The sequence below is a fragment of the Micromonospora sp. NPDC047644 genome, from assembly GCF_040704315.1.
GTDB lineage: Bacteria > Actinomycetota > Actinomycetes > Mycobacteriales > Micromonosporaceae > Micromonospora.
In genome coordinates, this window is sequence record NZ_JBEYSY010000013.1 from 1 (window position 1) to 54,770 (window position 54,770).

Here is a 54,770-nt window from a genome sequence, read left to right on the forward strand (position 1 = left end):
CTGTCGACGTACGGTCATCTGATGCCGGACTCGGAGGGGCGCACCCGCCGCGCCGTCGATGACGCGTGGGGTTGGCAGCCCAGCCCGGTTGGCGCTGCTCGGCGCGCCGAAACCGCTGGCCGAGGCCGCGCCGGTTGTCTAGCATCGCGGGCATGACCTGGCGACATTGATCCAGCAGCGTCAACCGATCTCGTGGGCCGCCACGGGCACCGCATGTCCGGTGTCCGTCTCCACTCCCACGGGAAGGCCCCATGACCCTCATCGCCTCGCGCGTGCCCGAGCCGGCGGTCCGTCGACTGACGGCGACCCTCTACGGGTACGCGTTCCTCAGTGACCTGGTCCTGCTCTACCCCCTGTACGTGGTGTTCTTCGCCGACACCGGGCTGTCGGTGGGGCAGATCGCGTCGCTCTTCGTCATCTGGTCCGCCGCCGGAATCCTGTTCGAGGTGCCCTCCGGCGCCTGGGCGGACGTGCTGTCCCGCCGACTGCTGCTGTGCCTCGCCCCGCTCGTGGCCGCCGCCGGTTTCGCGCTCTGGGTGCTGCTGCCGTCGTACCCGGCCTTCGCTGTCGGCTTCCTGCTCTGGGGCGCTGGTGGCGCACTGGTCTCCGGTGCGCTGGAGGCGTTGGTCTGGACCGAGTTGGACCGGCTCGGCGCTGTCGACCGGTACGCCCGGGTGCTCGGGCGGGCGCGGACGGCCGGTGTGCTGGGGGTGGTCGTCTCCGGAGTGCTCGCCGGCCCGGTGCTCGCCGTCGGCGGTTACCCGGTGGTCGGCGCGGCCAGCGTGCTCGCCTGCCTACTCGCCACGATCGTCGCCACCCGCTTCCCGGAACACCGCCGGCCCGCCGCCGTCGGCGTTCCGGTCGCCGAGCCGACGACGGCCACCCGCCCGGTGGGTGCCGCGCCACCCCCGCAGCACGAGTCCACGAGCCCGGACGACGAGGGCGACCTCGGGTGGTGGGACACGCTGCGGACCGGAGTGTCGCAGGTCCGCACCCGTCCGCCGGTACGGTCCGCCGTGCTGTTGGTGGCCGTGGTCGCCGCCGACTGGGGTGCCCTGGACGAGTACACCCCGCTGCTCGCCCTGGACACCGGCGTCGGCCCGCAGGCCGTACCCCTGCTGCTCCTGCTGCTCTGGGCCGCAGTGACAGTCGGCGGGTTGCTCGCCCCGGCGGGGGAGCGGCTGGGCGGCCGAGGGTACGCCGCGCTGTTGGGGCTGGTCGGCGTCGCGCTGGCCGCAGGTGCCATGGTGCGGCACCCGGCGGGGTTCGTGCTGCTCGCGGTGGCCTTCGGCGCCGCTCAGTTGGCCACCGTGCTGGCCGACGCGCGGCTCCAGGCCCGGATCACCGGCAGCAGCCGCGCCACCGTCACCTCCCTGGCCGGGATGGCCACAGATGTGCTGATCATCGTGACGTACGCCGCTTACGGCCTGCTCGCCTCGGCGGCCGGCAATGCGGTGGCGTTCGCGCTGACCGCCGGGGCGTACCTCGTGGTGGCGCTGGTGCTGCTGACCCGCCGCCGGCACCGGTCGACAGTGTCCACCGTCGTGGCCGTGGCTGCGCCGGACTGACCGGGCCCGGCGGCGGCCTCCGCGGGCCGCCGCCGGGCCGCACGGTCAGCCGGCCATGTGCAGGAACGACCACTGGTGGCCGTCGAGGTCCCGGAAGCCACGCATGTACATCGGACCGTTGGCCATCCCCGGCCCGAGCGACTCACCGCCGGCGACGGCCGCCCGGTCGACCAGCTCGTCGACCTGCCCCCGGCTCGCCGCCGACAGCCCGACGATGACCTCCCGGCTGGTCTCCGTGTCCGTCGTCGCGACCCCGGTGTACGCCTCGAAGCCCGAGCGGAGGTGCAGCACCAGCCGGGTGGTGTCGGAGATGGTGAGCACGGTGCTGTCGCCGTCCGGCTCGGCCTGGTCGCTGGTGAAGCCGATCGCCCGGTAGAACTCGGTCGCGGTCGTCAGGTCGCGCACCGGCAGGTTGATGAATGTCATGGTCATCGGTGGTCTCCTCCGTCTCGAGCAACGGGGCGGTGGCGGTCCGGACGCGCACCCGTCAGGGTTGGTCACCGTCAAGGTAGACCCACCGGCCGTCCTCACGGACGAACCGGCTGTGTTCGGTCAACGTGCCGGGCCGGCCACCGTCCCGGTAGTGGGCGTGGAAGGTCACCGTGCCGGCGGTGTCGAGCAGGCCGCCCCGCTCGGTCTGCACGATCTCCAGTCGGGTCCACCGCTGCCCCGGGTCGAGCTCCAGGGAGGCGGGCCGGGTCGAGGAGTGCCAGCTGCGCAGCAGGTAACCCGAGTCTCCGAGGGCGAAGGCGCTGAACCGGGAGCGCATCAACGCCTCGGCCGTCGCCGGGGCGTCGCCGCCGTGCGCCGGCGCGCAGCAGTCCGGGTACGCCCGGCCGGAACCGCACGGGCACACCCGTCCCGTTGTCGCGTTCGCCCGCCGACGTCCTGCACCCTTACCCACGTGGCCATCCTGCCGCACCCGCTCCCGGGCCTGCGTCAGAGCCCTGGCCAACCGCCGTCCGGCTCGACCGACGACTGTTCGCCAGGGCCTAGTCCAGCGGCACCGGCAGCGGCACCGGCCGCTTGGCCACCCGGTCGTCGCCCGACGAGCGGCCCCGCAGGTGCCGGGCCAGCCAGGGCAGCAGGTGCCGGCGGGTCCAGGCCAGCTCGGCGCCGAACACCTCGCCCCGGCGCCGCCGAGGCGCCGGCGGCAACGGCAGCGTCCAGGAGTCGTCGAACCCGGGCAGACCCGCCGTGTACGCCAGTGCGGTGGCGATGCGCTCGTGCCCGGCGCTGTTGGCGTGCAGCCGGTCGTCGCTCCACAGCCGGGGATCGGAGGAGACCGGGTGGGCCCCCAGGTCGAGGAGGGTGGCGCCGGTCCGTGCGGTGGCTGCCCGCAGTGCCTCGTTGAGCGCCAGCATGCGACCACGCAGCGGCCGGGCCAACGGCATCACGGGCGCCGGATCCGGCATCGTGAAGGTCAGCACTGTGGCCCCCTGGTCGACCAGTGCCTGCTGCATCGCCGCGACATCCCCGGCGACCTGGTCCGCGTCGAAGGAGGGGCGCAGCACGTCGTTCATGCCGGCGACCACGGTGGCCAGGTCGGGGGCCAGGTCGAGGGCGGGCTGGAGCTGCTCGGCGCGGATCAGCGCGGTGGTCCGGCCCCGGATGGCCAGGTTCGCGTATTCCAGGCCGCCCTGGGCGCGGGCCACCGCCAGGGCGAACCGGTCGGCCCAGCCCCGGTAGCCGCCGACGCCGTCCGGGTCGTCGAGCCCTTCGGTGGTGCTGTCGCCGATCGCCACGTACCGCTGCCACATCACCCGCGCGAGGTTAGCCCTGGGTCAGCTCGGGCGGACCACCGACCTCACAGCCAGCCGGAGCGGCGGAGCGGGTGGCCTGGCTCAGGCGGTGCGGGTGGCGAAGACGACGACGTTGTCGACGTAGTTGCCGGTCGCCGCGTCGAACCGGCCGCCGCAGGTGATCAGGCGCAGCCCGGCGGCGTCCGCCGGGCCGTAGACCAGGGCGGTGGGGAAGTGCTCCTTCGGGTACGCCCGCACGTCGTCCACCGTGAACGTGGCGACCCGTGCGTCGGCGCGGGTGACCTGCACCTGTTGCCCGGCGCGGAGCCGACCGAGGTCGAAGAAGACCGCCGGGCCGGACGGCGCGTCGACGTGTCCGACCAGGACGGCGTTGCCGGTCTCGCCGGGGGTGACCCCGTGCCGGTACCAGCCGGCGAGGGTGGGTCGGTCCAGCGGCGGCACCTCCAGCACACCGGCGGCGTCGGCGCCGACGGGGACGATGTCGGCGCGTACGTCGATGGCGGGGATCTGGACCCGGACCGGCGCGGCGGGTGGCAGCGGAGCCAGGTCCGGTGCGGGGTTGGTGCGGGTCGGCGCGTCGGCCGACGGTCGTGGTGGCCGTGCCGGGTCGGCGGTGAGGCCGACGGTGATCAGCCCGAGCCCGGTCACGCCGAGCAGGGCCACCACTGCCGGTAGGGTCCGCCGCCACCGCACGTGTGTACCTCCGTACCGGATCGTCGGGGTGCCCGCGCCGGTGTCACCGGCGCGGGCACCCGTCTCAGGGATGGAACGGCCGCCGATCAGGCGACAGTGGACACCGGACGACGCCGGCGGATCAGGATCACCGCGCCGGCGAGGGCGGTGCCGAGCAGCGTGCCGCCGGCGGCGAGAGCGCCGGTGTCACGGTTGTCGCCGCCGGAGCCGGCCGGCGCGCCACCGATCGGGGTGACGGCGAAGGTGGCGGTGCCGGCCGAGCTGCCGTCGCCGCAGGTCGCCGCCACCGTGTACGTGCCCAGGGTGAATCCGGCGGTGAAGAGTTCGGCGCTCAGCCCGCCGCCGGCGGCGGCCGTGGTGGATCGGACGTTCTGGTCGCGGTTGGGGCCGGTGACCCGGAAGAGGGCGTCACCCGACTTCGGGTTGCAGGTCGTCGCGGTGAGCACGACGGTCCCACCGACCGGGGTGGTGGCCGGTGACACCGTGGTGTCGGCCAGTGCGGCGCCTGGCAGCAGGAGCGTGCCGAGGCCCACGCCGAGCGCCGCCGAGCAGAGTGCTGTTGAGACCTTCATACGCGTCTTCCCTCACTTTTCGTCCGCTGACTGCGTGGGACGTCGTTCGGGTGGCCAACTCCGTGACTAGCACCGGTGTGCCCAACACTAGGTGGGTTGGGTCCTCGATCAGGTGAAAATGAGAAATCCTCGTTGCCGTCACGTGTCCACCCGAAGGCGGGGAGAGCTGCCGAAAGGCCCGGACGGCCCGACCGGCACCGGTGCTCCGATCGATGCCATCCGGTCGGGCTGTCGTCGCTGGGCCGATGGCGAGGTATTGCCACAGACGGCGGAAATGCGCCGCCTGGCCGTGCGCCCTCGGGTCAGCCGGCCGGGCTCGGGTCGGGCATCGGCTCGCCGGTCTCCAACAGGGTCTTGAGGCTGGCCAACAGCTCCGGCCAGCCCCCGCTGCCGTCGAGTTGGCCGCTGATCGCCCGGTGCATCTCGCTGTCGGGGGAGAAGTCGTCGTGGATGACGGTCAGCCGGACGGTCGACCCGCTGTGCGGCTCGATCTCGAAGGTCACCTTCGAGCGGCGCTCACCGAGTCGCGCGGCCAGCTCGTCGTCGGACCAGCCGAAGTGCTCGGCGTGCTCGGGTTGGAAGCCGTGCCAGCCGTAGGAGAGGCGACGGTACGGCTCGGCGACGAGCACCCGTTGGCCGAGGTCACGCGGCTCGACGTCCGGTGCGTCCTGCCACAGCACGGGTGACCCGACCTGCCAGTCCGAGACCAGCGCGACTCCACCCCAGTAGCGACGGGTGAACGCCGGTTCGGTGAGCGCGGACCACAGTCGCCGCGCGGTGGTGGTCACATAGGTGGTGTAGACGAAGGTCGGGCTCTCCATGGCTTGTCGCTCCAATGCGGTGGTCAGGTCGGCCAGCGTGGCGGCGCGCTCGCGGTCGTAGCGGCTCAGCCACCGGTCGGCGATGGCGTTGATCGGGGCGGCGTTGAGGTAGTGCAACTTCTCCCGGCCGCGCCGCACGGTCGTGACGAGATCGGCCGCCTCCAGCACCGACAGGTGCTTGCTGACGGCCTGCCGGGAGCCGGCCAGCCCGTCGCACAGCTGCCGCAGGGTCTGGCCGTTGCGCTCGTTGAGCCGGTCCAGCAGTCGACGCCTGCTGGGGTCGGCCAGCGCCCGGAACGCGTCGTCCATCGACCCTCCCCTTGACAGGCAACCACTCGGTTGCCTGTGAAGTTAGGCAACCAACGGGTTGCCTGTCAACCTGGCCGCGGGCGGGCTTCTGCCGGCGGGAAAATCCCCGTGCCGCCCGGGGAGACGCTGGTAGGTTCGCTCGCCGTGACACGGAACGGGGGAGCTGGCCTGGGACCGGTGTTCGCCGTGGCGGGCGGCAACTGCGTGGGCGCGCTGCTGGGTGGGCTGCTGGCCGCCCGATTCGGCATCACCGCGCCGTACTGGGTCGGGTTGGTGGTGGCGATCGGCGTCTCGGCCGCCACCTGGCGGGTCTTCAACCGCGCCGCGGTCGCGCGTGCCTATGCCGACCCGCCCCCGGTCGAGTCGCCCGCGCCGGTGGGCTGAGCACCGGGGCGGCCCGTCGGGTGGTGGCGCGCGTCGGTGTGGCAGCGTGGTGCGGGTGACCGACTCCGCGCCGCTCGACGTCGACCTTGCGCTGCTCGGTGGCGGCGGCGCCGCGTCGTTGCTGCTCGCCGCACTGGACCGCCACGGCGTCCGGGACCTGCGGGTCGCCATCGTCGACCCGGTGCGCCGACGCGGTCAGGACCGCACCTGGGCGTTCTGGGGTCACCCCGACAGCGCCCTGGACCCGCTGCTCAGCGCGAGCTGGTCGCAGGTCGAGGTGGCGACGGCGGCGCGACGCCGCGTCCTGGACCTCACCCCGCTGCGGTACGCCATGCTCCGCTCCGCCCCGGTCTACGACCGGGCTGCCGATGCCGAGCGTCGCCTCGACGCCATCCGGATCGTCGCGCCCGCCGAGACGGTGCGTGACGACGGCGACCGGGTGCTGGTGGGCACCGGCGACGGGCGCTGCGTCCGGGCCGGCTGGGTGCTCGACTCGCGCCCCCGCCCGCCGGCGCGAGCGGGGCGGACCACCTGGTTGCAGCACTTCCGGGGATGGTGGCTGGAGGCTGACCGGCCGGTGTTCGATCCGACCCGTGCGGTGCTGATGGACTTCCGTACCCCGCAGCCGCCCCGGGGCGTCTCCTTCGGGTACGTGCTGCCGGTGAGCGACCGCTACGCCCTGGTCGAGTACACCGAGTTCTCCCCGGACCTGCTCACCGACGCCGGGTACGACGCGGCGCTGGCCGGCTACCGGGATCTGCTCGGACTGGACCCGACCGGGCTGCGGGTGCGCGAGGTGGAGAACGGGGTGATCCCGATGACCGATGCGCCGTTCCCGGCCCGGCCCACCCCCCGCGTGGTCCGGCTCGGCACGGCCGGTGGCGCGACCCGCCCCTCCACCGGCTTCACCTTCTCCGCCATGTACCGCCAGGCCGACCAGGTGGCCCGCGCCCTCGCGGCGGGCCGCGCGCCGGTGCCCGCGCCGGCGTACCCGCGCCGGCACCGCTGGATGGACGCGGTGGCGCTGCGCGCGCTCGACCGGGGCGGGGTGGGCGGTCCTGAGTTCTTCGATCGGCTCTTCGACCGCAACCCGGCCGAGCGGGTGCTGCGCTTCCTCGACGGCGGCACCACCCCGGCCGAGGAGGTCGCGATCATGAATTCGACCCGGCTGTTGCCGATGATCGCCGCGACCGCCGGCGACGCCGCGGAACGCGTCCGCGACCGGCTGCGCCCCACCCGGCCGGCGCCGGCCATCCCACCCGCGGTGGTGGGTTCGACGCCGACGACTCGGCGCGCCGGCCCCCCGAGCGGGGAGGACGACGTCCGCTCCCGGTAGGTTGCCGGGCATGGTGGACGCGGCGGCCGGCAGGGGCGTGCAGATCTGGACCGACGGGGCGTGCAGTGGCAACCCCGGTCCGGGTGGTTGGGGTGCCCTGCTGCGCTACGGCGATCACGAGCGGGAGCTGTGTGGCGGTGAGGCCACGCCCACCACCAACAACCGGATGGAGCTGATGGCGGCCATTCAGGCGTTGGAGAGCCTGAACCGGCCGGTCACCGTGGAGCTGCACACCGACAGCACGTACGTGCGCAACGGCATCACCAGTTGGCTGGCGTCGTGGAAGCGCAACGGTTGGCGGACCGCCGCGAAGCAGCCGGTGAAGAACGCCGACCTGTGGCAGCGGCTGGAGGCGGCCTGCGAACGGCACGAGGTCACCTGGCTGTGGGTCAAGGGGCACAACGGCCACCCGGAGAACGAGCGGGCCGACGGGCTGGCCAACAAGGGTATGACCGGGGCCCGAGGTGCGCTGACCAGCCGCTGATCCCGGGTCAGCGAGTCGCGTCGGGGTGCCCCGGCATGCTGGAACCGCCGCCGCTGCTGCCGGATGAACCACCGGCGACGCCCGAGTTGTCGGGCTCGGTCACGATGTCCGGCCGGGCGTCGGTGTCCGCCGGTGCGGGGACCTCGGTGTCCGCCTCGACCTGCACCAGTGGCACCTGGCCGGCTTCGTCCTCACTGTGCTGCGGGTCGCCCGGCAGCTCACCGTCGCGCTTTCGGTAGCCCACGCCGTGCCCCCCGTCGATGCCGGTTCGCGTCGGCGCTGGCTACCCGGCGTCGTCCCGGCCGAAACCTCGCGCTCAGCCGCGCCGGCTCCTGCCGAACCTCGCGCTCGGCCGCGCCGGCTCCTGCCGAACCTCGCGCTCAGCGACGCCGGCCCCGGCGGGCGGGTGCGGGGGACCGGGCGGGCTGACGGACCGGGGTGAGCGGCAGGGCCGTCCAGTGCGCCGGCCGGGTGAGCGTCGGCGGCAGCCCCGTGTGGGTGTCGCCCCGGGCGGCGTCCAGTTGGGTCTGGTGCAGGAAGAGCGTGCGCCGCAGGTCCGCGCCCCGCAGGTCGGCGCCGCGCAGGTCCGCGCCGGTGATGTCGGCCAGGCTGAGGTCCACTCCGCGCAGGTCGGCGCCGATGAGCAGCGCCCCGCGCAGGTTGGCCCGGCGCAGGTCGACGCGGCGCAGGTCCACCCCGAGCAGGTGCGCGCCCCGCCGGTCGGCGCCGCCGGGGGCGCGGGCCACGTCGCCGGCCCGGGACAGCAGCGGGTTGACCCGCGTCCGGTGGCCGGCGACGTCCACCGCGCGAAGCTGCGCCGGGTCACCCTCGGTCAGCGTCAGCGTCTCGGCGCGGGCGCGTTCCAGTTCGGCGCGCAGGTCGGCCGGCGGGCGTAGCGCCACCGCCTCGGTGAGGTACCAGAGCAGTTCGTGCAGCGGACGCAGCACCGCGAACGCCTCCGCCATCGCCGGCAACGTCTCTGGCGCGTCCCGCCAGTCCCGTCCGGAGAAGGTCACCTGGGCGACCTGCTGCCCGGCGCCGAAGCAGTCGAACACCGTGCAGCCGGGAAAGCCACGCTGCCGCAGCTCGGTGTGGATGCCGCAGCGGTGGTCGGGGCGCAGGTTGGGGCAGGGTGAGCCGGCCGGCTTGTCGATGGCGAAGTCCGCCGACGCGGCGAAGGCGGGCACCACGCAGCACAGCCCGAAGCAGCGTCCGCAGTCAGCGCGCAGCTGCGCCGCCCCGGACGGCGGTGCGGTGCGATGCGACACGCCGACGGTCCTCCTGACGATCAGGGGTGGAACACCATTGTTTCCGGTGCCGAACCCCACGGGTCGGTCGGGGGTCACCGTGCGTGCGTGTCGCCGGCCGTCGCGGGACGGGGCGCCGGGGTACGGGCGTCGCCCGGCGGTGGCACCAACCGGCGGATGTCCCGCTCGCCGTCGTCGTGCCCGTACTTCTGGTCGAAGTGCCGTTTCACGGCGGCGATCGGGGTGCGGTCCCCGTCGGCGGGCTCGGCCAGGGCGAACACGCCGGGTGCCGCCCCAGGCGCTCGGGGCGGCAGCACGGCTCGCACCGTCAGCGGCCCGGTCACTCGGAACCCCCGGCAGTCGACGTAGTGCTGGCCGTCCACCGTCACGAACGGCACGCGTACCTCGACCACGTCCGACTCGTCGTGGCGCAGCGTGACCGTGACCGACCAGTACCGCTCCAGGTCGAGGGTGGCCTGCTCGTGCTCCCACAGCTCCTCGAACCGGGCGTGCACGAACCCGCCCCACGGGCTGTCCATGTCCACCTCGAGCTGCGGCACGTTGAACGACAACTTGCCGATCGGGAAGAACGAGATCAGCGCCCGCCCGTCCCACTGGTAGAGCTGGATCGACGGGGACGCGTCGTAGAGCCGGACCTGAAGGCGGTGGCGTAGCCGCGAGTCGAGCGCGTCGGCGAACGCGGCCAGGTGGCGCAGGTTGGTGCGGATCTGCCGGGGCACGTCCACCCGTTGCCGTTCCAACTCCTCGGAGCGCTGCTGGGCGGCGGTGCAGTCGGGGTCGAGCAGGAGCAACTGCACCTGGGCGCCGTTGGCGAGCGCCGCTCGCACCGCGCTCAGCGTGTCCTCCCGGTGCCGTTGCTCCAGCAGGATCGTCCAGGTGTCGAGGATGCGCACCCGACGCCCGCAGCGGTGCAGCCGGGTCACGAACGCCTGCTGGTCGAAGCTGAGGTGCTCCTGCACCCGCGCCCTGCGGGCCTCCTCGAACAACGGGTCGAAGATGACGTACGAGATGGCCGCGAGGACCACGCTGGCGCCGAGGTTGAGCAGCAGGTCGCTGAGGAAGCCGGTGCTGCGCCAGGCGGCCAGCAGCATGACGACGGCGATCGCGAAGAGTGCCCCACCGACGACGAAGGCGCGTCGTTGCCGCCCGCCCCGACCAGCCCACCCGAGCATTTCGCCGCTCGGCCCCGATCCACCGCTCATAGGGTGACGGTAACGGAGTCGTGCGACAACAGAGGGTGGCGGGATGGACGAGAGTGAACGCGAGCAGGCGCTTCTCACCGTCCTGACCACCGAGCACTACGCGTTGCAGACGTCCCGCGCGGGCACCATCGCCGAGGCCACCGGTCGCGCCACCATCTTCCTGTCCGTCCTGTCGGCGGCGCTGATCGGCCTCGGCTTCGTCGCCAGCAACGACAGGCTGGTCCGGCCGTACCTGGCCGCGGTGCTGCCGACGCTGGTCATCATCGGGGTGCTGACGTTCCTGCGCCTGGTGGAGACCACCGTGGAGAACTCGTTGGACCTGCTGCGGATCCAGCGCATCCGGGCCTACTACCACCATCAGCTCGCGGGCGAGCACGCCTTCTTCGCCGACGCGGTGGGGGCCGACGATGCCATGAGCACGGCCTGGAACCTGGTCGGCACGCGTCCCGGGCGGTGGGAGTTCCTGCTGACCACGGCCGCACTCGTGGGAGCGGTCAACGCCGTGCTGAGCGGGCTCGGCATCGCACTGGTGACGACTACCGTCGGTGCCGGGGGCTACTGGACGGTCCTGGTCGGGGTGCTGGTCGCGGTGGTGGCGTTCGGTGTGCAGTTCGCGTACATCGTCCGGGTGTCGGCCGCACGGATGCGTTGACGGCCGGCCGGTGCCAATCAGCCCGACCTGTCGTACGGTCGGCTGGTGCGGATCACCCGGTTCACCCACTCGTGCGTACGCGTCGAGCACGACGGCGGGGTGCTTGTCGTCGACCCGGGGACGTGGAGTGAGCCGCACGCTCTGGTCGGCGCGGACGCGGTGCTGGTCACCCACGAACACACCGACCACGTGGACGTGGCGCGCCTGGCCCTCCGGGGCGTCCCCGTGTACGCCCCGGAGGGTGCTCAGCTGCCGGATGTCGCGCCGCTACCGGTGACCCGGGTCCGTGCCGGGCAACGCTTCACCGCGGCCGGCATCGAGGTCAGCGCCCACGGTGGCCGGCACGCCGCCATTTACGGGGGTCAGCCGGACTGCCCCAACCTCGGGTACCTGATCGGCGACGGGCTCTACCACCCCGGCGACGCGCTGCACGTGCCGGACGAGCCGGTGCGCACCCTGCTCGTCCCGGCCCAGGGGTCCTGGCTGCGCCTCGACGAGGCGATCCGCTTCGCCGCGGCCGTGGGCGCGGCGGCGGCGTACCCGATCCACGACGCGCAGCTCAACGACCGCGGTCTGGCCAGTGTCGCGGGTTGGTTCGCCGAGACGATCCCCGGCTACCGTCACCTGCTGCCGGGCGACACCGCCTGACCCCGGTCGTCATCCGCCGCCGCGGTGCGGAAACGCGGCGCGGCGGCGGTGAGCACCGCGGCGGCCGTCGGTGCGGACCACACCTCGGTCAGCTCTGTGACGAGGTCGGCGACCAGCCGGGTCACGGCCGGCTCGCCACCCGGGTGCAGCGCCTCGGCGACGATCAGCACCGACGAGGTGCCCGCCCGCACGGCCGACCAGCCGCTCTGCCGGTTCGTCCACCGTCGGGCGTGGGCCCGCCCGGCGGAGTCGACGAAGGTCACCTCGCCCGGCTCGGGATGCTCGGTGTCGCCCGCGAAACTCAGGTACGCCTCGTTCCCGTGCGCCGGCCGGACCACCAGGTCGCCGTCGACCCGTTCCAGGTCGAGCGCCGCGACCGGGATGGCGTACGCGGCCGAGACGGCGTTGCAGAGGTCGACGAGCGGGTGCACCCGGGGCAGTTCGCCGTCGAGGCGCAGCCGACGCAGCAGCGCCTCGGAGGCGCACCGGTACTGGGTGGGCCGCAGCCCCATCGCCGCGTACGCCCGCCGCCACGCCTGGATCTCCGGGAACCCGCTCTCGGCCCCATCGGCCAACCGCCGCCGCGCCTCGGCGAGATGAGTGGCCGCGCGTGCCGTCACGTCGGCGCTGGGGGTGATCCCGGCGACCTGCACCACGCCGGCGACCAGATCGGGGTACGCGTCGCGAAGCCGAGGAGAATGTTCGAACTGCACTGTGCTCCTAACGTTCGGAGAGGGCGAGGGTCACGCCGAGCGCGACGAAGGTGCCGGCGGCGGACCGGCGCAGCCAGTCGGTGACCCGGGGGCGGGTCAGCACCCGGTCGCGTACCCGGGCCGCGAAGACGCCGTAGCCGCTGAACACCACCATGGTGAGCAGCATGAACACCGCGCCGCAGCCGAGCATCGCCCGCGTCGAGCCGGGTGCCGTGGTGTCCACGAACTGCGGCAGGAACGCGACGAAGAACATCGTCGGCTTCGGGTTGAGCAGGTTGACCAGCACCCCGGAGACGATCACCCGGATCGCCGAGCGGGGTGGGGCGTCGGTGGTCACCGCGAAGGCGTCGCGGTCACGCGCCATTGACCAAGCCAGGTAGAGCAGATAGCCGACGCCGAGGTAGCGGACGGTCTCGAACGCCACGGCGCTGGTCTGCATCAGCGCGGCCAGCCCGGTCATCGCGGCCAGCAGATGCGGCAACGTTCCCAGCGTGCAGGCGAACGCGGCCAGCACCCCGGCCCGCGCACCCCGCGACAGGCCGGCGGAGAGCGTGAAGATCACCCCGGTGCCGGGGGTGACCACCACGATCAACGTGGTGATCAGGAACGGGATCGTCACGGTCGTCCTCCGGCGGAGTCGGCAGGTCTGGCTCCTCCCCACTCTGCTGCCACAATGGTCCGATGGGCAGAGCCAAAGCGAGTGCATTCGAGAGGTCCATATCGGCCGGTTCCGACTTCCTGCACCTGACCATCACCGACGCGACGCCGGGCGGGCGCGCCGACTGGCTGACCGACCGGCTGCGGCAGGCCATCGCCGAGGGGCGGGTGCCGATCGGTGACCGACTGCCTCCGACCCGGGTGCTCGCCGCCGACCTCGGTGTCTCCCGGGGCGTGGTCACCGAGGCGTACCAGCGCCTGACCGAGGAGGGGCACATCGCCGGCCGGGGCCGGGCCGGCACGGTCGTCGTCGCCGCGCCGGTCGCGCCCACACCCGCGGCCGCCGCCGCGCCGGCACCGGTCACGACCTTTCCGCCGGCACCGGGCACCGACATCTTCGAGGCGTTACGCGCGGCGCACGCGACCATCGACCTGACGCCCGGCGTACCCGATCTGGCCGCCTTTCCCCGCGCGGACTGGCTGCGTGCCGAACGGAGCGTGCTGCGCCGCCTCGCCGCGGCCGACCTCGGCTACGGAGACCCCTGTGGAACGCCCGTGCTGCGACAGGCCGTCGCCGCCTGGCTGGCCCGCAACCGCGGCATCGGCGTCGACCCCGCCGAGGTGATCATCGTGGCCGGCGTCTCCCAGGCGCTCGGACTGCTCGCCCAGGCACTCCCCACCGCCGGCGTCACCAGGATCGGCGTCGAGGACCCGGGTTCGCTCGGGGTTCGCCAGCACCTGAACAACTGGCGGATGGACACCCCGCCGATCAGCGTCGACGACGCCGGGCTGCGGGTCGACGAGTTGACCGCCAGCGGCGTACCCGCGGTGATGCTCACCCCCGCGCACCAGTTCCCGACCGGCGTGGTGCTCGACGGTGACCGCCGCCGCCACCTCGTCGCCTGGGCGCGGGCCGGCGGAATGATCATCGAGGACGACTACGACGCCGAACACCGCTACGACCGTCCTCCGGTGCCGGCCCTGCGGGGCCTGCTGCCCGAGCAGGTCTGCTACGCCGGCAGCGTGTCCAAACTACTCGCCCCCGCCCTGCGGGTCGGCTGGCTGCTCGTACCGGCGCGGCTGCGCGACGCCGTGGTGGCCGCCAAGCGCAACGCCGACCTCGGCAACGCCGTGCTACCGCAACTGGTGCTGGCCGAGTTGATGACCTCCGGTGCCTTCGAGCGGCACCTGCGGCTGCTGCGCCGGCGACACATCCGCCGGCGGGACGCCATGATCGCCGCGCTGGCCCGCGCGCTGCCGTCGGCGACCGTGCACGGCGCCGCCGCCGGGCTGCACCTGATGATCACGCTGGACGACAGCGTCGTCGACACCGAGCTGGCGGCGGCGACGCTGGCCCGCGGGGTGAAGGTGCAACCGCTGTCCTGGCACTGCCAGCGGCCGTACCGGCCCGGCCTCGTGCTCGGCTACGCGGCCCGTACGCCCACCGAGATCGAGGACGGCGTGGCGGCCGTCGCCGCCGCGCTCGGCTCCGATTAGGGCCATCCCGCGTATCCTTCGCCAGTGGGACTGCGCTTCGAGACGCGCGGGTCCGACTCGCCATGGGTCGACACCGTGTGGACCTGCACGAGCGAGCAGGTCACCGCGATGACGTCCGTGGCGGGGGTGCGCTGGGGCCTGGTGTTCTGGGAGCAGGCTGGCCGGGCGTACGCGAGCATCACCGGTCCCGAGACCCGCACCGGCACGGCGCCGGTGCCGCACGGCGCGACCTTCACCGGCATCGAGTTCGCCGTGGGCACCTCGTTGCGGGCCGTGCCCACGTCGACGCTGGTCGACGGCGGCATCGAGCTCCCCGACACCACGCGCCGGACGTTCCGGCTGGACGGCTCGCGCTGGGAGACGCCCGGCCCCGACGACGCCGAAGCCTTGGTCGACAGCCTCGTCCGGGCCGGGACCGTGGTCCGTGACCCGCTCGTCGCCGAGCTGCTGCGGGGCCACGGTCCGGTCGTCTCGGCGCGTACCGTCGAACGCCGGTTCCGCGCCGCGACCGGGCTGACGCGCGGCGCGGTCCGGCAGATCGAGCGGGCCCGCGCGTCGGCGGAGCTGCTGGCTGGCGGAGACCCGGCCGCCGACGTGGTCGCCAAGCTCGACTACTTCGACGAGCCGCACCTGGCCCGGGCACTGCGCCGCTACCTCGGACGTACCGTTCGGCAGCTACGCGAGGGCACGGGCGGCGCTATCGCCCTCGACCTCGATCAGCGCTTGACGTCGTAGATCACCTTGAGGATCCCGTTCGGGTAGCTCTCCGACTCCCGCAGCGTCAGCATGTGCTTGTCGCGGTCGGCCCGGCCGAACAGGCCCTTGCCGGCACCGAGCAGCACGGGGAAGACGAGCAGGTTGTACCGGTCGATCAGCCCCTCATCGGACAGCCGCCGAGCCAGCTCCGCGCTGCCGTGGATGAAGATCGCTCCGCCCCCGCCCTGCTTGAGCGCGGCGATGTCCCCGGTCGATCGCAGGATCGTGGTCGGCCCCCACCCGTCGACGAGCGCGTCGTCGGACAGCGTGCTCGACACCACGTACTTGGGCAGCTCCTTGTAGTCGGCGTGGTCCTCCGAACCGGGCCAGACCCGCGCGAACGCCTCGTAGCTGCGGCGGCCGAACATCAACGCCGTCGTGTCGGCGAGCTCCTCGCCCTTCAGCGACCAGGCCTCCGGGACGAACTCGAGGTCCTTGAACACCCAACCGCCGCTGCGGTGCTCCTCACCCGGACCGCCGCCGGGCGAGTCGACGACGCCGTCGAGCGACATGAAACCGGTGTAGACCAGGTCGCGCATTGTGTTGTCTCCTCAGGCTCGGAAGCGGGCTGCCGGGGCCACGTTAGATCGCTGTCGCGGCGCTGTCTTGGACGGAAACGACAGCCGGTCCGAACGCGCCGCCGGATCGGGTGGCACCGTGACCAGGCGTCCGGGACGCGAGGCTCGCCGCGCTCGCCACCTTCAGCGGTCCTGAGCGCCGGGAGTGGGTGCCGGCGACATTCCAGCGGTGGCGGACGTGTCGATCGCCGTCATATCTGGTGTGGTCTATGTCACGGTAGCTTCGGCGCACGCCGACGCCCCAGTCGGCGCTGCCGAGGAGACCGCCCATGCCCACACCGCTGAAAGCCGCCACCACCCTCGCGGCCACGCTCCTGCTGATCCTGACCGCGGCGGCACCCGCCCGGGCCGCCGACCCCACCACCGTGCCCCCGGTCTCCGGGCCGCTGAACACCTACAACGTCTCCGACGTCTATGTTGCCGGCGTCTCCTCCGGTGGCTACATGGCCACCCAACTGCACGTCGCCTACTCGTCCCGGATCAGGGGAGCGGCCGTCTTCGCCGCCGGGCCCTACTACTGCTCCCAGAACACCGTCGCCCAGGCGCTCAGCGGCTGCGGCGACAACCGGTATTCGACGAACGTGTCCGCGCTGCAGGCGTACACCCGGACCTGGGCGTCGTACGGCTGGGTCGACCCGGTCGGCAACCTCTCCGGCGATCCGGTCTACGTGTTCCACGGCGGTAACGACACCACTGTCAAGAAGTCCGTCACCGACGACCTGGTCCGGTACTACCAGCACTTCGGGGCCAGCGTGCAGTACGACAGCGGCTCCGCCGCCGGTCACTCCTGGGTCACGCCGTACGGCACGCTCGGGTGCGCGTCGACCGCACCGCCGTACCTCAGCGACTGCGGTGCGGACCCACAGAACACGCTGCTGCGCAAGCTGCTCGGCGGGGTGAACGCGCCGAACACCGCAGGGCTCGGCGGCTCGCTCATCCGATTCAGCCAGAACACCTTCGCGGTCAACGGCTGGGCCAACGGGTTGAGCATGGACGCCAACGGCTTCGCCTACGTCCCGTCGGCGTGCGCGGCAGGCCAGTCGTGCCATCTCCTCGTTGCCCTGCACGGCTGCGCGCAGGGCGTCGGCGCGGTGGGCACCGCCTTCGTCGACCGGGCCAACCTCAACCAGTACGCCGACACCAACAACCTGATCGTCCTGTACCCGCAGGCAGGTGCCTCCCTCAGCAACCCGAACGGCTGTTGGGACTGGTGGGGTTACCTCGGCGCGACCAACTTCCCGATCAAGGGCGGCGCGCAGGTCGAGACCATCATGAACATGGTCCGCCGACTGGACGGCTGAGTGCCCCCGGGCGGGGCGCTCGGATCAGCCCAGGAACAGTTGGACGAGGACGAGCACGGCGAGCAGCGCCGGCCCCCGAGACCCCTGCCGGATCAGGTCGACCGGGACCATCCCGAACGGCGTGTTGACCGTCGCGCCGCCGTAGGTGATCGGCGGGCGGGTGCCGGCCCGGAACGCGGCGGCCACCACCCCCAGCGCCAGCGTCGGCGCCAGCCAGGCCGGCCCCGGCTCGACGGTCGGCAGGGTCGACAACCACCACAGGCCCGCGCCGACGGCCGGCACCACCACGTGGATCCCGCGCAGCAGGTTGTCGCTGCCACCGAGCGCCCGGCGCAGACCGGGGGAGCGGCTGACCGAGCGCAGACCGCCGGTCAGCCGGTTCGCGGCGAGGTAGGCGAACACCACCTGCGCGGCCCCGGCCAACCCGGGCAGGGCGAGGGCGGCAGCGTACTGCACCCCGATCAGCGCCGCCCAGATCAGCACCGCGCTCGGGTGTCGGCCCAACCGCCGCACGTCGGCCTGGAGCAGCGCCCACCAGCCGGGGCCGGACCGGAACCGGCGGCTGCGCACCTTGCCGACCCGACGCCAGCGGCGGCTCTCGACCAGGCCGGCGAGCAGGCTCGGGTCCAGCAGGATGGTGGCCGTGGCGGCGGCGTTGGCGAACTGCGCGCCGGTGGTCAGGGTGGCCCGGTCGATGAGGGGCAGCGCGCGTACCGCGAGGACGGTGCCCAGGCCGGTGAGCGGCACGGCGAGGGCGAACAACGCGATGGTCGGCGTCGCCGCCGGCCGGGGCAGCCCGTCGCCGAGGTTGCTGACGAGCACCACCAGGGCGGTGATCACAGCTGCCGCCACCATCGGCGCCGCCCCGACCACCGTCGGCCAGCGCCGCCCCGACCGACGGCCCTGGGCGACGGCACTGAGCGCCAGCGCGGCCGCCCCCCACCCCGCGCCGGCCGCCGCCGCCCAGCCCAGGGCGGACGGTTCGCTGACCCCACCGAGCGCCGCCACTGCCACTGCGAGCGCGGCGGTGCCGACCGCCGAACCCAGCAGCAACAGGACGAAACGCGGCGCCAACCAGGCCCGCCGGTCGATCGGCGCGCTGGTCGCCCAGCTCTGCGTCGCCGGGGTTACCAGCAGCGGGCCGAGTGCGCGCAGACCACGCCAGGCGAGCCCCGCGCCCGCCAGCAGCGCGGCGACCGCCAGCCACCACCGCACGCCCGGCTCGGCCTGACCCACTGTGGGGGAGTCCAGCAGGTCGCGGCTGGCGCTGATCGCGAACCAGCCGTACATGCCGGTGAACAGCACGATGACGTACGCGTCGCCGAGCACGTCGCTGAGCGAGTGGTCGTGGTGCCGGCTGCGGGCCTTGCGCAGGTGCGCCCGCACCTGGCGGGCGGTCGGCACCCCGGTCGGCGTCTCGGCGATCGTGGCCGGCGCGGCGGTCACTTGCCGATCTCGATACGCTCGTCGACCACCGCGTCGATCAGCTCCGGGTCGTGCGAGGCCAACAGCACGGCAGTGCCGGCCGCCCGTTCCCGCAGGAGTCGGTCGGCGAGCCACTGCCGCCCGCGGACATCCAGCCGCTGCTCGGGCTCGTCCAGGATCAGCACCCGGCGGGGCCGGACGAAACAGGACGCCAGCGCCAAACGGCGGCGTTGTCCGCTGGACAGCGTCACCGGCAGCTGGTCGCGGGCCGCCTCCAGACCCAGCTCGGCGAGGACCTCCTCGACCGGCTCGGCGTCACCTCCGTGGGCGTACGCGACCAGCTCCAGGTGCTCGACCACCGACAGGTCGGGGAAGAAGTCGATGTCGTCCAGGGCGGCGGCCACCAGCGCCCGCACCTGAGGATCGGTCTCGTCGGCGCGGCGGCCCTGCACCAGCACCTCACCCGCGTCCGGCCGGTCCGCGCCGACGACACACCGCAGCAGAGTCGTCTTGCCGCTGCCGTTCGGGCCGAGCACCACCGCGATCCGGCCCGCAGGGAGCGTGAAGCTCACCTCGTCGAGCACGACCAGGTTGCCGAAGGTGCGACTGAGTCCCCGTACCGCGAGCGCGTCCACGATCACAGAGTCTCCCAGAGTCCCACCACCGACCAACCCGAGCGACCTACGTCACCCGGCTGTCGGCGTCGTTGTCCAGTCGGGCGTCGGCGGCGGCCAGCCCCGGGGCGTCGGCGACCTCCTCGGCCACGGCCGCCGCGTCCGCCCAGTGCCGCCGCGCGTCGGCCTGGTCGCCCAGCGCCGAGCAGGCGTCACCCAGGTAGAGCAGGGTCCGCGCCAGCCCGGCTGTCGGCCGGGTCTCCTCGCGCAGCCGGCGGCTCTCGGCCAGCAGCTCGTACGCCGTACGCGCCTGCCCCGGGGTGCTGCTCAGCAGCGTCGCCCCGGCGTTGAGCAGCGCCGTCGCCCGGCTGGTCGGGTCGTTGACCGACTCGTACTCGCGCAGCGCGGCCCGCCACGCCTGGGCGGCGTCGAGGTGTTCGCCGAGCGCCGCGTGCACCAGCACCAGGTTCGTCAGGGCCGCCGCGTACCCGCGCGCGTCACCCACCGACCGGAACGTGTTGGCCGCCCGCACCAGGTGGTGGTGCGCGGTGTCCGGTTCGCCCCGGGCCAGTTGGGCCGCGCCCAGGCCCAGCTCGGTGAGGGCGTGACCGGCCCGGTCGGCGCCGGAGCGGTGTCGGCGCGACATCTCCAGGTGCTCCACCGCGTCGTCGAGCTGCCCCAGGTCGAGCAGGGCCAGCCCGAGATTCATCCGCGCCTGGGCGTTGCCCCGCCGCCCCCGCTCGTTGACGGCGAGGGTGAGCGCCGCCGCCGCCCCCTGCGGGTCGTGCCGACGTCGACGCAGCACCCCCAACTCGTTGTGCGCCCACCCGGCGATCTCCGGACGGTCGTCCGCGGTCGGGGTGGCCAGCACGGTGCGGCAGACCTGCTCCCACTCGTCGAGCCGCTCGGCGTACGCCAGCCACCCGCACAGCGCCACTGCCAACCGGAACCACCACCGGCGCACCCGCCGGGGCAGGGTCTCCTTCGCGCCGGCCGGCACCCGCACCACCGCCAGCAGCAGCTCCTGGTGCAGGTCGAACCAGCCGTACGGGTCGTCGTCCAGTGGCAGCGACCACTCCCGGTCGGGCGGGGAGCCGAGCACCGCCAGGTTGGCCGCGTGCCGTTCGGCCCGCCGGGCCAGATGCCGGGTCAGCCGGGCCTGCGCGGCGACCCGGGCCCGGACCGGATCCGCGTCGCGTAGGTGCAGTCGGGCGCTGCCGGCCAGCAGGGGGCGGATCTCGTACCGGTCGCCGGGCGCGCCTGCCACGAATGCCGCCGCGGCCAGGCGGTCGAGCAGCGCGGTCACCAGCTCGGGGTGCCGTCCGGCCAGCGCGGCGATGGTGGGCCGGTCCACCGGGGCGGGGACCAGCGACATCAGCCGGTACAACCGCCGGGCCTGGCGGGGCAACACCCGGTAGGCGATGTCCCGTTCGGTGACCAGGCGGGCCGCCGGTGAGACGGCGAGCCGCTGGTGCGGTGGCGTCTGCACCGCGCGGCGCAGCGCGTCCAGCACGTCGGAGTGCCGCCAGCCGTGTTGAGCGGTGCGGTAACCGAGCGCCCGGACGGTACGCGGTTGTCGCCCGCACAGGTCGACGATCTCGCGTACCGCCGGATCGGTGCGCGGGTCGGCGCGACGGACCCGGGCGGCGGGCGCGGCACCACCCGCCGTCGCGAACAGCTCCACCGCCTCGGACGTGCCCGGTTCGGCGATCCAGTGCGCGACCACCCCCTCCAGACCGACCAGCGCCGGACCACCGGCGAGCAGCAGGCGGCAGGTGCGCGCGGTGGGCGGCAACAGGGGCCGCACCTGGTCGGGGCGGTCGACGTTGTCCAGCACCAGCACGATCTTGCGGCCGTCGAGCTGGCCGCGCAGCGCGTCGGCGGCGGCGGCGAGCGCGTCCGGCCGGCCGGAGGTCGGCGGGGCGGTGCCCAGGATCCGGGCCAGCGCGGTGAGCACCTGCCGGGCCGAGCGGGGTCGGCCGCGCCGCCGCAGGTCCAGGTAGTACTGACCGTCGGGGAAATCCTCCCGGCACTCGTTCGCGGCCTGCACCGCGCACGCGGAGGTGCCCACCGCACGCCGCCCCAGAACCGCCACCGCGTGCTCCCGGGTGAGCAGAGCGACCAGGGCGTCGACGTGCTCCTCACGACCGGTGAACTCGGCCGTGTAGGGCAGGTTGAAAGCCCCGGCGGCCGGGGTGGTGAGCACTTCCGTCGGCTCGGGGTCGACCTCCCGGCCGGTCCGGCGGCGGCGCACCTCGTACGCCACGTAACCGACGACGCCGCCGGAGGCCAGGACGATGGTCACCGGCCCGAGCACGTTGGCCGCCAGCTCGGAGAGGACGTTGCCGGCCAGGTTGCTGGCCACGTTGGCGAGGACGCTGCCGACCACGCCGCCGATCGCGATCAGCGCCGGCCAGCGTGAGCCACCGCGCGGACCACCCGGCCGGGTCACCGGACGCCCCCGGAGACGAGCCCGGCGACCAGGTGCCGCCGGGAGAGGACCACCAGCACCACCGGCAGCACCGAGGCGAGCACGGAGCTGGCGGCCAGCGCGCCACTGTTGCTCACGAAACTGCGGGTCTGCTCGGCCAGGAACGGCCCGAGCGGCGAGGACCCCGACGCGCTGAACAGCCGTCCCACCACCAGGTCGTTCCAGACCTGGACGAACTCCAGCACGGACACCGCCACCACCGCCGACAGGTTGTGCCGGGCCAACCGGCGCAGGGTGTGCCACCACCGACGCCCGCCCAACCGGGCGTCGCGGACCTGCTCCACCGGCAGGTCCGCGAACGCGTTGCGCAGCACCAGCACCGCGAACGGCACGCCCAGCGCGATGTGCACCAGGGCCAGGCCCTGGGCCGTGCCGGAGGAGAGCACCAGGCCCAGCACCTCGTTGACCGGTCCGGCGATGACCTGGATCGGCACGACGCTCGCCGCCAGCAGCAGCAGCCCGGTCGCCTGCGCGGCCGGCCCGGTCAACCAGGCCAACGGGTACGCGGCCAGCAGCGCCACGACCAGCACCGTGGCGGTCACCGCGGTGGCCAGCAGCAGGGTGAAGCCCAGCGTGCGCCACAGCTCGGTGCCGGTGACCAGGTCGCGGTAGGACTCGCCACTCGGCGGCGCCGACCACCAACCGCGCGAGGCGGCGTCCACCTGGCCGTGGGCCGACGTGGCGACCAGTACCACCAGCGGCACCAGCCAGGCGATCGCGGCACCCGCCGCGAGCAGCCGGAACACCCGTCGGGGCGGGGCGACCGGGGCGGGTTCCGGTGCCGCCTCGATGCGCGGCGGGGGCCAGGCCTGCCGGACGAAGAGCGCGGCCACCATGATCCCGCCGATCACCGCCAGCAGCCACACCACGCCCAGCGCGGCGCCGTCGCCGGTGGTGGTGCCCCCGGACGTCTGCCAGATCCGTAGCGCCAGCACCGAGGCCTCGTCGCGGACCGAACCGGGGGTCATCACGAGGATGAGGTCGAACGTGCGGCTGGTGCCCACCGCCACCAACGCGAAGACCACAGCCGTCGTCCGCAGCAGCAGTGGCCGCCACTGCGCGTCCCACAGCACGTGACGACGCGTACCGCCGTAAGCGCGGACCGCGTCGGCGAGGCTCGGTGGCACCGCGTCCAGTGCGGAGCGGAAGACCAGCACCGCCAACCCGACCCAGGCCCAGACGAACGCCGACATCAACGCGACGGTGACCATCCCCGGCCCGAGCAACTGTGGGGCATCCTCGACCGAACGGCCGGCCAGTCGGGTCGCGACCAGGGTGGCCAGCCCTCGGCTCGGGTCCGGGTCGTACATCAGCCGGAAGGTGACCCCGGTGACGACGAACGGCAACGCCACCGGCACCAGGAGGATCAACCGGACCAGGCCGCCCTCCTGGGAGCGGCGGGACGCGGCGGCCAGCAGATAACCCAGTGCCGTCACCACCGCCGGCACCAGCAGCGCCCACAGGACCGTCCGACCGACCACCGCGCCGGTGCCCGGGGCGGCGAGCGCGGTCCGGAAGTGTGCCGCGCCAACCCAGCGACCGTCGGTGGTGACGCTGGCGTGCATGGTCCGCAGCACCGGCCACAGCACCAGCCCGCCGAGCAGCACCGCGGCCGGCAGCAGCAGGGCCGACGTGGCCCCCGCCGCCGGATAGGCCCGACCGCGCCGGGCCGGACCGACGTCGTCGAGGACCGCCAGCTCGCCGAGGACCCGCACCTGGCTCATCGGCCGCCCCCCGCGCTGCGGGCCGCGGCGGCGAGCAGGCCGGTGGTTCGGCGGATCGCCTCGCCGGCGCGGACCCCGTCGGTGACGTCGGCGAAGAAGCCCTGCATGATCCGCCAGATGCCGACCCCGTCCGAGCCGGTGAACGCCCCGCGCAGTTGGTCGGAGAGGTCGAAACGCAGGGTGCCCGGGGCCCGCATCTCCGTGGCGAGTTGCCTGCCGACGCCGTCGCTGTAGCTGGTGATCGAGACGTTGGTGTTGGGCGACAGGTAACCGCCTTCGCGGAGCCACGGCTGGAACGAGTCGGCCCTGGCCAGCCATTCGACCAACGCGACTCCGCCCTCGGCGCCGGCGAACGCCACGGCCGCGTCCCCACCGACGATCAGGGGACCCCCGCCCGGCTGGGTGCCCGGGAACCGGAACGTGACAGGCGCCTCCGGCCCGCGTCGGAACGGACGAACGACATCGGCGGTGAAGTCGGCTCCGAGGAGCATCACCGCCCGCTTCGTGTGCACCACCTGGATCACCGACTCCTCGTACTGGGTGAGCAGGGCACGACGGCCGCCGCCGACGAACGCGCCGTTGATGCTCCACAGCCCGGCGAGGCGGTCCAGGGCGTCGCGTACCGGCTTGTCCTGCCAGTCGGCGCCCTGTTGGGCGAGGGCGTAGTAGCTCCCGGGTGCCATGTCGGCCAGAACGTTCTCGAACCAGTCGGTGAGCACCCAACCGTCCGCGGCGCCGATGGCCAGGGGCGCCGGGCCGCCGTCGCGTCGGGAGCGCGCGGCCAGCTCCCTGGTCCGGTGCAGCAGTTCGTCCCAGGTGGTCGGCGGCGCGGGCAGCATGGAGGGCAGGTGCCAGACCAGCGACTTGTGCGCCGCCTTGACCCACACGCCGTACCGTTCACCGTCGGTCATCAGCAGATCGCTCAGCTCGACGCGCACGGCGTAGTCGGTGGACGGGCGCACCGGGCTCAGCCAGCCGCGCTGGGCGTACTCGGTGACCAGGCCGGGACGCGGCAGGATCGCCACGTCCGGGCTGGTGCCGGCCAGGTGCCGGGCGCGCAGGAACGCATCGATGTCGTTGCCGGCGCTGATCACCTGCACCCGGGCGGGGTAGCCGGCGACAACCTCGCGGAACCGGTCCAGCTCGCTGGTGCTCCAGACCACAGCGACCTGCACCGACCGGGTTGCCCCGCCGCAGCCGGCGGCCAGTGCGGTGGCGCCCGCGGCGGCGGCGCGCAGCAGCGTACGGCGACCGACCCGGGCGGCCGGCCTCATCGGGCCGCCTCGCTCGGCTCGGTGACCAGCTCGTGCCGCACCGGTATCTCGGCCAGGGTGGCCGGGTCGGCCGTGCAGACCAGCACCGCCACCCCGGGGGCGTCCGGCGGCGAGAGGCGAGGCATCAGGTCACCGAGGCGGCTGTCGCCCGCGGAACCGGCCGGCAGGTCGACCACCAGCACCTCCGGCAGGCAGGCCGCCGCTCGGGCGAGCGCCACCCGGAACCGCTGGGCGTCGGAGATCTGGTGCGGCAGCAGGGCGAGGGTGAGCGCCAGCTCGAGCCGGTCGACCACGGTGGCCGTCCAGTCGTTGGCCACCTCGTGCACCCGTTCGCGTTTGCGCTGGCCGTACTCGATGTTGCGCCGCACGGTGAGCTGCGGCAGCAGCGCGCCACCGGCGGGGACGTAGCCGATCTGCCGGCGTGGCGGCGGCAGGCTGGTGACGTCCCGGTCGCCGACGAGGACGCGACCGGTCACCGGCGGGGCCAGCCCGGCCAGCACCCGGGCGACCGCCGTGCCGAACCGGGGCGGCGCCACCAGGGCGGCGAGTGTGCCGGCGGGAACGTCGAGGGTCACCGGTCCGGTGCCGGGGACGGCGACCAGTGCGCGTAGCCGTAACGTGGCCCTCACCTCCGGTGACCATTGACGACCGTCCCAGGGTGGCACACGGTGCCGACAACCGACGCCCCCGCCCCTTCCACTGTGGAGACGGTCGGGGCTGTTCAGGCGGGGCAGTAGAGCGCGGCGAGCCCGGCCGCCGTGGCGGCCAGCCGTTCGCGCAGCGCCACCGGGGCCAGCACCTCGACGTCGGCACCGAGGCGCAGCAGGTCACCGTGGGCGTGGGTGAGCGACTCGATGGGCAGCACCGCCGTCACCCACCCCCGCGCGTCCGGTGCCCCGGCGCTGGTGTCCATCGCCGACACCACCGGGTCGCTGCCGATCTCGCGCAACCGCTCCCGCCCGGCGGGGGAGAGCCGGACGTAAGCCTCGTCGCGGTGCAGGCGGGCCCGGAACTGCACCACGTGCGCCCGCCACCAGGACGGCAGGTCGAAGTCGGCCGGGCGGTCGAATTCCTGCGCCAGCGGGGTCAACGCGAGGATCTGGTTGACCCGATAGGTCGCCGGCGCGCCCCGGCCGGGCTGGTCGGCCACCACATACCAACGACCGCCCTTGAGCACCAGGCCGTACGGCTCCAGGACCCGGGTCACCTCGCCGTTCCAGCCGCGGTAGCGCACCTCGACGCGGTGCTGCCGCCAGACCGCCTCGGCCGTGCGGGCCAGCTCGGGGGAGGCGTCGCCGTCGGCATACCACCCCGGAGTGTCCAGGTGGAAGCGTTGTTGCAGTCGGGTCGCCCGGTCGCGTAGCGGCGCGGGGAGCGCGGCGTGCAGCTTGAGTTGCAGCGCCGCCACCACGTCGCCGTAGCCCAACTCGTCGGCGGGGCCGGGCAGGCCGGCGAGGAACAGCCGGTCGGCCTCCTCGGCGGTCAGCCCGGTCAGTCGGGTCCGCCAGCCGTCGACCAGTTGGTAGCCGCCGGCGTGCCCGGCCTCGCCGTAGAGCGGGATGCCGGCGGCGTGCAGCGACTCGACGTCGCGGTAGATGGTGCGGGGAGAGACGGCCAACCGCTCGGCGAGTTGCGCGGCGGTCAACCGCCCGTGCGACTGGAGCAGCAGCAGGACGGAGAGAAGTCGAGAGGCCCGCACTTCACTGACACTAGTTGTCAGGGGACCCGTTCTACCGTCCCGGCATGGCATTCCGCGACAAGGAACTACGAACGCCCGGGCCGGTGCTGATCGCCGGCCGGCACCTCAAGCGCTACCACGTGGACCAGCCGGAGCGGCCGATCGAACCCGAGGTGGAGAAGGCCGCGTACGACCTGCTGCCCGACCTGCTGGCCGACGTCGTCGACGACGGCACCCCGGCCGCCGGGTGGGTGGTGCTGCACCGGGGCGCGGACACCGGCGCCTATCTGCTGGCGTACACCTGGGTGTGGGACAACGCGGTGGAGGTCCGGGTCGCCGCGGCCGGGCAGCCGGCGCTGGACTGTCCCGACGACGACCCGGCACACTTCGTCCACCTACGCCGCCCGGCGGTGGGCTGCGTCTGGGAGTTGGCGGTTCTGGAACACGAGCGGGCCGCCTGGGTCCGGCACATGCTGCTGCCGGAGAGCCCGAATCTGACCGATTATCTGCGCGACACGCGAGCGGAAGGGCCGGTGGGCCGCTGATGGGCGACTTCGACTTCTTCGTGGGCACCTGGAACGTCGTCAACCGGCGGCTGCGCGAGCGGCTGGTCGGCTCCGACGAGTGGGAGGAGTTCCCCGGGGTGTCGGTGGCACACGGCTTCTTCGCCGGCGGCGGTCACTTCGACGAGATCACGTTCCCGACCAAGGGATCCGCCGGCGCCACGATCCGGGTCTTCGATCCGGCCCGGCAGGAGTGGTCGATCTACTGGGCGAGCAGCGACACCGGGGTGCTGGGGGTGCCGCCGATGGTGGGCCGCTTCGTCGACGGGGTCGGCCACTTCTACGCCGACGACCAGCACGAGGGGCGCCCGGTCCGGTGCCGGTTCATCTGGTCGGGCATCAGCGCGACCACCGCCCGGTGGGAGCAGGCGTTCTCGGTCGACGGCGAGCAGACCTGGGAGACCAACTGGATCATGGAGTTCACCCGAGCGTCGGACCAGTAGTCTGGTGGGTGATCGGTGAGCGACGTCAGGCCACCGGCGTGCTCGGGCCCACGTCGCGGCGGCGCAACAGGATGGTCAACGCCACGAGGGCGACCAGCAGCGCCGCCATCGCGTACACCGGGGCCGGACCGAGCGGTGCGAGCAGCGCCAGCAGCGCGACGACCGGAAAGGCGACGACCACCGCGCCGTGCTGCTGCCGACGCACGTGCAGCATCCAGACCGTGAGCAGGAAGACGGCGATCGGGACGGCCACCGCGTACCCGGCGACCGTCTCCGAGATGTGCGCGAGGTGCCGCTCGTGGTCCACCGACACGCTCAGACCCGCGCCGACCGCGGCGACCGCCGCGAAGATCAGGTAGTGGCCATAGCCCCAGACCAGCGTGTACGGCATGCGGTCGGGCGCGTCGATGGGCCGGTCGAAGTAGAGCCACCACAGGGCGAACACGATCACGGCGGCCGCCGCCGCGAGCCACCAGAGGTGGTGGTCGCCGGCGTCCACTCCGGTCTGGATGGCCACCGACGTGGCCAGCACCACGTCACCGAGCACGATCAGGGTGAACAGCCCGTACCGTTCGGTGATGTGTCGCGGATGCCAGGGGGTCATGCCCGGGCGCTCGGCCACCGCCGGCACCAGCAGGTCGGCCAGGATCAGCAGCAGCAACGCCACGGTCGCCCACCCCTGCGGCAGGGCCAGCCGGAGCAGCCAGCCGATCTGGACGACGGTGACGCCGATCGCGTAGCGCCGGGCCGCCAGGCGGTGCGCCGGGTCACCGGCGGCGGCCCGGCACCACTGCACGACGAGCGCGATCCGCATCACCACGTAGCCGTACGTGATGACGCTGAAATCGCCGTCGTCGAACGCGCGAGGCACGCCGGCGGCGATGATCAACGCGCCGGCGATCTGCACCAGCGTCGCGATCCGGTAGAGGTCGTCGTCGGTGTCGTAGGCCGAGGCGAACCAGGTGACGTTCATCCACGACCACCAGATCGCGAAGAAGACCAACAGGTACCTGGTCAGCGCGTGTCCGAGCTGATCCTCGGTGACGGCGTGGTGCAGGTTGGCGGCGGCCTGCGACACCGCCACCACGAAACACAGGTCGAAGAACAGCTCCAGCGGCGTGGCCGCGCGGTGCGGCTCGTCGCGACGACGTGGCCGCATCGGCCGGTAGAACGGCCGCACCGACCGGGAGTCGGTCAACTGCGCTCCTCAGCGGGAATCAGGAGCGCCGCCGACGGCCGTGGGTCAGCCCCTCCAACACCAGGGTCATCCCCGCGCCGACGAGCCAGACGTCCTTGGCCAGCCCCGCGCCCTGCTGGGTCGGGCGGATGCTGCCGGGTTCGCGCATTCCCGGCGTCTTCAGGTAGAGCTGCACCAGGCCCGCGCCGAACGCGGTCAGGCCGAGCCCGACCAGGGGCGCCGGGACGAACGGCGCGATCAGCGCGGCCCCCAGGGCGATCTCCGAGTACGACAGCAGCTTGGCGAAGCGCGCCGGCTCCAGTTGACCGAGCTGGGGCATGGCGGCTACGGCCATCCCGTGCAGGCCCTCCGCGGCGGTCCCCTCCAGGGTGCGCTTGCTCAGACCCGAGTTGAGGAAGTACGCCCCGATGGTGACCCGTAGCGGCAGGTGCGCGAATTTCATTGTCACTCCCGTTGGCCGTGGTCGAATGCGGCCCGCGTACCCCGCACCGCCCGCGATAACCCGCCGGGCCGGCTGGGCTGGCCGTGGTGGTCGCGGTAGGTTCGCCGGGGGCCCACCGCCGAGCCCGTGGCACACCCGCCCACCCCGGCACGCGGCCCCGCCGCAGACCACCAGCAGGAGGCGAAGTGAGCCAGGAAGTCCGGGGAGTCATCTCCCGCAGCAAGGGCGCGCCGGTCGAGGTCACCACCATCGTGGTGCCCGATCCCGGGCCCGGTGAGGCGATCGTCCGGATTCAGTCGTGCGGGGTCTGCCACACCGATCTGCACTACCGCGAGGGTGGCATCAACGACGACTACCCGTTCCTGCTCGGCCACGAGGCGGCGGGCGTCGTGGAGCAGATCGGCGAGGGTGTCACCGACGTCGCCCCGGGCGATTTCGTGGTGCTCAACTGGCGGGCGGTCTGCGGTGTGTGCCGCGCCTGCCGTCGCGGGCGGCCCTGGTACTGCTTCAACACCCACAACGCGAAGCAGCGGATGACCCTCACCGACGGCACCGAACTCGCCCCGGCGCTGGGCATCGGGGCGTTCGCCGAGAAGACCCTGGTGCACGCCGGGCAGTGCACCAAGGTCGACCCGGCGGCCCGACCCGCCGCCGTGGGTCTGCTGGGCTGCGGGGTGATGGCCGGGCTGGGTGCGGCGATGAACACCGGGAACGTCACCCGGGGCGACTCGGTCGCGGTGATCGGCTGCGGCGGCGTCGGGGACGCGGCGGTCGCCGGTGCGGTCCTCGCCGGTGCCACCACGGTCGTCGCGGTGGACACCGACAGCCGCAAGCTCGACTGGGCCCGCACGTTCGGCGCCACGCACACCGTGAACGCGTCCGAGACCGACCCGGTCGAGGCGATCCGTGCCGCCACCGGCGGCTTCGGCGCCGATGTGGTGATCGACGCGGTGGGCCGACCGGAGACGTGGAAGCAGGCGTTCTACGCCCGCGACCTTGCCGGCACCGTGGTGCTGGTCGGCGTACCGACCCCGCAGATGCAGATTGAGCTGCCGCTGCTGGACGTCTTCGGGCGTGGCGGCGCGCTCAAGTCCAGTTGGTACGGCGACTGCCTGCCGAGCCGGGACTTCCCGATGCTCACCGAGTTGTACCTGCAGGGCCGGCTCGACCTGGACGCGTTCGTCACCGAGGAGATCGCGCTCGACCAGGTCGAGAACGCCTTCGACCGGATGCACCACGGCGACGTGCTCCGCTCGGTGGTGGTGTTCCCGTGACCGCCCGGGTCGACCACGCGGTCACCTCGGGCACGTTCTCCCTGGACGGGCAGACCTTCGATGTGGACAACAACGTCTGGGTGATCGGTGACGACCGTGAGTGCGTCGTCCTGGACGCGCCCCACGACGTGGCGGCGATCCTCGTCCTGGTGGGCGAGCGGCGGGTCCGGGCGATCCTGGCCACCCACGCCCACGACGATCACGTACGCGTGGCGCCCGAGCTGGCCGGGGCCACCGGCGCGCCGGTGCTGCTGCACGCCGCCGACCGGGTCCTCTGGGACATGGTCCACCCGCACCTGCCGCCCAACGGCGAAGTGCACGACGGGCAGATCATCGAGGTGGGCGGCACCACGCTGCAGGTGCTGCACACCCCCGGGCACAGCCCCGGGGCGTGCAGCTTCCACGCTCCGGAGTTGGGCGCGGTGTTCACCGGCGACACGCTTTTTTCCGGTGGGCCGGGCGCGACGGGCCGCTCGTACAGCGACTTCGACACCATTGTCCGGTCGATCCGCACCCGACTGCTGACACTTCCCGCGGAGACGGTCGTGCACACCGGCCACGGCGACGACACGACGATCGGCGCGGAGGCGCCGCACCTGCAGGAGTGGCTGGACCGCGGCCACTGAGCCCAGCACACCGGCCGGCTGGGCGCGGTCGACGGGCTCAACGTTCGTCGGCTGCGCCCAGCACCGGTTTGACGTCGAGGATCGGGGTGCCGTCAAGGGCCTCCAGGTCGGCCACCTCCACGCGCAGCCCGTCCACCGTCAGGACCCGCACCCGGTGCAGCCCGATCGGGTTGGGCCGGTGCGGCGAGCGGGTGCTGAACACCCCGGTCTCCGGGCGGTTCGCGTCGCCGCGTGGGTGCACCGCGAGCACGTCGCGCCGCGCACGGTCCAGCCAGGTCAGCACCAGCATGTCCGTGCCGACCCGCAGGTCACGCACGGCCCGTTCGACCTGTGGGTGGAATACCAGCCACGCCGTCGGCGCGCCCTCGTCGCCCTGCCGTGGCGCGCTCGCCGTGTCGGTCAGCGGTGACGCGACCCGGCCGACCGGGTGCAGCGGGTAGGCATCGTCACGCACTGCCTGGACCATCGACGCTCCCTCCTGGACGCTCCAACCTAACCCGACCGCGACGCTAGGATCCCGCTCATGGCCGCCGACTCGCCCGCCCCCGCCGTCCGTCAGTTGCGCCTCGTGGTGGAGGCCGCCGACCACGAGGCGGCCGTCGCGTTCTTCCGCGACGCGCTCGGCCTGCCGGAGGAGGCGGCGTTCACCGGCGAGGGGGATGCGCGGGTGGTGATCCTGGACGCCGGCCGCGCCACCCTGGAGATCGCCAACCCCGCGCAGAAACGCCTGATCGACGAGGTCGAGGTGGGCCGGCAGGTCGCACCGCGCATCCGGGTGGCCTTCGAGGTGGACGACGCGGAGGCGACGACCGCCCGGCTGGTGGCTGCCGGCGCGGGCGAGATCGCGCCGCCGACGCGTACGCCGTGGGAGTCGCTCAACTCCCGCCTTGACGCGCCCGCCGGGCTTCAGATCACCATCTTCCAGGAACTCCTCGGGCCGAACGAAGGTGTCGGGACGCGGGATGCGGGGCCCGCAGGTGACGGCGACAACTGACTCCGGCGGGGGCCGACCAGGCGCTGAGCCGCTCGGACCCGCCAGCACCTCACCGCCACGGCGGCTTTCTCGTCCGCCCGGGCGAGCCGCCGGCTGCCTCACCCACCGTGCTGGCTCGGACGCCCACTGACGGTAGCGACAAACCGCCAGCCTGGCTGCCCCCCCAACACCCTGCCCGGCCCTTTGCTCTGCTTACCTATCTGCACCACGTCCCGTGAGCTGCGACTATGCGCTTTCCGTCAGCTGCCGCAGTCCGTCCCCATGGTCACGAAACGTGGCTGGTGCGTATAGGTAAGCAGAGCAAAGGCTGACGGTCGGACATTGCCCTCGCGCTCCGACAACACCCTGCGTCACGGCCGTCCGGCCTGCTGTCTGGTAGGGCCCCGGTGTCCGACTCTGCGCGTGACCGGGACCGCAGCCGGCGAGAGTTCGGGCAATTCCGGAATGCCCGACACGTGAACCCGGTTGTGTCCCCCGTACCGCCGGAGCCCAAACCCCTTTCCGCGGTCATCTCCCGAGGAGTGTTCACCCCGGAGCACTCCGCACGATCGAAAGGGCAACCATCGTGAAGGTCGACTTCACTCGATGGCTCCCCGCCATCGCTAAGGACTCGTACCGCAAGACCGCGCTGAGCGTGGCGGGTGTGGCTGCTCTCGGCGGTCTGGCCCTCGCGCCGACCGCGGTCGCCGCACCGGTCACCTCCGGACCGCACCAGGGCGCCGTCGCCGCCATCGACCGCGCGACCGGAAAGGCGGCCACCACGGCCCGCCAGGACGACCAGCCCGTCGAGTCGGGCCTGACCACCGGCTCCGCCACCGGCAAGCCGCCGGCCGGCAAGCCGAGCCGGGCCCAGCTCATCCCGCACGGCATCGAGGGCGCGCAGTCGCGCGTACCGCTCGACGACGCGCAGCTGGCCAACGCCCAGGCCATCGTCGACGCCGCCAAGAAGACCGGCGTCGGTGACCGGGGCGCGGTGATCGGCATCGCCACCTCGTTGCAGGAGTCGAAGCTCTACAACCTCGGCCACCTCGGCGCGTACAACGACCACGATTCGCAGGGCCTGTTCCAGCAGCGTCCGTCGTCCGGTTGGGGCACGCCCGACCAGATCACCGACCCGGAGTACGCCGCCACGGCGTTCTTCACCGCACTCAAGAACGTCGGCGGCTGGCAGGACCTGCCGCTGACCACCGCCGCGCAGACCGTGCAGGTCTCGGCCTTCCCCTACGCGTACGCGCAGTGGGAAGAGCAGGCGGCGGACGTCGTCCAGCAGATGTGGTGACACCCGCACACCAAGCCGGCCGGCTCCCCTCGACGGGAGCCGGCCGGTTCTGTGTCTCTGGGAGGAACTCAGCAGGCCGGGTAGAGGCGGCGGGTGCCCACCCCGGCCGCGTACGCGTCCCGGTCGCTGAACCGGCAGCCGTAGTCGGGTCGGGCCACCACCGCCGGGTCGGTCACGGTGTCCCCGGCCGGGCGCTTGCCGGTGCGTACCCAGGACACCAGGTCGTCCCAGGCGGCACCGGCCTCCGCCGGGGTGAACTCGCAGTGCTGCGTCGCCCGGATGGCGCGCTGAACCACCAGCCTGCCGCGACCGTTGCGCGCCACGTCGGTGGCGTACGCCTGCTCCATGCTGAACGGTACGAACAGGTCACCGAGACCGTGCAGGCTGAGCACCGGCGCGGTCGGGCGGCCGGCGATGCGCGGCACCTCGGTCAGCGTCGGCAGAAGTCGCTGCCGCAGGTTCTCCGGGGCGACCCGCTGCACCGTCGCGTTGACGTTCACCGGGCTGTTCGGGGTGTAGCGGGTGAGCAGGTTGGTGGACAGCTGGCCCGGCCGCTGGGCGGGAGAGTTGCCGCTCCCGGTGGGCACGCTGATCGAGAAGAGGAAGTCCTTCCAGACCGCGAACGCCGCGTCGGCACCCGGACGCGGCCCGCCGGAACGGTTCACCGTGATCGCCCGCAGCTGCTTGCCCCGGTCCGTCGTGGTGTCCGGCCCTGTGGGGGTCAGCCCGGCCAGGCCGAGCGCCACCTGGATGCGGGGCACCGCGTCGGTCAGATAGTCAGCCGGCGTGGGATGCGCCGGCACCCCGGACAGTGCCTGCGCGACCAGGTTGTAGTCCAGGTAGAAGTCGAGCAGCGTCTGATCACCGAGCACACCGCACATCGGCAACGCGCCGTCGTAGAAGCCGGGGTACTGCTCCACAGAACGACCGATGACGTACCCACCCATCGACACCCCGGCGACGTAGGTGTGCTGCGGTCGGCGGACCGTCCGCCCGAAGTGGTCGGCGAGATCCTTCGTCCCCAGCACCCCGGAGCGGATGTCGAAGCCGTTCCGGTCGTACGAGGACGACGCCCACGCGTACCCCTGCTCCAGCAGGCGCTGGCGCAGCCCGAAGGCCGGCGGTTCCGGCGAGAGAACAGTGCCCTGGCCCCGGTAGCCGTGCGCCCACAACAGCAGGTCGCCGTTCCACCGGGCGGGGACCTCGATGATGTACCCGGCGTGGCGGTGCACGCCCTGGCGTACCGTCGTCGGCCTGCCGCCCACCACCAGCGGCGCCAACGGCGGATTCTCGATGGTGTAGCCCGGCAGCGGCTCGCCGCCCCTCGCGTCGCGGCCGGTGGCGCTGGCCGGCGCCGCACCGGCCAATCCGACCGCGAGGGTCAGCGTCGCTGCGGCGGCGAGCAGACGGCGGAGGTGACGAACGGGTGTGGACAGCATTGATGCTCCCCATCAAGGCGGTTGTCGCCCGGGGGCGACCAGCGGGACGGTTGCCTACCGGTCGGTAGCGTCCTGAACCTAGAACTGGCGTCGACCAGTGTCAATGGGTTCGCTGATCCGCCGGTCAACACGACGATCCAGGCCTACCCGGTCGTTCAAACCGGTGGGCCGATCGGGTTGACTGGTCGTCGTGGACGAGTCGATCTGGGAGGCGGCCCGCGTGTCACGCGGCTGGCTGGACGCGGCGAACGGCACCGGGCAGACCGAACTGACCTGCCGCATCCTCAAGCTCACCGAGGAAGCGGGGGAGGCTTCGGCTGCCTGGATCGGTGTGCTCGGGCAGAATCCGCGCAAGGGTGTCACCCACACCCGCGAGGACGTCGCGGCGGAGTTGGCCGACGTCGCCTTCACCGCGCTGGTGGCCATCGAAAGCCTCGGGCTGGACGCGCAGACGGCTCTGGACGCCTGCGCCACAAAGGTACGCTCCCGCCTGACGGGTCAATAAGCGCCCTGACGTCCGGGATGCCCCGACTTCCATGAGCCCGAGTGGATCGTCGGGGTGGCCGGCGATCGGCCCCGCAGGCCTGGTGCCGTGTGGGCGTTGTGTCCCTATTTTGGGTGTGGCCGGTTGCACTCGTGGGCCGGAATCATGGCCGGGCCGGGGTCGTTACACACTCAGACGATCGCAGCACCACCGGCCCGGCCCCCGACCCTGAGGGCTGGTCGCGCAGGTCGGAATGACCCCGGCCCCCCGGTCGCTACACAGGGTCCCGGCGCCACGAGCCCCCGCTCGCCAGGCCGCCGACTCCGACGCCCCGGCAGGGCGTCACCCCTCAGACTTTCCTCCTTGTTAGTGCAGCGCCGGACGAGGTGCTCACACCCACCACCACCGTTCCCCCTTTTCGGTGGTGTGGGTGTTCCTACCCCCGAAGGAGCTACCCCCATGAACTCGATCATGCGTAAGAGCGTTCTGTCCGTTGCGGGTCTCGCGTTCGCCGGTGGTGTCTTCGCCGGCCCCGTCGCCCACGTGGCCAATCCTGTCGACGGCAAGCCCGTCGCGGTCGCGGTGCAGGCCGACAAGCCCGACGCCAGCAAGCTGATCCCGCACGGCACCCAGGGCGAGCAGTCCCGGATCGCCCTCAACGATGAGCAGACCGCCAACGTGAAGGCGATCATCGCCGCGACGAAGAAGGCCGGTCTGCCGGAGCGGGCCGCGGTCATCTCGATCGCGACGAGCCTGCAGGAGTCCAAGCTGGAAAACCTCGGCCACCTGGGCGATAGGAACGACCACGACTCGCTGGGCCTGTTCCAGCAGCGCCCGTCCAGTGGTTGGGGTACGCCGGAGCAGATCACCGACCCCGAGTACTCCACCACCGCCTTCTTGAAGGGTCTGAAGCAGGTTGACGGGTGGCAGGACATGCCGTTGACCGACGCGGCGCAGACGGTGCAGGTGTCGGCCTACCCGGACGCCTACGCCCAGTGGGAACAGCAGGCCGCCGACCTGGTCGGCCAGTACTGGAACAGCTGACCCGCGTCACGGCACGCAGCACGACCGCATCGACCGCTGGCCGGCACCCGCAACCCGGGTGCCGGCCAGCGGCGTTTCCGTCGGCATCGCGACGGTGGTCCATCGGCGCACGCCGACAACCACGGGCTGGTGAACACCGCCCCCGCTGGCGGGAAGCGTCGCTGCCGGGAACGGGCGTGCGCGTACAGTCGGGCGGTGGAGCGTACTGAATCGATGCTGGCGCAGACCCGACCGCCCGGCGTGGCCGACGTCGATCCCGGCAGTGTGTTGTTGCCCGGCCACGACGTGCCGTTGGGCCGGTACACCACGGTGCGGCGGCTGCTTCCGCAGCGCGAGCGCCGGATGGTCGGCGCGTGGTGTTTCGTGGATCATTTCGGCCCGGACGATGTGGCGCAGCGGCCCGGCATGGAGGTGCCGCCGCACCCGCACACCGGGCTGCAGACGGTGACCTGGCTGCTCGACGGCGAGATTCTGCACCGGGACAGCCTCGGCAACGTGCAACCGATCGTGCCCGGCCAACTGAATGTGATGACCTCCGGGAACGGTATCGCCCACTCGGAGCGCTCGCCGGCCACCCATCCGCCGGTGATGCACGGTGTGCAGCTCTGGGTGGCCCTGCCGGACCCGGCGCGGGCCGGAGCGGCCGACTTCGCGCACCACGCCGACCTGCCACGCTGGCGCGACGGCGATCTGGACGGCACAGTGCTGGTCGGCGAGTTCGCCGGGGAGCGGTCACCGGCGGTGGTGCACACCCCGTTGGTGGGGGTGCAGCTGGAGTTGAGCGGTGAGGCGCCGGCGACGATGGCGTTGCGGCCCGATTTCGAGTACGCCGTACTGGCGATGTCCGGGTCCGCGGAGGCCGCCGGGGTCGGGTTCGAGCCGGGGGCGCTGCTGTATCTGGGCTCGGGCCGCCGGGAGCTGACAGTGCGGGGTGGGGCCGGGGCCCGGTTGTTGCTGCTGGGCGGTGCGCCGTTCGAGGAGCCGTTGGTCATGTGGTGGAACTTCGTGGGTCGGTCCCACGAGGAGATCGCCGCCGCCCGGGAGGACTGGATGGCCGGTGACGGGCGCTTCGGCGTGGTCGCCGACGACTCGGCACCGCCGCTGCCGGCACCCGCCTTTCCCACCACCCGCCTGAAGGCCCGCGACCGCAGCGGCGGCCTGCACGGCTGACGCCCCCGCACCTCGTCGATCTTGCACTTTCGGTCCCCGGAATATGAGTTTCGTGGGCTTTTGTCACGACAGAAACTGCAAGATCGTCGGGCTGGGTTGGGCTGGGTCGGGCTGGGTGTGGCGCTGGGTGGCGTGGGTAGGCGCTGGGATGGCGACTAGTTTGATCACTCCGGTGGAGGACCGTAAACGTCTGGCGCGCCGGCTCGCCGGCAGCGGGCGGGGCTTCGCCGAGCAGTACGGGTTCCGGGTGACGAACAACCCGGCGAGCCTGTTCCAGGTGCTGTACCTGTCGGTGCTGCTGGCCCGCCGTGGTGACTTCCGGCGGGCGTTGGACGGGGCGCGGGCGTTGCGCGACGAGGGGTGGGACAGCGCGGCCCGGCTGGCGCGTTCCCTGCACGAGGACCGGGTCCGGGTGCTGCGCGCCAGCGGCCAGCGCGCGGACGTGGACGCGCTGGCCGCCGTGCTGGGTGACCTGGCTCGGACGGTGATCGAGCGGTACCGGGGTGATCTGCGTCGGCTGCGGGCGGTGGCGCGCCACGACCCGGTCCGGGAGCGAAAGCTGCTGACCGAGCTTCCGGGCGTGGACGATCAGGTCGTCGTCCTGTTTCTTCGTGAGGCGCAGGCGTTGTGGCGGGAGGTGGCACCGGTCGCCGACCGGCGGGCGCTGGCCGCCGCGCGTCGGCTCGGGCTGGGCAGGTCGGCGGACGATCTGGCTGGTCTGGCCACTGGCGAGTCCGAGCAGTTGGCCTGGCTGGTGGGGGCGTTGGCCCGGGTCGACCTGGAGCATCGGTACGCCGAGGTGACCGGTCGGCCGTGACGTGCCCTGGCCCACACTTCCCCGAATTCTGACCAAACGGAGGATGGTCTGCCGTATGGTTGGACCCGGCAGTGCTGGCCGCTCGGTTCGGGCGAGCCTCCACCGCCTGGTGACCGCGACCGGTTCGGATGCGGTTCACCGCCTGGGCAGGCTTGCGTGGCGCCCTGGGTCGCGGTTCGTGACCAGGGGCGCCCGCCTGTCCCGGCCCTTCGGTCGGCCCCGCCCCGTGTCGCTCCCGGGGGACTGCGCGGCCCGGAGCGCCACCAGCTGTCATCCCGCCAGACCCGCCAGCAGGTTCACTGTCACGGCGATGATGAACGCGCCGAACAGGTACGACACCATCGAGTGGCGCAGCACCGTACGACGCATCTCGTTGCTGGTCAGGTTGGTGTCGGAGATCTGGAACGTCGTCCCGATGGTGAACGCGACGTACGCGAAGTCGGAGTAGCACGGCGGCTCGGACTGGTTGAAGTTCACCCCGCCGTCCGGGCCGGTGTAGTAGATCCGGGCGTACCGGGCTGCGAACAGGGTGTGGACCACGAACCAGGAGAGCACCACGCTGAGCACGCCCAGGCCACTGTGCAGCTCCCGGGCCGTCCCGGGGGGTGCGCTCTGCGCGCTGGCCACGACCAACCCGACGGCCAGCAGGCTGACCAGGCAGGCGACGAGCAGCAGGGCGTCCCGGATCGCCCGGTTCGGATCCTCGTGGACGGCCAGTTGGGCGGTCCGCAGGGCGTCCATCGGCCAGAGTTTGTGCCAGACCAGCACGAGCCAGCTCAGCGCGCCCACGTCCCAGCCGGCCAGCGCGGCGAGCGGCAGGGGAAGCAACAGCGCGAAGACGCAGCCGGCGACGACGCCGACCACCGCCACGACGGCAAGCTGCTTCGCAGCCGGGAAACGCACGTCCGCTGGCCGGTCGGGGCCGGTCTGGGTCATTCGGGACGCTCCCGGGTCGCGGTGGTGGGCGTCACCGCCGGGTCAGATGCCGCGCAGGTGCTGCGAGACCCGGTTGTGCTTCTTGTCCCGGGCCTGCTCGGCCCGCTGGGAGGGGCCGACCTCGGGCGCCGCCTCGATCCCGGCCGAGCGGGCCACCTCGGTCCCGTTGGCGTAGTCGACCGGCGGCAGGGCGCGTAGCGCCTTCAGCACGTCCGGCGGGGCGCCTTCCCGCTCGGCCTCGCGGACCACGTCGTCCTTCTCGGCCGGGTAGTCCAGGCTCGACAGGTACTGCAGGACGTCGGCGTAGCTCGCCATGGCGTGGGCTCCCTCGGGCATCGGTGTGGTGACGACCGGCGGCGGTTACCCGCCCGCCGGCCGGTCACGCCCGCCCGGCGCGGGAAACCCGGTGCCGTTTCTCCTCGGCGCCTGCGGGTACCCGCAGGCGCCGACGCGAGCCAAGGGGGTACGCGATGAACTACGACACCTTCATCGACCAGGTTTCCCAGCGCACCGCGACGTCGTCCGAGCGGGCGGTCGAGCTGACCCGGGCCGTGTTGGAGACGTTCGCCGAGCGGTTGACCGGCGGTGAGAATCTGGACCTGGCGGCTCAGCTTCCGCAGCCGTTGCAGTTGGTGCTCAAGCCGAGCCCGAGCACCGAGCAGGCGGACCGGTTCGGGGCGGCCGAGTTCGTTGCCCGGGTCGCTCTGCGGGCCGGGGTGGACGAGCCAGCCGCACGGGACGCCAGTCGGGCGGTCTTCACCACCCTGCGGGAGGCGATCACCGGCGGCGAGTTCGACGACGTGGCGACGCAACTGCCGCGTGATTATCGGGGCCTGGTCGAGCAGGCGATGGCCCCGGGGGCGACGCTGCGCCGCGGTTGACAGCGCTCGTACCGGGCACGCACAGCGGTTTACCAGGGCAACCATCAATGTCCCGCTTGGCGTCGCGATTCCGCCTGGCCTAACCTTGTCGTGCGAGGGGAGTACTTCCCACGAACCATTCCGGTCAGTACGGCGCGCCGGGCGTGCCTCGGGTGGTTGCCCACCAGGTGGTGGGTGAAGGAGACCTCGAACATGACGGTGTTCGAGGAGACCCCACATGAATCAAGTGTCGTATTTGTCCGCCGCCAGTGACCTGTCGTCGGTGGGTACGCCCACGCTGTGGGCGGTCACCATCATCGGGGTCATCCTGCTACTGGTGCTGGACTTCCTGGTCACCCGTCGCCCGCACGAGGTGTCCATGCGGGAGGCCATCGGCTGGTCGGCGTTCTACATAGCGCTGCCGCTGGCGTTCGGCGCCTGGATCTGGGCCCGCTTCGGCTCCCAGCAGGGCGTCGAATACCTGACCGGTTACCTGGTGGAGAAGTCGCTCTCGGTCGACAACCTCTTCGTCTTCATGTTGCTGCTGGCGGCGTTCGCGGTGCCGGCGGTGCTCGCCCAGCGGGTGCTGCTCTACGGCATCGCCGGTGCGCTGGTGCTGCGGGCCGTCTTCATCGCCCTCGGCGCGGCGGCGTTGCAGACCCTCGACTTCGCCTTCCTGCTCTTCGCGATCATCCTGATCGCCACCGCGGTGAAGCTCCTGCGCGACGCCCTGTCCGGGCATCAGCAGGAAGTCGACATCAACAAGATGCGTTCGGTGAAGCTGCTGCGCAAGGTCATGCCGGTGGTCGACGACTACCACGGCACCAGGATGACCGTCCGGCAGGGCGCGAAGCGCGCACTCACGCCGTTCGCCCTGGTGGTGGTCGCGGTCCTGGCCACCGACATCGTCTTCGCTGTCGACTCGGTGCCGGCCGTCTACGGCATCACCGAGGACCCGTACCTGGTGTTCGCCACCAACGCGTTCGCCCTGCTCGGTCTGCGGGCGCTCTACTTCGTCCTGCACGCGGCGCTGAGCCGGTTGGTCCACCTCAGCTACGGTCTGGCCATCATCCTGGCGTTCATCGGCCTCAAGCTGGGTCTGCACTGGGCGCACGGCATCTGGGACAGCGTGCCGCAGATCCCCACCCTGGCCTCGCTCGGCGTGATCATCGGTGTGCTGGTGGTGGTCACGCTGACCAGCCTGCGCGCCACCCGGGGTGGCGACCTGCCCGAGGACCGCAAGGTCGTCGCGGAGCGGCACTGACCGCGCCGCGCCGGCAGACGACGGGGTACGCGGGAAAGCTCCCGCCCCCACCGGCGCGGGTGGTACGACTGTGCAATGGGAATCGTGTCACCGGGCTTTCAGGGTCGGCCCCGAACACAGGAGCCGGCCCTGCCACCCGGTCAGTATCTGACCGAGGACTTTCCGGTGCTCTCGGCCGGCCCGACGCCCCGGGTGTCACTGGACACCTGGGAGTTCGTCATCTCCGCCGAGAACGGCAGCGACCACCGGTGGTCGTGGCAGGAGCTGATGGCCCTGCCGCAGGAGACGCCGACGGTCGACATCCACTGCGTCACCCGCTGGTCCAAGCTCGGCACCAACTGGCAGGGCGTCTCACTGGACACGCTGCTCGCCGACGTCGACACGGGGGCGCACTTCGCGCTGGCGCACTCCTACGGCGGGTACACCACCAACCTGCCGCTCGACGACCTGCGCGGCGGCCAGGCCTGGGTGGTGCACACCTTCGACGGCGCCCCGCTGCCCGCTGAGCACGGCGGGCCGGCGCGACTGCTGGTGCCGCACCTGTACTTCTGGAAGTCCGCCAAGTGGGTGCGCGGCCTCCGACTCAAGACGATGGACGAGCCAGGGTTCTGGGAGACCGCCGGGTACCACGACTACGGCGACCCGTGGCGCGAACAGCGGTACCAGGGTGACTGAGCGCGCGGTGGCGACGAGCACGCAGCGCCGGACCCCCAACCGTTGGCAGGTTGGCCGGCTGGTGGAGCGCCGGGTGGAGACGCCATCCGCGCAGACCCTGGTGCTGGAGGTGCCGGACTGGCCGGGGCACCTGCCGGGGCAGCACGTCGACCTGCGGCTCACCGCTCCGGACGGTTACCAGGCGGCACGGTCGTACTCGATCGCCGGGCCGGCCGTGGACGGGCCGGGAGGGCCGCGCATCGAGGTGACAGTGCAGCGGGTGCACGACGGCGAGGTGTCGCCGTACCTCATTGATGTCTTTGGCGACGGCGACCCGATCGAGGTCCGCGGACCGCTCGGCGGCTGGTTCATCTGGCGACCCGAGGAGACCGCGCCGGTGCAACTGGTCGCCGGCGGCTCCGGCGTCGTGCCGCTGATGGCGATGATCCGGGCACGGCGGGCGGTGGGCAGCAAGGCGCCGTTCCGGCTGATCTACTCGGTGCGCACCCCGGGTGACGTGATCTACGCCGACGAGCTGCGCCGCCGGGTCCGCGACGACTTCGGCCTCGACGTCGCGTACGTCTACACCCGGGAGGCTCCCGAGGGCTGGCGCGGCGAGCCGCACCGGATCGGGCTGGCCGACGTCAACACGCACGGGTGGCCACCGGACCTGGAACCACTCACCTACGTCTGCGGCCCGACCGCGTTCGTGGAGACCGTGGCCGACCTGCTGGTCGGGCTGGGTCACCCGTCGCGTCGGGTCAAGACCGAACGGTTCGGCCCCACCGGCTGACCACCCGCTCACCCACGCAGTGTCGAGGAGATTCGATGACCGAGATGTCGTACCTGGACGGCAACATGCTCGACGGCCCGATGCGTGAGCTGTTCACCGTCGACCTGAGCAGCGCGATGGGTCGCTGTGAGAACTGCGGGACGACCGGTTCGATGGCCAGCCTGCACGTCTACTCGAACGCCCCGGGCCTCGTCGCCCGCTGCCCCTCCTGCGAGGAGGTGATGGTGCGCCTGGTGCGCGGGCCGGACCGGGCCTGGCTGGACATGCGGGGCACCACCTTCCTCCAGGTGCCGATGCCGATGGAACAGACCTTCCCCGGCCCGCTCTGACGCAACGCTCAGCCCGGCTGAGGCCGGATGGCCGGGTGCAGCCGTCGCAGTGCGGGCAGCCGTCGAGCACCGCGCGGCGCGGATACCCGGCGGACGCGTCCCGTACGCCCGCCAGGGCCGCCCCCAGCTCGTTTCCCACCGGCCGATTGTCTCATCGACGACTCACTGAGCGGTGCCCGCGAGCAGCCACCGCCGGACGGGGATCTCCAGCAGCGCCCGCTCGCCGTCCGGGCCGACCTGCCGGCCGACGTCCCAGCCGTCGTACTTGCGGGCGAACGCCTCGACGACGGGAGCCGGAAAGTCGCCCCGGTGCACGTGGGCTGCGCCCTCCGCTACCACTGGCGCGTCGCCGCCCTCCAGAGCCAGGGACACCCGGGAGTCGTTCGCCACATTGCGGGCCTTCACGCTGCGGTTCTCACAGCCGACCCAGAACGTCGCGGAGAGGTAGACGAACCAGACCGGCGTGAGGTGCGGGGACCCGTCGCGCCGCAGCGTGCAGAGCCAGACGTTCCGCTCCCGGGACAGCCGCTCCTCGACGACGGCGGAAGCGGTCGTGGTCGTTCGGTTCATCAGGCCAGTTGATCACAGGCCTTCGCGTGCCGAGGGCGGCCGGTCGAATACTCGGGTGCGAACGGTCCGACCCGTCCCTAGGCTTGCGCCCCGAAGGAACGCTCAGCATCCGGTCGGATCGGAGATGACCAGCGCGATGACGGCTCACCTGTTCGCCATCACCTATGACGCAGCCCAGCCCGTACGCCTCGGTCGGTTCTGGTCCGGGCTTCTCGGTCGGGACATGGTGGAGGATCCGCGCGACGGCGTCCTGGTCCTGCCCGGGGCAGACCCCGAGATCCGGGTGCGCTTCGTGCCGTCTGACCGGCCGAAAATCGTCCAGAACCGGATGCACTTCGATCTGACCAGCAGTTCGCTGGAGGACCAGCAGCAGACGGTGGCCCGTGCGTTGGAGCTGGGCGCGCGGCACGCCGACATCGGGCAGGGCCCGGACATCGATCACGTGGTGCTGGCCGATCCCGAGGGCAACGAGTTCGACGTCATCGGGCCGGGCAACAACTTCCTCGACGGCTGCGGCTTCGTCGGTGCGCTGGCCTGCGACGGTTCGCAGAAGGTCGGCTACTTCTGGAGCGCGGCGCTGGGCTGGCCGCTGGTCTGGGACCAGGACGAGGAGACCGCCATCCAGTCGCCGCACGGTGGCACGAAGATCACCTGGGGTGGTCCGCCGTACATGCCGAACGGCGGCAGGGACCGGGTGCGTTTCGACCTCGCCCCGGCGGTTGGCGTCGCCTGGCAGGTCGAGGCCGACCGCCTGCTGTCGCTCGGGGCGACCCGGGCCGACGCCGACCAGGATGGGACGGGCCGGCTGGTGCTGGCGGACCCCGATGGTCAGGAGTTCAGCCTGCGGACGTCCCGCTAGACCGGTCGACGCCCCGCTCGCACGGCAGCCGGTTGGACACCGACGGTGCTCGTCGGTCAGAGTGATTCGCCGTGAGATACCTGCGTACCGGTGGTCCCGCCGCGATCCGGCGACCCCGGCCCACCGACTCGGACGAGTTCGTCGCCGCCGCGGTGCGCAGTCGGGACCTGCACCATCCCTGGTTGGCCGCGCCGGCCAGCCCGGAGGAGTACGAGCTCTATCTGCGCCGGATCCGTCGCCGCGACAGCGCCGGCTACCTGATCTGTGACCGGGCCAGCGGTGAGATCGCCGGTTACGTGAACATCAGCGGGATCGTGCAGGGTGCGCTGCGGGGTGGCTTCCTCGGGTACGCGGCGTTCCTGCCCTACAGCGGGACCGGTCACGCCTCGGCGGGCGTCGCCCTGGTGATCGACCACGCGTTCACCTCGGCCGGATTGCACCGGCTGGAGGCGAACATCCAACCGGGCAACGAGCCGTCGCGGCGGGTGGCCCGCAAGCTGGGTTTCCGGTTGGAGGGGTTCTCCCCGGACTACCTGTTCATCGACGGGGCCTGGCGCGACCACGAGCGCTGGGCGATCACCGCACCAACCCCCGCCTGACTCGTCGGCCCGGCCGCGGGTCTTTCACCCGGACCGGGTGATGACGCTCCGTACTCTGCTTCCTACGGTGGGTGTCATGGCTGCCGTTCGCGCGACCCCTGCCAACCCCTTTCCCGGCCTGTTGATCGCCGATTCGGACAGTGGCGATCAGCGGGCGATCCCGCCGGAACTGGGACCCGACTCTCTCGCGGTGCTCAGCGGGCCCACCTTCCTGTACTCCAACGCCCAGGGGGACGTGCCGCCGGGCAGCATCGGTGGGCTCGTGCACCTGGACACCCGGCTGCTCAGCGGTTGGACACTGACCATCAACGGCAGCGAGTTGCTGGTGCTGCGCTCCGAGACCATCGAGCACTACTCCGCGCAGTACACGCTCACCAACCCCGACCTGCCGGGGCTGCCGCCGAACAGCCTGGCCATCCGGCGGCTGCGCTACGTCGGCGACGGCCTGCACGAGCGCCTGGAGCTGGTCTCGTTCCGGTTGGAGCCGGTCCGGTTCGAGCTGCGGCTGGCCGTCGAGGCCGACTTCGCCGACCTGTTCGAGGTCAAGTCCAGGGTCCGGGACCGCTTCGCGGAAATCAGCCGTGACCATGCCGCCGACGGTTCCGAACTGTGCTTCTCCTACCAGCGTGGAGACTTCTGCGCCCAGACCCGGGTGTGCTGCGCGACGCCGGCCGACCGCATCGAGGGCGACGACCTGGTCTGGGAGGTGGAACTGGGCCCGCGCGAGTTTTGGAAGGTGGACCTGCGCGTGCCGCTGCCGGACGGCATGGGGGTGGTCGAGCCGGTCCGGGGTGACATCGCCGACGTCTTCCATGGCCGCGCCGACGATCCGCTGCGCCGGTGGACCGAGGACCGCGCGGTGTTGCGCAGCGACAGCACGTCGCTGGAGCGCACCCTACGCCAGTCCCGTGACGACCTGTCGGCGCTGCGGCTTGACCTGGAGGTCAAGGGCCAGCGCATCATGTTGCCCGGTGCCGGACTGCCCTGGTTCCTCACCGTCTTCGGACGGGACACCTTGATCAGCGCCTATCAGACGTTGGTCGCCGGACCCGCCCTGGCCAAGGGCGCGCTGCTCGCGCTGGCCCGGCTTCAGGGCGAAGCGTGCGACGACTTCACCGACGAGGAGCCCGGCAAGATCCTGCACGAGGTACGCAGCGGCGAGCTGACCCGCTCCGGCCAGAAGCCGTACGGGCCCTACTACGGCACCGCCGACGCCACCCAGCTCTGGCTGATCCTGCTCTCCGAGTACTGGCGGTGGACCGGCGACGACGAGACCGTCCGGCAACTGCGCGACAACGCGCTGGCCGCGTGGCGGTGGATCGACGAGTACGGCGACCGGGACGGCGACGGCTACGTCGAGTACGCCACCCGCTCGCCCGAGGGGCTGGGCAACCAGTGCTGGCGCGACTCCCCGGACGGGGTGTGCTTCGCCGACGGCCGAATCCCCGTGCTTCCGCTGGCCACCAGCGACCTGCAGGGCTACACCTACGACGCCAAGCTGCGGCTGGCTGAGTTGTTCGACGGTCCGTTGGACGACCCCGCGTCGGCGCACCGGCTGCGCGAGCAGGCCAACACCCTGTACGAGAGGTTCAACCAGGACTTCTGGATCGAGGAACGGGGCGGCTACTACGCGGTCGCCCTGGACGGCGACAAGAACCGCGTCGACTCCAAGACCTCGAACATGGGTCACCTGCTATGGAGCGGGATCGTGCCGCCGGAGCGGGCCGACGCGGTGGTGCGACAACTCATGTCACCGGACATGTTCTCCGGTTGGGGCATCCGCACCCTGTCCCGGGAGGAGCGGCCCTACAACGCCCTCGGCTACCACCTCGGCACGGTCTGGCCGCACGACAACTCGATTGCCGCGCTCGGCCTGGCCCGGTACGGCTACCGGGCCGAGTCGAACCGGATCAGCCTGGCGATGATCGAGGCCGCCGAGCAGTTCGGTTACCGGTTGCCGGAGGCGCTCAGCGGGTTCGACCGGGAGCGGCTGCTGTTCGCCGTGCCGTACCCAACCGCGTGCAGCCCGCAGGCGTGGGCGGCGGGCACGCCGCTGGCCCTGATCCGCGCGATGCTCGGCATCGATCCGGTCGAGGGCCGGCTGGTCCTCGATCCGGACGTCCCGGAGGAACTGGGCCGGATCGCCGCCGAGCGGGTCCGGGCGTTCGGCCAACAGTGGGAGGTCGAGGCGATCGGTCGCAGCGGCCACGTCCGGCTCCAGCCGAGCTGAGCACGGCTGGAGACCAGGACGGCCGAGCGCGACTGGCACACCGGACGTTTGTCGCGGGCTTCGACGGGAAACGGCCCGCAATGACGAAACCTCGTGTGGTGATCGTGGGGGCCGGGTTCGCCGGTTACCACGCGGCGAAGACGTTGAGCCGGATCGCCCGGGACCGGGCCGAGATCGTGGTGCTGAACTCCACCGACTACTTCCTGTACCTGCCGCTGCTGCCCGAGGTGGCGGCCGGGGTGGTCGAACCGAGACGGATCGCGGTGCCGCTGACCGGGACGCTCAAGGGCGTACGGGTGGTGGTCGGCGAGGCGGACCACGTCGACCTGCAGAACCGCTGGGTCGGCTTCACCCAGGCCGAGGGGGAGAAGAACCGGCTGGCGTACGACCGGCTGGTGCTCGCCGTGGGCAGCGTCAACAAACTGCTGCCCATCCCCGGGGTGACCGAGTACGCACACGGTTTCCGTGGCCTGCCCGAGGCCGTCTACCTGCACGACCACATCATCCGGCAGCTCGAACTGGCCGAGCAGGCCGAGGACCCGGCCGAGCAGCAGGCCCGCTCCACGTTCGTGGTGGTCGGGGCCGGATACACCGGCACCGAGGTCGCGGCGCACGGGCAGTTGTTCACCGACGCGCTGCACGCCCAGCGGCCCCGGCTCACCGTCCGGCCCCGCTGGATGCTGCTGGACGTGGCGTCCCGGGTGCTGCCGGAGTTGGACAAGCGGATGTCGGACACCTCGCACAAGGTGCTCGAGCGGCGTGGGGTGGACGTGCGGATGGGCACCTCGGTGACCGAGGCGACCTGCGACGGGGTGAAGCTCACCGACGGCGAGTACGTGCCGACCTGCACGCTGGTGTGGTGTGTCGGGGTGCGGCCCGACCCGTTCGTCAACGAACTGGGCCTGCGAACCGACCGGGGTCGCCTGGTCACCGACGAGTTCCTCAACGTCCCCGGTTATCCCGAGGTGTACGCCATCGGCGACGCCGCCGCGGTGCCCGACCTGGTCAACCCGGGCAAGGTCTGCGGGATGACCGCCCAGCACGCGCAGCGGCAGGGCAAGCGCGCGGCGCACAACATCGCCGCGTCGTACGGGTTCGGCCGCCGCAAGCCGTACAAGCACCATGACCTGGGCTGGGTCGTCGACCTGGGGGGCAAGGACGCGGCGGCGAACCCGTTGCAGGTCAACCTGGCCGGTCTGCCGGCCAAGGCGGTCACCCGCGCGTACCACCTGATGGCGATGCCGGGAAACCGCACGCGGGTCAGCGCGGACTGGGCGTTGGACGCCGCGTTGACCCGGTCCGCGGTCCAGTTGGGGTTGGTGCCGGCCAACGCGGTGCCGTTGGAGAGCACGTCGCCCGAGATGGCGTCCCGGTCCCGCTGAGCGGGCAGGTGACGGCGTCGGCCGTACCCGGGATGGTCAGTCGGTGGAGCCGGCCGGCCGCGCGGACCGCGCGGCCGGACCGGCGGGCGGGGCGGGCCGCAGCCGGCGCGGGCCGTACTCGCGCAGCAGGGTCTGCGCGATGCCGGCGGCGGGGATGGCCAGCAACGCGCCGAGCAGACCGGCCAGCTCTGCCGCGAGCAGCACACTGACCAGCACCGTCAACGGGTTCAGCCGGACCGCGCGGGACAGGATGAGTGGCTGGAGCAGGTGGTTCTCCAGCTGCTGGTAGATCACGAAGAAGATCAGCACCACCACCCCGGCGGTGGGGGAGTGCAGGAAACCGGCGCCGGCCGCGATCACCGCGCCGAGGGTCGCCCCGACCAGCGGTATCAGGTCGGCCACCGCCACCAGGAGGGCGATCACCGCCGCGAAGGGCACCCCGGTGAGGGTCAGCACCAGGAAGGTCAACACTCCGCAGACCACGCTGATCAGCAGATTCCCGGTGAGATAGCCGGTCACCGTACGCGACACCTCCCGGCCCACCCGGCGCAGCCGCTCGCCCTGACCGTCCCCGGCCGCCGCGAGCAGGCCGCTGGTGATCCGCGGCGCCTCCAACACCATCAGGTACGCCAGCACGATGACCGTGACCAGCCCGGCGACCGACTCGACGACGCCGCGCAGCACACCGACAGCGGGTTGGCGCAGGCGACCGCCAAGGTCGCGCAGCTGCTCGGAGTGCTCGCTGACGTAGCGGCGTGCCCCGGTGCGCTCCAGCGCCTGCCCCACCGGGCCCTGTCCGGCGCGGGCCTCCCGCAGCAGCTCGGGCGCCCGGTCGGCGAAGCGGCCCAGCTCGCCGAACAACGGCACCAGGATGAGCGCGGCCAGGATCGCCAGCAGCACGAACGCGGTGAGGAACACCAGCAGGGTGGCCAGCGCCCGACGCCGGACGAAGCGGCGGTGCAGCCGGTCGACGAGGGGTTTGAGCGCGACGGCGAAGAACGCGGCGACCACCGCCCAGACCAGCACCCGCCGGGTCGCGTACACGAAGCCGAGGGCGAGTACGGTCGCCAGCACCAGACCGATCACGATCAGGGTCCGGCGGGCGGTCGCCCGGTCGTCGGCGTTGCTCATCCGCCGCGACTTCCCCGCACTTGCCGTCGGAAACCCGGCATTGGGGACAGCGATGGAAGGTCGGCGCAGACGTACGTCGTGACGTGGACCGGCGACGAGGCCCGGACGTGTTCAGCGCTCGTCGGCGTCGGTGACGGGGCGGGCGCCGGCGACGAACGTGTCCAGAGCGGCGGCGTGCAGCAGCCCGCCGGGCACCGGGTCGCGCAGGGCGGCCACCGCCAGCCGGGCCACCGGCAGCCCGCCGGGGCGGGAGGTCGCGGCCAGCACCAGGTTGCCGTACCTGCGGCCGCGCAACATCCGCCGGTCGCCGACCACGCACACGTCGGCGAAGACCGCCCGCAGGGTCGCCACCTGCACCCGGGTGCCGACCAGCGGAGGCAGGTCGGTGACGTTGACCAGGTACAACCCGTTCGGGCGCAGGGCGCGGGCCACCTCGGCGGCGAACTCGACGGTGCGTACGTGCCGGGGCATCAGGGCCGCGCGGTAGATGTCGGCGATCACCAGGTCATAGCGGCCGTCCGGAGCGTCGGTCAGGGCGTCCCGGGCGTCGGCGACCTCCACCCGCACCTCCGGCGGCAGCGGCGGCAACTCCCGGGCCACCAGGTCGACCACCGCCGCGTCCCGCTCGACGACCTGTTGCCGGGAGCCGGGCCGGGTGGCGGCCAGCCAGCGGGGCAACGTCAACGCGCCGCCGCCCAGGTGCAGGACGTTCAACGGTGCGCCGGCCGGGGCCGCCACCTCCACGGCCGAGGCGATCCGCCGGACGTACTCGAAGTGCAGGTGCCGGGGATCCTCGACATCCACGTACGACTGCTCGACTCCGGCGGACAGCAGTGTCCGCCCGGTCCGGCGGACCGGATCGGCGACCAGTTCCAGCCGGTCGGCGGCGCGGCTCATGCCCGGCACGCTAGCCGAGCCCACCGTGCGCCCGGCACGGCGGACGGGCCGGCGAAGCGGGATCGCCCCCGCTCCGCCGGCCCGACGGTGTCGTGGTGGCCGGTCAGCCGCCGGCCATCCCGGCCCCCACCTCGTCGATCGCGTCGTCGATCTGGCGGGCGAGGTCCACGTCGAGCGCGGTGACCCCGTTGGCCTGGTTGGTTCGCACTGTCAACACGGCGGCGGTGTCGCCCGGACGTCCGATGCTCGGGCCGCGGCCGTTGTCCTGGCGAAGCCGGTCGAGCCGGGCGAGCACCCGGTCCAGGTTGTCGGGCGGCAGGGCGACCACCCGGTAGAGGCCCTGGCTGTCGCCGGCCCAGTAGGGCAGGTCGTCCAGCGCCGCGCTGATCTCGTCAGCGTCCAGGGTGGGTGTGGTGGTGGATGCGCCCACCAGGCCGCCGCCGGCCTCCGGCGGGTTCAGCAGGTCGCGCAACCCGTCGGGTACGTGCAACGACTCGACCAGGTCGCCGTCCTGCTCGGCGAGCGCGGCGATCGTCGCCTCCGCCTGGTAACGGGCCTGCTCCGGGGTGTTGCCGCTGATCCGGCCCACCTCGGCCAGGAAGCCGGGCAGGTCCTGGTGCCGCTCGATGCCGTCGACCGGCAGCACGTCGTGCAGCGACGCCGGCACCGCGGCGAGCAGCCGCTGCCGCTCGGCGGCCTCCAGGGCGAACGCGAGGACCAGCACTGTCGCCTCGGTGCCCACCTTGGCGGTCTTGAAGTCGACCCCGGCGCGACGCCGAACCCCGTCGACCAGGTCGTGGTAGCCCATGCTGTTCACACCGGCCGCGCCACTCGGCGGCGACGGCTGCGGTCGCGGGTTGTCGGCGCTACCGACCGGCGGCGGTGCCGGACCACCGCGCGTGGTGTCCGACTTGTGTGGTCCGGCCGCTGGCGGGCCGGCCCGCTTACCCGCGTCGAGGCTCGTGAGCTGCTTGGACGCGCTCAGGCTGGCGCCGATCTCGCTCGGCTGGCGATTCTGTTCCCGGGCCTGCCGGGCCAGCGCCCGGCGCCTCTGGTTGTCGCCCTCCATCTGCTTGCGCATGGTGGCATCCCTTCCGCTGGGGATCGTGGCTGCGCCAGTCGCCTTCCCGCCGTCTGGGAGAAGGAAACGGAGGCCGCCGGCCGGGTCGGACCGACCCGCCCCACGCTTCATCCGGCGGGGGTGAGGGGTGCTCACCCGCACGGCCCGCACGATCGGGTCAGGACCGGAGTTCTTCCGAGGTACGCGGAAGGAAGGTCGTCATGAAGGAAGTTGTCGAGATCGTCCCCGCTCGACCCGGCTGGTACGCCCGCTGGCAACTCACACCCGAGGTCACCAGGTGTTACCCGGTGAGCCTGTGGGCGCTGGTGGAGGAAGCCGACGGAACGGGCCGCGAGGTGATCGGGATGGACTGCATCGGTCAGTGGCCCGGCGCGGACGACAACGAGGCGGGTGGGCAGTTCGTCCGCTACCTGTACCAGACGCCCGATTCGGGGGAGCCCGAGGACGTCGACCCGGCCCCGATCGGCGAGCTGCGTGAGGACGGCCCCCGGCTCCAGCCGATGACGGCACCCTAGACATTCCTCCGGCCCCCGACCCCAGGTCCCAGGGTCGGGGGCCACCCCGTCCGGTGCGGGGGTGGCCGGTGGATCAGCCGGTGGCGCGCACGTCGTCGTCGGCGTACGCCTCGGCCAGCAACTCGGTCAGGCCCGTGCGGTCCAGCATCCGCTGAAGCTGAGGGCTGACCCCGGTCAGTCGGATCGCCCCGGCGGCGCGGTGCACCACCAGCAACGCGCTGAGCCCGGAGGAGTCGCAGAGGGTCACCCCGGTCAGGTCGACCAGAACCGGGGCGTCCTCGTCGCCGCGCAGCCCGGCCGCCGCGGCGAGCAGCTCCGGCGCGCTGTCGTAGTCGAGTTCGCCGGTCAGCCGGAGTCGGACGTTCCCGGCGGCCAGCCGAATTGTCTCGATGGTCAACAGCTGGTCGGGCATCCCACCATTTTCCTCGTCGAGCCACGAAACGCAAAGCGGGGGCGGTGACGCGTCGCCGTGTCCCTCGTCCAACGCCCCGCCGTGGCGGTGCCTCCACCTGCCGTGAGATGCCGCTTTCCGGGTTGCGGCGTAGGGTGGCGGGAGAGTTTTGACCGTGGACGCCGGTTCCGGCACGGGTTCGGTGAACGACAAAGGAGTGAGGCTCAGCTGGTGACTGCTTCCGACGTCAGGGACTGGGACCCGGGCGACGGACGGCTCTCCACGCCGAGCACGACACGACCCTCGGCGTGGTCCGCCGACGTTCGCCGCCCCACCGCGGCCCTTCCGCCGCTGGCCCCCGATCGTGGGCAGGCCACGCCCGGCTGGTTGGAGGTCGTCGAGCACTTCCGGGAGGGCCTGGTGGTCTGCGACGCCGATGGCGTCGTGCGGCACGTCAGCCCGGTGGCTGAGCGGTTGCTGCCCGAGGTGACTCCCGGCGAGCTGCTCGGCGCGGCCGGCGTGCCCGGGTTGAGCGACGGCGTCCCCGGGGGCTTCACCCACCGCGGGCGCCGGCTCACCGCGCGCCAGGTGCCGCTCTCCGGTGACCGCTGCTGCTGGTACGTCGAGGACGTCACCGACAGCGTCAGCCGCGCCGACGCCCTGCTGGCCGAACGGGCTCGCTCGGCGTTCCTGGCGGTGGTCGGCGACAAGCTGGGCAACCCGCTGCACCCGGACCGGGCCGCCGCCGCTGTCGTCCGTCTCGCCGTGCCCACCCTGGCCGAGGTGGCGGTGCTGGTGCTCGCCCCGCGGGCCGGACGGGCCCGCTGGTGGCGGGCCTCACGCACCGACGACGAGGTGCCGACGGTGGACAGCGGCGTACTGGCCGGCGGCGAGCTGCCGGCCGCGATCGCCGACGGGCTGACCGGGGCCGAGCCGCACGCGGTGGACTGGTTGGTCGAGCAGGCGGTCGACGCCGGTTGGCTGCCGGGGCTGGCCGGCACCGACAGCGCCGCCCGGGTCGTCCCGCTGCCGGGCCGCGACGCGCCGGTCGGTGTGCTGCTGGTGGCCCGTCGCGCCACCCGCTGGTACGACGAGGACGACGTCGAGCTGGTCCGCGCGTTCGCGGCCCGCGCGGGCGCGGCGTTGACCACCGCGCTGCTCTACCGCGACCAGGCCGAGGTGGCCGACACCCTCCAGGCCAGCCTCCTGCCGGTCGAGCCGGTCGAGGCGGCCGGCGTGCAGTGGGGCACCGCGTACCGGCCCGCGCAGGCGGGACTGCGCATCGGCGGCGACTTCTACGGCTCCCACCGGCTCCCCGACGGCGGTTCGGTGTTCTTCCTCGGCGACGTGTCGGGCAAGGGCGTCGAAGCCGCCGTCTTCACCGGCCAACTGCGCCAGTGCCTGCAGGCGCTGCACCGGTTGGAGTCGCACCCGGCGCGGTTGCTGCGACTGCTCAACGACGCGTTGCTGGAGACGACCCAGGCGCACGGCCAGGGCCGCTTCGCCACCATCGTGCTCGGCGTGGCCCGCCCGGAGCGCGACGGCGGCCTCACCCTCACCATGGCCGGCGGCGGGCATCTGCCACCACTGGTGCTGCGCGCCTCCGGTGAGGTGGAGACGGTGCCGCTGCGCGGCATGCTGATCGGGGTGGTGCCCGACCCCCGCGTCGGCGAGGTGACGGTGCGGCTGGCGCCGGGCGAGACCTGCCTGCTCTACAGCGACGGGGTGACCGAGGCCCGGGGCGGCCGGCGCGGGGACGAGCAGTTCGGCCCGGAGCGGCTGGTCACCGCGCTGACCGGCTGCCACCGGATGCCCGCCCCGGCCCTGGCCGAACGGGTCGAGCAGATCACCTGCGACTGGCTGGCCCAGGGCGACCACGACGACATCGCCGTGCTGGCGCTGCGGGCGGCCGGCCTGGGCGGGCGCGGGGCACGCCACCTGCACTCGGTGCCCGCCGTTGTCGACCACACCACGGAGCCTGACGCGTGACCGCCGCCACGACCACCAGTGACCTCGACGAGGCGTACTCCGGATATCTGGCGCACCTCGCGGACGCCGACGAGTACGCCGCGACCGACCTGGCGATCAGTCTGCTCGA

The 54,770-nt window shown here is 72.6% G+C and carries 61 protein-coding genes (1 of these 61 running past the window's edge); 31 read left to right on the top strand and 30 right to left on the bottom strand.

Features of this window, described 5'->3' with window-relative positions; all coding sequences use genetic code 11:
- Positions 1-251: 251 nt before the first annotated feature.
- On the top strand, positions 252-1,568 hold the full coding sequence (locus AB0877_RS21685; RefSeq protein WP_366610994.1) for an MFS transporter: 1,317 nt from the start codon (positions 252-254) through the stop codon (positions 1,566-1,568).
- A 45-nt stretch (positions 1,569-1,613) separates the two neighbouring features.
- Here AB0877_RS21685 and AB0877_RS21690 read toward each other — a convergent pair whose 3' ends face one another.
- The 6 genes from AB0877_RS21690 to AB0877_RS21715 form a co-directional block, all read right to left on the bottom strand.
- Positions 1,614-2,000, bottom strand: coding sequence for a VOC family protein (locus tag AB0877_RS21690; protein ID WP_366610996.1), 387 nt, complete (start codon positions 1,998-2,000; stop codon positions 1,614-1,616).
- Between the two features lie 55 nt (positions 2,001-2,055).
- Positions 2,056-2,472 (bottom strand): YchJ family metal-binding protein, encoded by a 417-nt coding sequence (locus AB0877_RS21695; RefSeq protein WP_366610997.1) that lies wholly within the window; start codon positions 2,470-2,472, stop codon positions 2,056-2,058.
- An 88-nt stretch (positions 2,473-2,560) separates the two neighbouring features.
- A complete protein-coding gene (locus tag AB0877_RS21700) occupies positions 2,561-3,328 on the bottom strand; it encodes an SGNH/GDSL hydrolase family protein (protein WP_366611312.1) in 768 nt (255 codons plus the stop codon).
- 84 nt (positions 3,329-3,412) lie between these two features.
- A complete protein-coding gene (locus AB0877_RS21705; RefSeq protein ID WP_366610999.1) occupies positions 3,413-4,024 on the bottom strand; it encodes a class F sortase in 612 nt (203 codons plus the stop codon).
- Between the two features lie 86 nt (positions 4,025-4,110).
- On the bottom strand, positions 4,111-4,596 hold the full coding sequence (locus AB0877_RS21710) for a hypothetical protein (RefSeq protein WP_091406610.1): 486 nt from the start codon (positions 4,594-4,596) through the stop codon (positions 4,111-4,113).
- A gap of 302 nt (positions 4,597-4,898) precedes the next feature.
- Positions 4,899-5,726 (bottom strand): metalloregulator ArsR/SmtB family transcription factor, encoded by an 828-nt coding sequence (locus AB0877_RS21715; protein WP_366611001.1) that lies wholly within the window; start codon positions 5,724-5,726, stop codon positions 4,899-4,901.
- A 144-nt stretch (positions 5,727-5,870) separates the two neighbouring features.
- Between AB0877_RS21715 and AB0877_RS21720 the strand changes: the two genes are divergently transcribed.
- The 3 genes from AB0877_RS21720 to rnhA are packed head-to-tail and all read left to right on the top strand — an operon-like array spanning position 5,871 to position 7,930.
- On the top strand, positions 5,871-6,110 hold the full coding sequence (locus AB0877_RS21720) for a hypothetical protein (protein WP_366611002.1): 240 nt from the start codon (positions 5,871-5,873) through the stop codon (positions 6,108-6,110).
- A gap of 55 nt (positions 6,111-6,165) precedes the next feature.
- On the top strand, positions 6,166-7,446 hold the full coding sequence (locus tag AB0877_RS21725; protein WP_366611003.1) for a lycopene cyclase family protein: 1,281 nt from the start codon (positions 6,166-6,168) through the stop codon (positions 7,444-7,446).
- A 10-nt stretch (positions 7,447-7,456) separates the two neighbouring features.
- The gene (rnhA, locus tag AB0877_RS21730) at positions 7,457-7,930 is read left to right on the top strand and encodes a ribonuclease HI (RefSeq protein ID WP_366611004.1); all 474 of its coding nucleotides are present in this window, start codon (positions 7,457-7,459) and stop codon (positions 7,928-7,930) included.
- A gap of 7 nt (positions 7,931-7,937) precedes the next feature.
- Here rnhA and AB0877_RS21735 read toward each other — a convergent pair whose 3' ends face one another.
- From AB0877_RS21735 to AB0877_RS21745, 3 genes are all read right to left on the bottom strand, one after another.
- Positions 7,938-8,174 (bottom strand): preprotein translocase YidC, encoded by a 237-nt coding sequence (locus AB0877_RS21735; protein ID WP_366611006.1) that lies wholly within the window; start codon positions 8,172-8,174, stop codon positions 7,938-7,940.
- 136 nt (positions 8,175-8,310) lie between these two features.
- Positions 8,311-9,198 (bottom strand): pentapeptide repeat-containing protein, encoded by an 888-nt coding sequence (locus AB0877_RS21740; protein ID WP_366611008.1) that lies wholly within the window; start codon positions 9,196-9,198, stop codon positions 8,311-8,313.
- Between the two features lie 74 nt (positions 9,199-9,272).
- The gene (locus AB0877_RS21745) at positions 9,273-10,400 is read right to left on the bottom strand and encodes a DUF5919 domain-containing protein (RefSeq protein WP_366611009.1); all 1,128 of its coding nucleotides are present in this window, start codon (positions 10,398-10,400) and stop codon (positions 9,273-9,275) included.
- 43 nt (positions 10,401-10,443) lie between these two features.
- Between AB0877_RS21745 and AB0877_RS21750 the strand changes: the two genes are divergently transcribed.
- Together AB0877_RS21750 and AB0877_RS21755 are read left to right on the top strand one after the other, a co-directional pair.
- Entirely contained in the window at positions 10,444-11,052 is a 609-nt protein-coding gene (locus tag AB0877_RS21750) for a hypothetical protein (protein WP_366611011.1), read from the top strand.
- Positions 11,053-11,097: 45 nt separating this feature from the next.
- On the top strand, positions 11,098-11,700 hold the full coding sequence (locus tag AB0877_RS21755; protein ID WP_366611013.1) for an MBL fold metallo-hydrolase: 603 nt from the start codon (positions 11,098-11,100) through the stop codon (positions 11,698-11,700).
- Here the strand turns inward: AB0877_RS21755 and AB0877_RS21760 are convergent.
- Together AB0877_RS21760 and AB0877_RS21765 are read right to left on the bottom strand one after the other, a co-directional pair.
- On the bottom strand, positions 11,673-12,413 hold the full coding sequence (locus AB0877_RS21760; protein WP_366611015.1) for a phenylalanine--tRNA ligase beta subunit-related protein: 741 nt from the start codon (positions 12,411-12,413) through the stop codon (positions 11,673-11,675). The two genes, AB0877_RS21755 and AB0877_RS21760, sit on opposite strands and share 28 nt — an antisense overlap.
- Positions 12,414-12,420: 7 nt before the next feature.
- Entirely contained in the window at positions 12,421-13,032 is a 612-nt protein-coding gene (locus AB0877_RS21765) for a LysE family translocator (RefSeq protein ID WP_366611017.1), read from the bottom strand.
- A gap of 62 nt (positions 13,033-13,094) precedes the next feature.
- On the opposite strand from AB0877_RS21765, the gene AB0877_RS21770 reads away from it, so the two are divergent.
- Together AB0877_RS21770 and AB0877_RS21775 are read left to right on the top strand one after the other, a co-directional pair.
- Positions 13,095-14,567, top strand: coding sequence for a PLP-dependent aminotransferase family protein (locus AB0877_RS21770; RefSeq protein WP_366611019.1), 1,473 nt, complete (start codon positions 13,095-13,097; stop codon positions 14,565-14,567).
- A gap of 24 nt (positions 14,568-14,591) precedes the next feature.
- On the top strand, positions 14,592-15,302 hold the full coding sequence (locus tag AB0877_RS21775; protein ID WP_366611020.1) for a helix-turn-helix domain-containing protein: 711 nt from the start codon (positions 14,592-14,594) through the stop codon (positions 15,300-15,302).
- Here AB0877_RS21775 and AB0877_RS21780 read toward each other — a convergent pair.
- Positions 15,284-15,862, bottom strand: coding sequence for a dihydrofolate reductase family protein (locus tag AB0877_RS21780; protein WP_366611021.1), 579 nt, complete (start codon positions 15,860-15,862; stop codon positions 15,284-15,286). The two genes, AB0877_RS21775 and AB0877_RS21780, sit on opposite strands and share 19 nt — an antisense overlap.
- A 308-nt stretch (positions 15,863-16,170) precedes the next feature.
- Here AB0877_RS21780 and AB0877_RS21785 point away from each other — a divergent pair, with 308 nt between their 5' ends.
- Positions 16,171-17,202, top strand: coding sequence for a PHB depolymerase family esterase (locus AB0877_RS21785; protein WP_366611022.1), 1,032 nt, complete (start codon positions 16,171-16,173; stop codon positions 17,200-17,202).
- Positions 17,203-17,226: 24 nt separating this feature from the next.
- Here the strand turns inward: AB0877_RS21785 and AB0877_RS21790 are convergent, their stop codons facing one another.
- The 7 genes from AB0877_RS21790 to AB0877_RS21820 all read right to left on the bottom strand — a co-directional run bounded on the left by AB0877_RS21790 (position 17,227) and on the right by AB0877_RS21820 (position 26,429).
- Complete coding sequence (locus AB0877_RS21790; RefSeq protein WP_366611023.1) at positions 17,227-18,648, bottom strand: DUF6297 family protein; 1,422 nt, start codon at positions 18,646-18,648, stop codon at positions 17,227-17,229.
- Positions 18,645-19,268: an ABC transporter ATP-binding protein gene (locus tag AB0877_RS21795; RefSeq protein WP_366611025.1), complete on the bottom strand. Its 624-nt coding sequence runs from the start codon at positions 19,266-19,268 to the stop codon at positions 18,645-18,647. Before AB0877_RS21795 ends, AB0877_RS21790 begins: the two co-directional genes overlap by 4 nt.
- Positions 19,269-19,308: 40 nt before the next feature.
- Positions 19,309-21,693 carry a tetratricopeptide repeat protein gene (locus tag AB0877_RS21800; RefSeq protein WP_366611027.1) on the bottom strand — a complete coding sequence of 795 codons (2,385 nt, stop codon included), beginning with the start codon at positions 21,691-21,693 and terminating at the stop codon, positions 19,309-19,311.
- Complete coding sequence (locus AB0877_RS21805) at positions 21,690-23,456, bottom strand: hypothetical protein (protein ID WP_366611029.1); 1,767 nt, start codon at positions 23,454-23,456, stop codon at positions 21,690-21,692. Before AB0877_RS21805 ends, AB0877_RS21800 begins: the two co-directional genes overlap by 4 nt.
- Entirely contained in the window at positions 23,453-24,730 is a 1,278-nt protein-coding gene (locus tag AB0877_RS21810; protein WP_366611031.1) for an extracellular solute-binding protein, read from the bottom strand. Before AB0877_RS21810 ends, AB0877_RS21805 begins: the two co-directional genes overlap by 4 nt.
- The gene (locus AB0877_RS21815) at positions 24,727-25,359 is read right to left on the bottom strand and encodes an ATP-binding cassette domain-containing protein (protein WP_366611032.1); all 633 of its coding nucleotides are present in this window, start codon (positions 25,357-25,359) and stop codon (positions 24,727-24,729) included. Before AB0877_RS21815 ends, AB0877_RS21810 begins: the two co-directional genes overlap by 4 nt.
- Positions 25,360-25,451: 92 nt before the next feature.
- The gene (locus tag AB0877_RS21820; protein WP_366611033.1) at positions 25,452-26,429 is read right to left on the bottom strand and encodes a WYL domain-containing protein; all 978 of its coding nucleotides are present in this window, start codon (positions 26,427-26,429) and stop codon (positions 25,452-25,454) included.
- A 44-nt stretch (positions 26,430-26,473) separates the two neighbouring features.
- Here AB0877_RS21820 and AB0877_RS21825 point away from each other — a divergent pair, with 44 nt between their 5' ends.
- Both AB0877_RS21825 and AB0877_RS21830 read left to right on the top strand, forming a co-directional pair.
- Positions 26,474-26,953, top strand: a complete 480-nt coding sequence (locus tag AB0877_RS21825) for a hypothetical protein (protein ID WP_366611035.1) — start codon at positions 26,474-26,476, stop codon at positions 26,951-26,953.
- Positions 26,953-27,414, top strand: a complete 462-nt coding sequence (locus AB0877_RS21830; protein ID WP_366611037.1) for a hypothetical protein — start codon at positions 26,953-26,955, stop codon at positions 27,412-27,414. The genes AB0877_RS21825 and AB0877_RS21830 overlap by 1 nt, the downstream gene beginning before the upstream one ends.
- Positions 27,415-27,439: 25 nt before the next feature.
- On the opposite strand, the gene AB0877_RS21835 is transcribed toward AB0877_RS21830, so the two are convergent.
- Together AB0877_RS21835 and AB0877_RS21840 are read right to left on the bottom strand one after the other, a co-directional pair.
- Positions 27,440-28,612, bottom strand: coding sequence for a low temperature requirement protein A (locus AB0877_RS21835; protein ID WP_366611038.1), 1,173 nt, complete (start codon positions 28,610-28,612; stop codon positions 27,440-27,442).
- A 19-nt stretch (positions 28,613-28,631) separates the two neighbouring features.
- Positions 28,632-29,054, bottom strand: a complete 423-nt coding sequence (locus tag AB0877_RS21840) for a hypothetical protein (protein WP_366611039.1) — start codon at positions 29,052-29,054, stop codon at positions 28,632-28,634.
- A 185-nt stretch (positions 29,055-29,239) separates the two neighbouring features.
- Here AB0877_RS21840 and AB0877_RS21845 point away from each other — a divergent pair, with 185 nt between their 5' ends.
- Both AB0877_RS21845 and AB0877_RS21850 read left to right on the top strand, forming a co-directional pair.
- Positions 29,240-30,328, top strand: coding sequence for an S-(hydroxymethyl)mycothiol dehydrogenase (locus AB0877_RS21845; RefSeq protein ID WP_366611040.1), 1,089 nt, complete (start codon positions 29,240-29,242; stop codon positions 30,326-30,328).
- Entirely contained in the window at positions 30,325-30,954 is a 630-nt protein-coding gene (locus AB0877_RS21850) for an MBL fold metallo-hydrolase (RefSeq protein ID WP_366611041.1), read from the top strand. The genes AB0877_RS21845 and AB0877_RS21850 overlap by 4 nt, the downstream gene beginning before the upstream one ends.
- A gap of 37 nt (positions 30,955-30,991) precedes the next feature.
- Here the strand turns inward: AB0877_RS21850 and tsaA are convergent, their stop codons facing one another.
- Positions 30,992-31,420: a tRNA (N6-threonylcarbamoyladenosine(37)-N6)-methyltransferase TrmO gene (tsaA, locus tag AB0877_RS21855; protein WP_366611043.1), complete on the bottom strand. Its 429-nt coding sequence runs from the start codon at positions 31,418-31,420 to the stop codon at positions 30,992-30,994.
- A 57-nt stretch (positions 31,421-31,477) separates the two neighbouring features.
- Between tsaA and AB0877_RS21860 the strand changes: the two genes are divergently transcribed.
- Both AB0877_RS21860 and AB0877_RS21865 read left to right on the top strand, forming a co-directional pair.
- Positions 31,478-31,948, top strand: a complete 471-nt coding sequence (locus AB0877_RS21860) for a VOC family protein (RefSeq protein WP_366611044.1) — start codon at positions 31,478-31,480, stop codon at positions 31,946-31,948.
- A gap of 565 nt (positions 31,949-32,513) precedes the next feature.
- Positions 32,514-33,227 (top strand): hypothetical protein, encoded by a 714-nt coding sequence (locus tag AB0877_RS21865; RefSeq protein ID WP_366611046.1) that lies wholly within the window; start codon positions 32,514-32,516, stop codon positions 33,225-33,227.
- 68 nt (positions 33,228-33,295) lie between these two features.
- Here the strand turns inward: AB0877_RS21865 and AB0877_RS21870 are convergent, their stop codons facing one another.
- Complete coding sequence (locus tag AB0877_RS21870) at positions 33,296-34,666, bottom strand: hypothetical protein (RefSeq protein ID WP_366611047.1); 1,371 nt, start codon at positions 34,664-34,666, stop codon at positions 33,296-33,298.
- Positions 34,667-34,856: 190 nt separating this feature from the next.
- Between AB0877_RS21870 and AB0877_RS21875 the strand changes: the two genes are divergently transcribed.
- The 4 genes from AB0877_RS21875 (at position 34,857) to AB0877_RS21890 (ending at position 38,181) form a co-directional block, all read left to right on the top strand.
- Positions 34,857-35,171 carry a MazG-like family protein gene (locus tag AB0877_RS21875; protein WP_366611048.1) on the top strand — a complete coding sequence of 105 codons (315 nt, stop codon included), beginning with the start codon at positions 34,857-34,859 and terminating at the stop codon, positions 35,169-35,171.
- A 438-nt stretch (positions 35,172-35,609) separates the two neighbouring features.
- Positions 35,610-36,194: a hypothetical protein gene (locus AB0877_RS21880; protein ID WP_366611050.1), complete on the top strand. Its 585-nt coding sequence runs from the start codon at positions 35,610-35,612 to the stop codon at positions 36,192-36,194.
- 195 nt (positions 36,195-36,389) lie between these two features.
- A complete protein-coding gene (locus AB0877_RS21885; protein WP_366611051.1) occupies positions 36,390-37,364 on the top strand; it encodes a pirin family protein in 975 nt (324 codons plus the stop codon).
- A 148-nt stretch (positions 37,365-37,512) separates the two neighbouring features.
- Positions 37,513-38,181 carry a hypothetical protein gene (locus AB0877_RS21890; protein ID WP_366611053.1) on the top strand — a complete coding sequence of 223 codons (669 nt, stop codon included), beginning with the start codon at positions 37,513-37,515 and terminating at the stop codon, positions 38,179-38,181.
- Between the two features lie 270 nt (positions 38,182-38,451).
- Here the strand turns inward: AB0877_RS21890 and AB0877_RS21895 are convergent, their stop codons facing one another.
- Together AB0877_RS21895 and AB0877_RS21900 are read right to left on the bottom strand one after the other, a co-directional pair.
- Positions 38,452-39,117 carry a DUF1345 domain-containing protein gene (locus AB0877_RS21895; RefSeq protein ID WP_366611054.1) on the bottom strand — a complete coding sequence of 222 codons (666 nt, stop codon included), beginning with the start codon at positions 39,115-39,117 and terminating at the stop codon, positions 38,452-38,454.
- 42 nt (positions 39,118-39,159) lie between these two features.
- Positions 39,160-39,432, bottom strand: coding sequence for a DUF2795 domain-containing protein (locus tag AB0877_RS21900; protein WP_357648058.1), 273 nt, complete (start codon positions 39,430-39,432; stop codon positions 39,160-39,162).
- A gap of 155 nt (positions 39,433-39,587) precedes the next feature.
- Between AB0877_RS21900 and AB0877_RS21905 the strand changes: the two genes are divergently transcribed.
- The 5 genes from AB0877_RS21905 to AB0877_RS21925 all read left to right on the top strand — a co-directional run bounded on the left by AB0877_RS21905 (position 39,588) and on the right by AB0877_RS21925 (position 43,017).
- A complete protein-coding gene (locus AB0877_RS21905) occupies positions 39,588-39,998 on the top strand; it encodes a DUF2267 domain-containing protein (protein ID WP_179778796.1) in 411 nt (136 codons plus the stop codon).
- Positions 39,999-40,215: 217 nt separating this feature from the next.
- On the top strand, positions 40,216-41,241 hold the full coding sequence (locus tag AB0877_RS21910) for a TerC/Alx family metal homeostasis membrane protein (protein WP_366611056.1): 1,026 nt from the start codon (positions 40,216-40,218) through the stop codon (positions 41,239-41,241).
- Positions 41,242-41,316: 75 nt separating this feature from the next.
- A complete protein-coding gene (locus AB0877_RS21915; RefSeq protein WP_350863230.1) occupies positions 41,317-41,916 on the top strand; it encodes a sulfite oxidase-like oxidoreductase in 600 nt (199 codons plus the stop codon).
- 7 nt (positions 41,917-41,923) lie between these two features.
- On the top strand, positions 41,924-42,688 hold the full coding sequence (locus AB0877_RS21920; protein WP_366611314.1) for a ferredoxin reductase: 765 nt from the start codon (positions 41,924-41,926) through the stop codon (positions 42,686-42,688).
- A gap of 35 nt (positions 42,689-42,723) precedes the next feature.
- Positions 42,724-43,017, top strand: coding sequence for a DUF6510 family protein (locus tag AB0877_RS21925; RefSeq protein ID WP_355009041.1), 294 nt, complete (start codon positions 42,724-42,726; stop codon positions 43,015-43,017).
- 162 nt (positions 43,018-43,179) lie between these two features.
- Here AB0877_RS21925 and AB0877_RS21930 read toward each other — a convergent pair whose 3' ends face one another.
- A complete protein-coding gene (locus tag AB0877_RS21930) occupies positions 43,180-43,587 on the bottom strand; it encodes a pyridoxamine 5'-phosphate oxidase family protein (RefSeq protein ID WP_366611058.1) in 408 nt (135 codons plus the stop codon).
- A 124-nt stretch (positions 43,588-43,711) separates the two neighbouring features.
- Between AB0877_RS21930 and AB0877_RS21935 the strand changes: the two genes are divergently transcribed.
- From AB0877_RS21935 to AB0877_RS21950, 4 genes are all read left to right on the top strand, one after another.
- Positions 43,712-44,446, top strand: coding sequence for a VOC family protein (locus AB0877_RS21935; protein ID WP_366611059.1), 735 nt, complete (start codon positions 43,712-43,714; stop codon positions 44,444-44,446).
- A gap of 71 nt (positions 44,447-44,517) precedes the next feature.
- Positions 44,518-45,045 (top strand): GNAT family protein, encoded by a 528-nt coding sequence (locus AB0877_RS21940; RefSeq protein WP_366611060.1) that lies wholly within the window; start codon positions 44,518-44,520, stop codon positions 45,043-45,045.
- Positions 45,046-45,121: 76 nt separating this feature from the next.
- Positions 45,122-47,275 carry a glycogen debranching N-terminal domain-containing protein gene (locus AB0877_RS21945; protein ID WP_366611061.1) on the top strand — a complete coding sequence of 718 codons (2,154 nt, stop codon included), beginning with the start codon at positions 45,122-45,124 and terminating at the stop codon, positions 47,273-47,275.
- Positions 47,276-47,355: 80 nt separating this feature from the next.
- Complete coding sequence (locus tag AB0877_RS21950) at positions 47,356-48,657, top strand: NAD(P)/FAD-dependent oxidoreductase (protein ID WP_366611062.1); 1,302 nt, start codon at positions 47,356-47,358, stop codon at positions 48,655-48,657.
- A 36-nt stretch (positions 48,658-48,693) separates the two neighbouring features.
- Here the strand turns inward: AB0877_RS21950 and AB0877_RS21955 are convergent, their stop codons facing one another.
- From AB0877_RS21955 to AB0877_RS21965, 3 genes are all read right to left on the bottom strand, one after another.
- Entirely contained in the window at positions 48,694-49,788 is a 1,095-nt protein-coding gene (locus AB0877_RS21955) for an AI-2E family transporter (protein WP_366611063.1), read from the bottom strand.
- Positions 49,789-49,899: 111 nt separating this feature from the next.
- Positions 49,900-50,685, bottom strand: coding sequence for a fused MFS/spermidine synthase (locus AB0877_RS21960; protein WP_366611065.1), 786 nt, complete (start codon positions 50,683-50,685; stop codon positions 49,900-49,902).
- 103 nt (positions 50,686-50,788) lie between these two features.
- Positions 50,789-51,766, bottom strand: coding sequence for a DUF2267 domain-containing protein (locus AB0877_RS21965; protein WP_366611067.1), 978 nt, complete (start codon positions 51,764-51,766; stop codon positions 50,789-50,791).
- Between the two features lie 200 nt (positions 51,767-51,966).
- On the opposite strand from AB0877_RS21965, the gene AB0877_RS21970 reads away from it, so the two are divergent.
- On the top strand, positions 51,967-52,281 hold the full coding sequence (locus AB0877_RS21970; RefSeq protein WP_357233583.1) for a hypothetical protein: 315 nt from the start codon (positions 51,967-51,969) through the stop codon (positions 52,279-52,281).
- Positions 52,282-52,354: 73 nt separating this feature from the next.
- Here the strand turns inward: AB0877_RS21970 and AB0877_RS21975 are convergent, their stop codons facing one another.
- Positions 52,355-52,693 carry an STAS domain-containing protein gene (locus AB0877_RS21975; RefSeq protein ID WP_366611069.1) on the bottom strand — a complete coding sequence of 113 codons (339 nt, stop codon included), beginning with the start codon at positions 52,691-52,693 and terminating at the stop codon, positions 52,355-52,357.
- 210 nt (positions 52,694-52,903) lie between these two features.
- Here AB0877_RS21975 and AB0877_RS21980 point away from each other — a divergent pair, with 210 nt between their 5' ends.
- Complete coding sequence (locus tag AB0877_RS21980; RefSeq protein ID WP_366611070.1) at positions 52,904-54,661, top strand: PP2C family protein-serine/threonine phosphatase; 1,758 nt, start codon at positions 52,904-52,906, stop codon at positions 54,659-54,661.
- Positions 54,658-54,770 carry the 5' end (the start) of a cobalamin-dependent protein gene (locus tag AB0877_RS21985; protein WP_366611072.1) on the top strand. It continues 925 nt past the right edge of the window, so only the first 113 of its 1,038 coding nucleotides appear in the window; its start codon is at positions 54,658-54,660; its stop codon lies beyond the right edge, outside the window. The genes AB0877_RS21980 and AB0877_RS21985 overlap by 4 nt, the downstream gene beginning before the upstream one ends.

What these genes read in the sequence shown, in the direction of transcription:
- AB0877_RS21685 (WP_366610994.1), top strand. Translation starts at nt 252, where the DNA reads ATGACCCTCATCGCCTCGCGCGTGCCCGAGCCGGCGGTCCGTCGACTG.
- AB0877_RS21690 (WP_366610996.1), bottom strand. Translation starts at nt 2,000, where the DNA reads ATGACCATGACATTCATCAACCTGCCGGTGCGCGACCTGACGACCGCG.
- AB0877_RS21700 (WP_366611312.1), bottom strand. Translation starts at nt 3,328, where the DNA reads ATGTGGCAGCGGTACGTGGCGATCGGCGACAGCACCACCGAAGGGCTC.
- AB0877_RS21710 (WP_091406610.1), bottom strand. Translation starts at nt 4,596, where the DNA reads ATGAAGGTCTCAACAGCACTCTGCTCGGCGGCGCTCGGCGTGGGCCTC.
- AB0877_RS21715 (WP_366611001.1), bottom strand. Translation starts at nt 5,726, where the DNA reads ATGGACGACGCGTTCCGGGCGCTGGCCGACCCCAGCAGGCGTCGACTG.
- rnhA (WP_366611004.1), top strand. Translation starts at nt 7,457, where the DNA reads ATGGTGGACGCGGCGGCCGGCAGGGGCGTGCAGATCTGGACCGACGGG.
- AB0877_RS21745 (WP_366611009.1), bottom strand. Translation starts at nt 10,400, where the DNA reads ATGAGCGGTGGATCGGGGCCGAGCGGCGAAATGCTCGGGTGGGCTGGT.
- AB0877_RS21750 (WP_366611011.1), top strand. Translation starts at nt 10,444, where the DNA reads ATGGACGAGAGTGAACGCGAGCAGGCGCTTCTCACCGTCCTGACCACC.
- AB0877_RS21770 (WP_366611019.1), top strand. Translation starts at nt 13,095, where the DNA reads ATGGGCAGAGCCAAAGCGAGTGCATTCGAGAGGTCCATATCGGCCGGT.
- AB0877_RS21780 (WP_366611021.1), bottom strand. Translation starts at nt 15,862, where the DNA reads ATGCGCGACCTGGTCTACACCGGTTTCATGTCGCTCGACGGCGTCGTC.
- AB0877_RS21785 (WP_366611022.1), top strand. Translation starts at nt 16,171, where the DNA reads ATGCCCACACCGCTGAAAGCCGCCACCACCCTCGCGGCCACGCTCCTG.
- AB0877_RS21805 (WP_366611029.1), bottom strand. Translation starts at nt 23,456, where the DNA reads ATGAGCCAGGTGCGGGTCCTCGGCGAGCTGGCGGTCCTCGACGACGTC.
- AB0877_RS21810 (WP_366611031.1), bottom strand. Translation starts at nt 24,730, where the DNA reads ATGAGGCCGGCCGCCCGGGTCGGTCGCCGTACGCTGCTGCGCGCCGCC.
- AB0877_RS21825 (WP_366611035.1), top strand. Translation starts at nt 26,474, where the DNA reads ATGGCATTCCGCGACAAGGAACTACGAACGCCCGGGCCGGTGCTGATC.
- AB0877_RS21830 (WP_366611037.1), top strand. Translation starts at nt 26,953, where the DNA reads ATGGGCGACTTCGACTTCTTCGTGGGCACCTGGAACGTCGTCAACCGG.
- AB0877_RS21840 (WP_366611039.1), bottom strand. Translation starts at nt 29,054, where the DNA reads ATGAAATTCGCGCACCTGCCGCTACGGGTCACCATCGGGGCGTACTTC.
- tsaA (WP_366611043.1), bottom strand. Translation starts at nt 31,420, where the DNA reads ATGGTCCAGGCAGTGCGTGACGATGCCTACCCGCTGCACCCGGTCGGC.
- AB0877_RS21860 (WP_366611044.1), top strand. Translation starts at nt 31,478, where the DNA reads ATGGCCGCCGACTCGCCCGCCCCCGCCGTCCGTCAGTTGCGCCTCGTG.
- AB0877_RS21870 (WP_366611047.1), bottom strand. Translation starts at nt 34,666, where the DNA reads ATGCTGTCCACACCCGTTCGTCACCTCCGCCGTCTGCTCGCCGCCGCA.
- AB0877_RS21880 (WP_366611050.1), top strand. Translation starts at nt 35,610, where the DNA reads ATGAACTCGATCATGCGTAAGAGCGTTCTGTCCGTTGCGGGTCTCGCG.
- AB0877_RS21890 (WP_366611053.1), top strand. Translation starts at nt 37,513, where the DNA reads ATGGCGACTAGTTTGATCACTCCGGTGGAGGACCGTAAACGTCTGGCG.
- AB0877_RS21895 (WP_366611054.1), bottom strand. Translation starts at nt 39,117, where the DNA reads ATGACCCAGACCGGCCCCGACCGGCCAGCGGACGTGCGTTTCCCGGCT.
- AB0877_RS21900 (WP_357648058.1), bottom strand. Translation starts at nt 39,432, where the DNA reads ATGGCGAGCTACGCCGACGTCCTGCAGTACCTGTCGAGCCTGGACTAC.
- AB0877_RS21905 (WP_179778796.1), top strand. Translation starts at nt 39,588, where the DNA reads ATGAACTACGACACCTTCATCGACCAGGTTTCCCAGCGCACCGCGACG.
- AB0877_RS21910 (WP_366611056.1), top strand. Translation starts at nt 40,216, where the DNA reads ATGAATCAAGTGTCGTATTTGTCCGCCGCCAGTGACCTGTCGTCGGTG.
- AB0877_RS21915 (WP_350863230.1), top strand. Translation starts at nt 41,317, where the DNA reads ATGGGAATCGTGTCACCGGGCTTTCAGGGTCGGCCCCGAACACAGGAG.
- AB0877_RS21925 (WP_355009041.1), top strand. Translation starts at nt 42,724, where the DNA reads ATGACCGAGATGTCGTACCTGGACGGCAACATGCTCGACGGCCCGATG.
- AB0877_RS21930 (WP_366611058.1), bottom strand. Translation starts at nt 43,587, where the DNA reads ATGAACCGAACGACCACGACCGCTTCCGCCGTCGTCGAGGAGCGGCTG.
- AB0877_RS21935 (WP_366611059.1), top strand. Translation starts at nt 43,712, where the DNA reads ATGACCAGCGCGATGACGGCTCACCTGTTCGCCATCACCTATGACGCA.
- AB0877_RS21945 (WP_366611061.1), top strand. Translation starts at nt 45,122, where the DNA reads ATGGCTGCCGTTCGCGCGACCCCTGCCAACCCCTTTCCCGGCCTGTTG.
- AB0877_RS21950 (WP_366611062.1), top strand. Translation starts at nt 47,356, where the DNA reads ATGACGAAACCTCGTGTGGTGATCGTGGGGGCCGGGTTCGCCGGTTAC.
- AB0877_RS21955 (WP_366611063.1), bottom strand. Translation starts at nt 49,788, where the DNA reads ATGAGCAACGCCGACGACCGGGCGACCGCCCGCCGGACCCTGATCGTG.
- AB0877_RS21960 (WP_366611065.1), bottom strand. Translation starts at nt 50,685, where the DNA reads ATGAGCCGCGCCGCCGACCGGCTGGAACTGGTCGCCGATCCGGTCCGC.
- AB0877_RS21965 (WP_366611067.1), bottom strand. Translation starts at nt 51,766, where the DNA reads ATGCGCAAGCAGATGGAGGGCGACAACCAGAGGCGCCGGGCGCTGGCC.
- AB0877_RS21970 (WP_357233583.1), top strand. Translation starts at nt 51,967, where the DNA reads ATGAAGGAAGTTGTCGAGATCGTCCCCGCTCGACCCGGCTGGTACGCC.
- AB0877_RS21975 (WP_366611069.1), bottom strand. Translation starts at nt 52,693, where the DNA reads ATGCCCGACCAGCTGTTGACCATCGAGACAATTCGGCTGGCCGCCGGG.